50 protein-coding genes, 2 tRNA genes, 1 other RNA gene and 3 pseudogenes (1 of these 56 only partly in view) are annotated in these 56,419 nt (G+C 70.3%); 30 read left to right on the top strand and 26 right to left on the bottom strand.

Features of this window, described 5'->3' with window-relative positions; translation table 11 throughout:
• Both JQX11_RS22730 and JQX11_RS32680 read right to left on the bottom strand, forming a co-directional pair.
• A protein-coding gene (locus tag JQX11_RS22730) for a type ISP restriction/modification enzyme (protein WP_204927009.1) crosses the window boundary here: on the bottom strand, positions 1-2,779 show its 5' portion. Its footprint begins 551 nt before the window's first position; only the first 2,779 of its 3,330 coding nucleotides appear in the window; the start codon lies at positions 2,777-2,779; its stop codon lies beyond the left edge, outside the window.
• Between the two features lie 220 nt (positions 2,780-2,999).
• Positions 3,000-3,598, bottom strand: a pseudogene (locus tag JQX11_RS32680) (HAD family hydrolase); the annotation flags it as partial.
• On the opposite strand from JQX11_RS32680, the pseudogene JQX11_RS32685 reads away from it, so the two are divergent.
• Positions 3,599-4,553, top strand: a pseudogene (locus JQX11_RS32685) (tyrosine-type recombinase/integrase); the annotation flags it as partial.
• A 77-nt stretch (positions 4,554-4,630) separates the two neighbouring features.
• Here JQX11_RS32685 and JQX11_RS22745 read toward each other — a convergent pair.
• Positions 4,631-4,715 (bottom strand) — tRNA-Ser (locus tag JQX11_RS22745).
• Positions 4,716-4,797: 82 nt separating this feature from the next.
• On the opposite strand from JQX11_RS22745, the gene ffs reads away from it, so the two are divergent.
• From ffs to recR, 4 genes are all read left to right on the top strand, one after another.
• An RNA gene (gene ffs / locus JQX11_RS22750) (signal recognition particle sRNA small type) lies at positions 4,798-4,887 on the top strand.
• A gap of 107 nt (positions 4,888-4,994) precedes the next feature.
• Positions 4,995-7,784, top strand: coding sequence for a DNA polymerase III subunit gamma and tau (locus tag JQX11_RS22755; protein ID WP_204927011.1), 2,790 nt, complete (start codon positions 4,995-4,997; stop codon positions 7,782-7,784).
• 109 nt (positions 7,785-7,893) lie between these two features.
• Positions 7,894-8,202, top strand: coding sequence for a YbaB/EbfC family nucleoid-associated protein (locus JQX11_RS22760; RefSeq protein ID WP_067309858.1), 309 nt, complete (start codon positions 7,894-7,896; stop codon positions 8,200-8,202).
• A gap of 7 nt (positions 8,203-8,209) precedes the next feature.
• Positions 8,210-8,803: a recombination mediator RecR gene (gene recR, locus JQX11_RS22765; protein ID WP_088647762.1), complete on the top strand. Its 594-nt coding sequence runs from the start codon at positions 8,210-8,212 to the stop codon at positions 8,801-8,803.
• 190 nt (positions 8,804-8,993) lie between these two features.
• Here recR and JQX11_RS22770 read toward each other — a convergent pair whose 3' ends face one another.
• Both JQX11_RS22770 and JQX11_RS22775 read right to left on the bottom strand, forming a co-directional pair.
• On the bottom strand, positions 8,994-9,242 hold the full coding sequence (locus JQX11_RS22770; RefSeq protein WP_204927012.1) for a hypothetical protein: 249 nt from the start codon (positions 9,240-9,242) through the stop codon (positions 8,994-8,996).
• 152 nt (positions 9,243-9,394) lie between these two features.
• A complete protein-coding gene (locus tag JQX11_RS22775) occupies positions 9,395-9,988 on the bottom strand; it encodes a hypothetical protein (RefSeq protein ID WP_204927013.1) in 594 nt (197 codons plus the stop codon).
• A 734-nt stretch (positions 9,989-10,722) separates the two neighbouring features.
• On the opposite strand from JQX11_RS22775, the gene JQX11_RS22780 reads away from it, so the two are divergent.
• From JQX11_RS22780 to JQX11_RS22800, 5 genes are all read left to right on the top strand, one after another.
• Positions 10,723-12,402: an ABC transporter substrate-binding protein gene (locus JQX11_RS22780; RefSeq protein ID WP_204927014.1), complete on the top strand. Its 1,680-nt coding sequence runs from the start codon at positions 10,723-10,725 to the stop codon at positions 12,400-12,402.
• Positions 12,403-12,501: 99 nt separating this feature from the next.
• Positions 12,502-13,509 (top strand): ABC transporter permease, encoded by a 1,008-nt coding sequence (locus tag JQX11_RS22785; protein ID WP_088643793.1) that lies wholly within the window; start codon positions 12,502-12,504, stop codon positions 13,507-13,509.
• Positions 13,510-13,784: 275 nt separating this feature from the next.
• Positions 13,785-14,684: an ABC transporter permease gene (locus tag JQX11_RS22790; RefSeq protein ID WP_204927146.1), complete on the top strand. Its 900-nt coding sequence runs from the start codon at positions 13,785-13,787 to the stop codon at positions 14,682-14,684.
• A 106-nt stretch (positions 14,685-14,790) separates the two neighbouring features.
• A complete protein-coding gene (locus JQX11_RS22795; protein WP_204927015.1) occupies positions 14,791-15,777 on the top strand; it encodes an ABC transporter ATP-binding protein in 987 nt (328 codons plus the stop codon).
• A 77-nt stretch (positions 15,778-15,854) separates the two neighbouring features.
• Positions 15,855-16,931 (top strand): ABC transporter ATP-binding protein, encoded by a 1,077-nt coding sequence (locus JQX11_RS22800; protein WP_204927147.1) that lies wholly within the window; start codon positions 15,855-15,857, stop codon positions 16,929-16,931.
• A 68-nt stretch (positions 16,932-16,999) separates the two neighbouring features.
• On the opposite strand, the gene JQX11_RS22805 is transcribed toward JQX11_RS22800, so the two are convergent.
• Positions 17,000-17,443, bottom strand: coding sequence for a hypothetical protein (locus JQX11_RS22805; RefSeq protein ID WP_204927016.1), 444 nt, complete (start codon positions 17,441-17,443; stop codon positions 17,000-17,002).
• Positions 17,425-18,084, bottom strand: a complete 660-nt coding sequence (locus tag JQX11_RS22810; RefSeq protein ID WP_088643797.1) for an HNH endonuclease family protein — start codon at positions 18,082-18,084, stop codon at positions 17,425-17,427. The genes JQX11_RS22805 and JQX11_RS22810 overlap by 19 nt, the downstream gene beginning before the upstream one ends.
• Before the next feature lie 108 nt (positions 18,085-18,192).
• Between JQX11_RS22810 and JQX11_RS22815 the strand changes: the two genes are divergently transcribed.
• Complete coding sequence (locus JQX11_RS22815; protein ID WP_204927017.1) at positions 18,193-19,656, top strand: MFS transporter; 1,464 nt, start codon at positions 18,193-18,195, stop codon at positions 19,654-19,656.
• Positions 19,657-19,672: 16 nt separating this feature from the next.
• On the opposite strand, the gene JQX11_RS22820 is transcribed toward JQX11_RS22815, so the two are convergent.
• On the bottom strand, positions 19,673-20,314 hold the full coding sequence (locus tag JQX11_RS22820; protein ID WP_204927018.1) for a hypothetical protein: 642 nt from the start codon (positions 20,312-20,314) through the stop codon (positions 19,673-19,675).
• A gap of 372 nt (positions 20,315-20,686) precedes the next feature.
• Here JQX11_RS22820 and JQX11_RS22825 point away from each other — a divergent pair, with 372 nt between their 5' ends.
• Positions 20,687-21,376, top strand: a complete 690-nt coding sequence (locus JQX11_RS22825; RefSeq protein ID WP_204927019.1) for a hypothetical protein — start codon at positions 20,687-20,689, stop codon at positions 21,374-21,376.
• 139 nt (positions 21,377-21,515) lie between these two features.
• Here the strand turns inward: JQX11_RS22825 and leuA are convergent, their stop codons facing one another.
• The 3 genes from leuA to JQX11_RS22840 form a co-directional block, all read right to left on the bottom strand.
• The gene (gene leuA, locus JQX11_RS22830; RefSeq protein WP_204927020.1) at positions 21,516-23,270 is read right to left on the bottom strand and encodes a 2-isopropylmalate synthase; all 1,755 of its coding nucleotides are present in this window, start codon (positions 23,268-23,270) and stop codon (positions 21,516-21,518) included.
• Between the two features lie 319 nt (positions 23,271-23,589).
• Complete coding sequence (locus JQX11_RS22835) at positions 23,590-24,120, bottom strand: nitroreductase family protein (protein WP_204927021.1); 531 nt, start codon at positions 24,118-24,120, stop codon at positions 23,590-23,592.
• 85 nt (positions 24,121-24,205) lie between these two features.
• Positions 24,206-24,952, bottom strand: a complete 747-nt coding sequence (locus JQX11_RS22840) for a hypothetical protein (protein WP_307826312.1) — start codon at positions 24,950-24,952, stop codon at positions 24,206-24,208.
• Between the two features lie 317 nt (positions 24,953-25,269).
• Here JQX11_RS22840 and JQX11_RS22845 point away from each other — a divergent pair, with 317 nt between their 5' ends.
• Both JQX11_RS22845 and JQX11_RS22850 read left to right on the top strand, forming a co-directional pair.
• Positions 25,270-26,535: an aspartate kinase gene (locus JQX11_RS22845; RefSeq protein ID WP_088643814.1), complete on the top strand. Its 1,266-nt coding sequence runs from the start codon at positions 25,270-25,272 to the stop codon at positions 26,533-26,535.
• A gap of 5 nt (positions 26,536-26,540) precedes the next feature.
• Positions 26,541-27,602, top strand: a complete 1,062-nt coding sequence (locus JQX11_RS22850) for an aspartate-semialdehyde dehydrogenase (protein ID WP_204927022.1) — start codon at positions 26,541-26,543, stop codon at positions 27,600-27,602.
• Positions 27,603-27,719: 117 nt separating this feature from the next.
• Here the strand turns inward: JQX11_RS22850 and JQX11_RS22855 are convergent, their stop codons facing one another.
• Complete coding sequence (locus tag JQX11_RS22855) at positions 27,720-29,141, bottom strand: GGDEF domain-containing protein (protein WP_307826314.1); 1,422 nt, start codon at positions 29,139-29,141, stop codon at positions 27,720-27,722.
• 172 nt (positions 29,142-29,313) lie between these two features.
• Between JQX11_RS22855 and JQX11_RS22860 the strand changes: the two genes are divergently transcribed.
• The 3 genes from JQX11_RS22860 (at position 29,314) to JQX11_RS22870 (ending at position 31,275) form a co-directional block, all read left to right on the top strand.
• The gene (locus JQX11_RS22860) at positions 29,314-29,997 is read left to right on the top strand and encodes a histone deacetylase (protein ID WP_232378404.1); all 684 of its coding nucleotides are present in this window, start codon (positions 29,314-29,316) and stop codon (positions 29,995-29,997) included.
• 142 nt (positions 29,998-30,139) lie between these two features.
• Positions 30,140-30,598 carry a lamin tail domain-containing protein gene (locus JQX11_RS22865; protein WP_307826315.1) on the top strand — a complete coding sequence of 153 codons (459 nt, stop codon included), beginning with the start codon at positions 30,140-30,142 and terminating at the stop codon, positions 30,596-30,598.
• 200 nt (positions 30,599-30,798) lie between these two features.
• A complete protein-coding gene (locus tag JQX11_RS22870) occupies positions 30,799-31,275 on the top strand; it encodes a hypothetical protein (RefSeq protein WP_204927024.1) in 477 nt (158 codons plus the stop codon).
• 23 nt (positions 31,276-31,298) lie between these two features.
• On the opposite strand, the gene JQX11_RS22875 is transcribed toward JQX11_RS22870, so the two are convergent.
• From JQX11_RS22875 to JQX11_RS22885, 3 genes are all read right to left on the bottom strand, one after another.
• Positions 31,299-32,405, bottom strand: a complete 1,107-nt coding sequence (locus tag JQX11_RS22875) for a calcium:cation antiporter (protein ID WP_204927025.1) — start codon at positions 32,403-32,405, stop codon at positions 31,299-31,301.
• Between the two features lie 72 nt (positions 32,406-32,477).
• Positions 32,478-33,158 (bottom strand): M23 family metallopeptidase, encoded by a 681-nt coding sequence (locus JQX11_RS22880; RefSeq protein WP_204927026.1) that lies wholly within the window; start codon positions 33,156-33,158, stop codon positions 32,478-32,480.
• A 196-nt stretch (positions 33,159-33,354) separates the two neighbouring features.
• Entirely contained in the window at positions 33,355-34,086 is a 732-nt protein-coding gene (locus tag JQX11_RS22885) for an SDR family NAD(P)-dependent oxidoreductase (protein ID WP_204927027.1), read from the bottom strand.
• Between the two features lie 69 nt (positions 34,087-34,155).
• On the opposite strand from JQX11_RS22885, the gene JQX11_RS22890 reads away from it, so the two are divergent.
• The gene (locus JQX11_RS22890) at positions 34,156-34,983 is read left to right on the top strand and encodes a LysR family transcriptional regulator (RefSeq protein ID WP_204927028.1); all 828 of its coding nucleotides are present in this window, start codon (positions 34,156-34,158) and stop codon (positions 34,981-34,983) included.
• 429 nt (positions 34,984-35,412) lie between these two features.
• Here the strand turns inward: JQX11_RS22890 and JQX11_RS22895 are convergent, their stop codons facing one another.
• On the bottom strand, positions 35,413-35,658 hold the full coding sequence (locus tag JQX11_RS22895; protein ID WP_204927029.1) for a hypothetical protein: 246 nt from the start codon (positions 35,656-35,658) through the stop codon (positions 35,413-35,415).
• Here JQX11_RS22895 and JQX11_RS22900 point away from each other — a divergent pair.
• Positions 35,657-35,938 carry a hypothetical protein gene (locus JQX11_RS22900; RefSeq protein WP_232378405.1) on the top strand — a complete coding sequence of 94 codons (282 nt, stop codon included), beginning with the start codon at positions 35,657-35,659 and terminating at the stop codon, positions 35,936-35,938. The genes JQX11_RS22895 and JQX11_RS22900 overlap by 2 nt on opposite strands.
• A 178-nt stretch (positions 35,939-36,116) precedes the next feature.
• Positions 36,117-37,046, top strand: a complete 930-nt coding sequence (locus JQX11_RS22905; RefSeq protein WP_204927030.1) for a threonine/serine dehydratase — start codon at positions 36,117-36,119, stop codon at positions 37,044-37,046.
• Between the two features lie 69 nt (positions 37,047-37,115).
• On the opposite strand, the gene JQX11_RS22910 is transcribed toward JQX11_RS22905, so the two are convergent.
• The 3 genes from JQX11_RS22910 to JQX11_RS22920 all read right to left on the bottom strand — a co-directional run bounded on the left by JQX11_RS22910 (position 37,116) and on the right by JQX11_RS22920 (position 38,712).
• Entirely contained in the window at positions 37,116-37,871 is a 756-nt protein-coding gene (locus tag JQX11_RS22910) for a 2OG-Fe(II)-dependent halogenase WelO5 family protein (RefSeq protein WP_204927031.1), read from the bottom strand.
• 226 nt (positions 37,872-38,097) lie between these two features.
• On the bottom strand, positions 38,098-38,370 hold the full coding sequence (locus tag JQX11_RS22915; protein WP_204927032.1) for a hypothetical protein: 273 nt from the start codon (positions 38,368-38,370) through the stop codon (positions 38,098-38,100).
• A gap of 3 nt (positions 38,371-38,373) precedes the next feature.
• Positions 38,374-38,712, bottom strand: a complete 339-nt coding sequence (locus JQX11_RS22920; RefSeq protein WP_232378406.1) for a hypothetical protein — start codon at positions 38,710-38,712, stop codon at positions 38,374-38,376.
• Positions 38,713-38,859: 147 nt separating this feature from the next.
• Between JQX11_RS22920 and JQX11_RS22925 the strand changes: the two are divergent.
• Positions 38,860-40,264 (top strand): annotated as a pseudogene (locus tag JQX11_RS22925) (helix-turn-helix domain-containing protein).
• 3 nt (positions 40,265-40,267) lie between these two features.
• Here the strand turns inward: JQX11_RS22925 and JQX11_RS22930 are convergent.
• Positions 40,268-40,831, bottom strand: a complete 564-nt coding sequence (locus tag JQX11_RS22930; protein WP_204927034.1) for an NUDIX hydrolase — start codon at positions 40,829-40,831, stop codon at positions 40,268-40,270.
• Between the two features lie 462 nt (positions 40,832-41,293).
• Here JQX11_RS22930 and JQX11_RS22935 point away from each other — a divergent pair, with 462 nt between their 5' ends.
• From JQX11_RS22935 to JQX11_RS22960, 6 genes are all read left to right on the top strand, one after another.
• Entirely contained in the window at positions 41,294-42,136 is an 843-nt protein-coding gene (locus JQX11_RS22935; protein WP_204927035.1) for a TIGR04255 family protein, read from the top strand.
• Complete coding sequence (locus JQX11_RS22940; RefSeq protein ID WP_204927036.1) at positions 42,129-42,779, top strand: hypothetical protein; 651 nt, start codon at positions 42,129-42,131, stop codon at positions 42,777-42,779. The genes JQX11_RS22935 and JQX11_RS22940 overlap by 8 nt, the downstream gene beginning before the upstream one ends.
• Positions 42,780-42,864: 85 nt before the next feature.
• A complete protein-coding gene (locus JQX11_RS22945) occupies positions 42,865-43,581 on the top strand; it encodes a hypothetical protein (RefSeq protein WP_204927037.1) in 717 nt (238 codons plus the stop codon).
• Between the two features lie 1,070 nt (positions 43,582-44,651).
• A complete protein-coding gene (locus JQX11_RS22950; RefSeq protein ID WP_204927038.1) occupies positions 44,652-46,211 on the top strand; it encodes a replication initiator in 1,560 nt (519 codons plus the stop codon).
• Complete coding sequence (locus JQX11_RS22955; protein ID WP_204927039.1) at positions 46,208-46,405, top strand: excisionase family DNA-binding protein; 198 nt, start codon at positions 46,208-46,210, stop codon at positions 46,403-46,405. Before JQX11_RS22950 ends, JQX11_RS22955 begins: the two co-directional genes overlap by 4 nt.
• A complete protein-coding gene (locus JQX11_RS22960) occupies positions 46,405-47,622 on the top strand; it encodes a tyrosine-type recombinase/integrase (RefSeq protein ID WP_204927040.1) in 1,218 nt (405 codons plus the stop codon). Before JQX11_RS22955 ends, JQX11_RS22960 begins: the two co-directional genes overlap by 1 nt.
• Positions 47,623-47,698: 76 nt before the next feature.
• Here the strand turns inward: JQX11_RS22960 and JQX11_RS22965 are convergent.
• Positions 47,699-47,772: transfer RNA gene (locus tag JQX11_RS22965), tRNA-Pro, on the bottom strand.
• A 269-nt stretch (positions 47,773-48,041) separates the two neighbouring features.
• Entirely contained in the window at positions 48,042-48,935 is an 894-nt protein-coding gene (locus JQX11_RS22970) for a metallophosphoesterase (RefSeq protein ID WP_204927041.1), read from the bottom strand.
• A 25-nt stretch (positions 48,936-48,960) separates the two neighbouring features.
• Between JQX11_RS22970 and JQX11_RS22975 the strand changes: the two genes are divergently transcribed.
• Entirely contained in the window at positions 48,961-49,416 is a 456-nt protein-coding gene (locus JQX11_RS22975) for a GatB/YqeY domain-containing protein (protein WP_204927042.1), read from the top strand.
• 119 nt (positions 49,417-49,535) lie between these two features.
• On the opposite strand, the gene JQX11_RS22980 is transcribed toward JQX11_RS22975, so the two are convergent.
• Complete coding sequence (locus JQX11_RS22980) at positions 49,536-51,965, bottom strand: penicillin-binding protein (RefSeq protein ID WP_204927043.1); 2,430 nt, start codon at positions 51,963-51,965, stop codon at positions 49,536-49,538.
• A 402-nt stretch (positions 51,966-52,367) separates the two neighbouring features.
• Between JQX11_RS22980 and JQX11_RS22985 the strand changes: the two genes are divergently transcribed.
• The gene (locus JQX11_RS22985) at positions 52,368-52,688 is read left to right on the top strand and encodes a WhiB family transcriptional regulator (protein WP_088643826.1); all 321 of its coding nucleotides are present in this window, start codon (positions 52,368-52,370) and stop codon (positions 52,686-52,688) included.
• Positions 52,689-52,759: 71 nt separating this feature from the next.
• Here the strand turns inward: JQX11_RS22985 and bagB are convergent, their stop codons facing one another.
• Genes bagB through JQX11_RS23000 form a run of 3 tightly spaced genes read right to left on the bottom strand, consistent with a single transcriptional unit; the run spans position 52,760 to position 55,569 of the window.
• Complete coding sequence (gene bagB / locus JQX11_RS22990) at positions 52,760-53,905, bottom strand: ArsA family ATPase (RefSeq protein WP_204927044.1); 1,146 nt, start codon at positions 53,903-53,905, stop codon at positions 52,760-52,762.
• Positions 53,906-53,959: 54 nt separating this feature from the next.
• Positions 53,960-54,937: an ATPase BagA gene (bagA, locus tag JQX11_RS22995; protein ID WP_204927045.1), complete on the bottom strand. Its 978-nt coding sequence runs from the start codon at positions 54,935-54,937 to the stop codon at positions 53,960-53,962.
• A 26-nt stretch (positions 54,938-54,963) separates the two neighbouring features.
• Positions 54,964-55,569: an Rv0361 family membrane protein gene (locus JQX11_RS23000; protein ID WP_204927046.1), complete on the bottom strand. Its 606-nt coding sequence runs from the start codon at positions 55,567-55,569 to the stop codon at positions 54,964-54,966.
• A 327-nt stretch (positions 55,570-55,896) separates the two neighbouring features.
• Between JQX11_RS23000 and JQX11_RS23005 the strand changes: the two genes are divergently transcribed.
• Positions 55,897-56,382: a hypothetical protein gene (locus JQX11_RS23005; protein WP_204927047.1), complete on the top strand. Its 486-nt coding sequence runs from the start codon at positions 55,897-55,899 to the stop codon at positions 56,380-56,382.
• Positions 56,383-56,419 lie beyond the last annotated feature (37 nt).

Raw genomic sequence — 56,419 nt, forward strand, 5'->3', positions numbered from 1 at the left:
CAGCCTTCCCCCAGAGTTCCGCGTCGCGAGTAACCGGAACCCGTACGCCGGGGGTAGTAAGTTCGTCCTGGAAGTAGCTCGTAAATCCCCTGTGGCTTACAACGCCTGCAATGTATGCAGCAACGTCCCACTCGCCAATAGGCAGACCTAGTTCCTCGCTTAGCTTTTCCCGGAGTCTCGGCGGCGCATTGAGCGAGCCATCCGGGTGAAGCATTGGCAAAGCGCGGCCACCTCGGTTATTAAAGTGGTTGGCCTCAGGGACTAGTGCAGTAAAAATGATGCCCGGCCCCGATGAGATGCTCTTCGAATGTTGCTCAATCCCGAAGACCTGGCTCTCTGAGTGCGACGCCCAGAGTGCAGTCGAAGCCGAGTGGATTAACCGGTGATCTGGAATGATCCATTGCCGGTCGAAGGAGCGAAATCCCACGAGAACCGGAACCGGCAGCGGGCCTCGCTCTTCGCGGAATGGGCGCTGCCCAGACTCCACCCGGATCCCTGGCAATGACTTCTTTACCTTCACAAGGTTCGCATCACGGCTTTCCTTGAACAGTTCACGCTTCACTTCGAGGTCGGGCTCGGACGTGATCGTGTTCCATCGCTTCGCTAGGACCTCTTGATCGGCCGAGTAGATCCAGGTTCGATTCGCCAGGATTCCGGTCGTATTCCAAGGAAAGAGATCACCTAGCGCCGGCCATGAATCCCAAGCTCCGCCCGCGGCAGGCGTAAAGGGATCTTGCCATCCGGTTCGAGCTTCACGCCAATCGCCACCATCCAACTCAAGCTGAGCTAGGGCCTCATACTTTTCTTCCTTCCGGCCGTATACCTCGGTGTAGCGGATACGGGCAGGGGCATCGTTGGATGATGAGCCGTCCCGAACGAAGATCCCGATGGCCAGCGTTGCACCAACCCCAGGGAAGAAGCGAGTGGCGGCGTCAGGCCTGATACCTTCCGGCGTAACGTTGATAACCCAACCCTCGGATGCCTTTCGCCGAAGGTATTCGCGCATGCCCTTGAAGGCTGGGCCATGCGTGTAACTGTTCGGCGTGATGAAGCAGACGACCCCCAGGTTGTCTGACTCATGCGCATCGAATACCTTCCAGCAAGCCCAGCGCCAGAAGTAAACGTATGCGGTATTCATGCGGAACTCGGCAAGCCCGTTGCCGTTAGCTCGGAAATCGTCAAGAAGGACCCTGCCGCGCTTGCGACTCGCCTTTCCTTCGGATCCAAACCTCACCCAGCCGCCCTGGCTCTGGTCCCGATCAAGATAAGGAGGGTTGCCGATCACGACGGTAACGGGCACATCCGCCTTGACTTCGTTGGCTCTCTTGCGGGACGCAGCAATGGTGCCCAGGCCAGATCCGAGCTGCTCGACATCGACATATGGGTCGTCCAGGGTGTCAGTTACATATGTTCTCATGCCACTGGCCGAACCCTCGGCACCAAACTTCCGGAGGAGATCCGTTATCCGCAGCTCTGCTACGGCATAGGGGCCCATCTGGAGCTCGAAGCCGATGAGCCGTTGTATCAGCGACTGCACTGCCGACTGAACCGCGCCCTTGACTGCCCCCGGGCCATCCCGCAGGGCTTCCTGACCCTCTACATCGGCCACGCGACTTATGACCTCATGTAGATAGGTCCCGGTGCCCATGGCTGGATCAACCGTCCGCACCCGATCAGACGAAAAGCCAGAATTCTCAGCTAGCCGAGTCTTGAGGACGCTCTCAGTCAGCCGTACCATTTCCGCGACGACCTCGCGCGGCGTGTAGTAAGAGCCGGACCTCTGGCGTAGGTCCGGATCATAGATCTCTAGGAAGTTCTCGTATAGATGGAGGTATGTGTCACGACTGCCGGATCTTACCCGCACCCAGTTGACAGCGCTGATTACCCGAGTAAGGAGGTCAAGCGTGACTCGGAAATCTCCTGCAAGATTGTCTGTCAAGAGTTGTAGCGCACGGCCCATAAGGGAGTGCTCTTCTGCCATGCGCGTGCCGACGTCATGGAGGCTTCCATCGGTCAGTGAGATTCCTTCACTGCGCGCCAAAAGAAGTGCAAACGTCACAGTTTGGGCGTAGCCATCCGCGAAGGTGCCGTCATCTGCTTGCGGAAAGAGAAGGGAGCGCCAGTCGGAAGCCAGGCCAAGAAATGGCTGAGTCCACTTTTCGTCACCAGCCGCAACCCGTCTGCGCTCATCATAAAGCTGGTCGAGTACTTCTCCCCTGAGTAGGCGTGTAAGGGGCGCGATAGCGCGAACGAGTGCACCGACTGAGGTGATAGGGGCAGGGCTCCACCGCAAAAAGTTGGTAACTAGCTGCTCGAATTCCTGCCCCGGCGTCGTAAGGCCGTTGCCTGCTGTCTCTAGAGGGCCACCTTCAAGCGTGACGGTCGCAAGGAGTTCTCCATCTCGCCACAGCCGCCAATCGGAGCCATTCGTGTAAATAAGGTTCGGTAAATCTCGTTGGCGAAGCCACTGATTCAGGTCATGACCTCTGAAAGAGCCCGGATCGATTGACTTCCCGGGTCGCTTCACTTCGACATAACCAGTTATTGCGCCATTCACGCTGATGGCGTAATCCGGGCGCACACCCCGTTCCGTGTCTCGAACCTCATCGTGGGGCACGACTTTCAGGCCGAGACGCTTCCCCACTGCCGCAAGGAGAACCTCAATCGGCGCACGGATGGCCGCCTCAGCGTCACCTGGACCCGACAACTTGTCGGCGCAAGCCTGGCCGAACTCCTGCAACGCGCTGGCCAGCCAAGCTGAGTTCACACCCGCCGCCATTAGCTACCTCCCCCGGGGCACACGTAGCGGTCAGCGTACGGCAAGCCGGTTCTGACGCAAGGACCGCTGGTAGGGGCAAGGTCGTTCTATCGCCAGACCAAGCCGCCTGATAGAGGCTCGTAACGCCGGGCCGGACAACAGGGGAGCGGACGGAGGTGCAAGCTTGAAGCCGGTGACCCTCGCCTTCGCGATTACTTATCGGGTTATCCAGGCCCCGAAGTCAGCTCATCTCTATTAGTGCGTGTGCGACCTCGCGCATACTCGTGACGACCGAATGTGCGGCGGCAGCGCGGAATTGCTCGACCTTCGGTTGTCGATTCGCATAGCCGATTACCCGTACCCCAGCCGCCCGCGCTCGCTCGATGTCTGAAAGCGAGTCGCCGATGAGAACACGGCGAGCGGGTGGCTGGCCCAGGATGCGGATGGCTTGCAGGATCGGTTCCGGGTTCGGCTTCATGCGGGTCGGGTCGGCGTACGCCCGACCGACCACCGGCGACACGTACCCCCGGCGAGCCGGTGCGCTGCCAGGTAGGCCACCATCGCGCCGGCAGAGTTGTTGCTGACCACCGCAACCGGTAGACCCACCTGCTGTGCAGCCACTATCACCTCGCGGCTGTAGGGCGTCGGTTCGGCGGTCTCGACCGCCCGGCGCTCAGCGGCGCAAAGCGCATCCTCCACCGCTCGGGTGGCGCTCTGTTCGCCGGCCGCCCCGGTGCGGCGCAGTACCTCAAGCGGGTCCGGCTCACTGGCGAGATCGGGCGGCACGTCAACGCCGTGCCGCCACAGCACTTCAACCAGCTCGGCCGCAACCTGCGGCGCGCCCACCGTCTCGACCGCCTGGAGCCGGAGCACCTGGAGAAGCTTTACGGCCGGATGATGGCCAACGGCAGCGCGGCTGGCACCGCCCACCAGGCGCACCGGACGATCCGTACGGCCCTCGGGAAGGCGGTCCGCCGTGGGCACCTCGCCCGGAATCCCGCCGCGCTGGCCAAGCCGCCCCGCCTCCCGGCTTCCGAGGTGCAGCCGTACACCATCCCCGAGGTGCAGGCGATCCTTCGGGCGGCAGCGTCGCGGAGGAACAGTGCCCGGTGGGCCGTGGCGCTTCGCCCTGGGGCTGCGCCAGGGCGAAGCGCTCGGCCTGAAATGGCCGGACGTGGATTTGGACCACGGGACGCTCACCGTGCGCCGCGCGCTTCTCCAGCCGAAATGGCAGCACGGCTGCGACGGGAAGGGTGAGCAGAAGTTGCCCGGCCAGTGCCCGGACCGAGTGAACGAACGGCCGGTGGCAGCGGACACGAAATCCCGTGCTGGTCGTCGCTCCATCGGCCTGCCGGACGCCCTGGTCGACCTGCTACGGCAGCACCGGAAAGAGCAGGACGCCGAGCACGAAACCGCCGCCCAGCTCTGGCGCGATGAGGGATGGGTGTTCGCCTCGCCAACCGGCCAGGCGATCCACCAGGCGACGGACTACGACGAGTGGAAACGGCTGCTCAAGCTCGCCGGAGTGCGGGACGGTCGGCTACACGACGCCCGGCACACCGCCGCCACCGCGCTCCTGGTGCTCGGCGTCTCCGGCCGCGCCGTGATGGGCATTATGGGCTGGTCGAACTCGGCCATGGCCGTCCGCTACCAGCACATGACCGACCAGGTGCGCCGGGACATCGCGCAGCAGCTCGGCGGACTGCTCTGGGGCGACCCGCCGGCCGGGCCGGGGGAGGGGGTCACCAAGCCGCCGCCCGACCAGCCGGAACAGGGCAACCGAGACGACAACTGAGACGAGAGCGACGGTAGAGACGATTCAGGGCCGGTCCCCGTGGGGGCCGGCCCTGTCGTTTTTCCTGCTCAAGCGAGCGGAGGATACGAGATTCGAACTCGTGAGGGTTTTATCCCAACACGCTTTCCAAGCGTGCGCCCTAGGCCTCTAGGCGAATCCTCCGCGAGCCAGGATACAGGTCCCCGGCGGCCGGACCACCCCACCACCCCCCGAAGATCCACCGGGGGTCGGGTAGGGTGGTGCCTACCTCCCGTGCGGCGGTATCTCGTGAACCTCCCCAGGGCCGGAAGGCAGCAAGGATAAGCGAGCTCTGCCGGGTGCACGGGAGGCCTTTTTGTCTCCGCCCACCGGTACCGTACCTGCGGGTCGGGTCCCGGGGTGGTGGGTGGTCACCCGCGCCCGACCGGCGCAGAATGGCTCGGTCGAGAGGAGGCGGGACGAGTGACGCTGGCGCTCTACCGCAAGTACCGGCCGCGTACCTTCGCCGAGGTCATCGGCCAGGAACATGTCACCGAGCCGTTGTCGCAGGCGCTGCGCAGCGGTCGGCTCAACCACGCCTACCTGTTCTCCGGCCCCCGGGGCTGCGGCAAGACCTCCAGCGCCCGCATCCTGGCCCGTTCGCTCAACTGCGAGCAGGGCCCCACCCCGGAGCCGTGTGGGCAGTGCGACTCGTGCCGGTCGCTGGCCGTCGACGGCTCCGGCTCGATCGACGTCATCGAGATCGACGCGGCCAGCCACGGTGGCGTCGACGACGCCCGTGAGCTGCGCGAGAAGGCGTTCTTCGCGCCGGCCCAGAGCCGCTTCAAGATCTACGTCATCGACGAGGCGCACATGGTCTCGTCGGCCGGCTTCAACGCCCTGCTCAAGCTGGTCGAGGAGCCCCCGGAGTACGTCAAGTTCATCTTCGCCACCACCGAGCCGGAGAAGGTCCTCGGCACGATCAAGTCGCGGACCCACCACTACCCGTTCCGGCTGATCCCGCCGAAGGTGCTCCGGCCGTACCTGGAGCAGCTCACCCAGGCAGAGGGGGTGACCGTCGATCCGGCGGTCTTCCCGCTGGTGGTGCGCGCCGGTGGCGGCAGCGCCCGGGACAGCCTCTCCGTGCTCGACCAGCTCATTGCGGGCGCCGGCCCGGAGGGGGTCAGCTATCCCCGGGCCGCCGCGCTGCTCGGCGTCACCGACGCCGCGCTGATCGACGAGATGTGCGACGCGCTGGCCGCCGGGGACGGCGCGGCGGCGTACGCGACCGTCGACCGGGTGGCCGAGGCCGGCCACGATCCCCGCCGGTTCGCCTCCGACCTGCTGGAACGGCTGCGTGACCTGATCGTGCTCCAGCAGGTGCCGGACGCCGCCGACAAGGGCCTGATCGACGGCCCGGCCGACCAGATCGAGCGGATGGCCGCCCAGGCCCACCGGCTCGGCCCGGCGACCCTGTCCCGGTGCGCCGACATCGTGCACAACGGTCTGGTCGACATGCGCGGCACCACCGCTCCCCGGCTGCTGCTGGAGCTGATCTGCGCCCGGATGCTGCTGCCCGGCGTCGACGACTCCACCGGTGGCCTGCTCCAGCGCCTGGAACGGATGGAGCGTCGGCTCACCCTGGGTGCCGTCGACCTGCCGCCGGCCGCCGCCGGCTCCGCGCCTCCCCCCGCCCCCACCGAGGTACGCCCCCAGCCCGCCCCGGCCGTCGCCGACACCCCGCCGGAGCCCGCAGGCCCCACCGGGGTGGCTGCCGCGCGGGCTGCCGCTGCCGGTGCCCGCCCCGGATCGCCTTCGGCGGCACCTGCCGCGCCGCCGTCGGGTGGCCCACCGGTCGCCGACGCCGCTCCCGTACGCCGTCCGGTGCCGCCGTCGGCGGTGCTGCCCGATCCGGCGACGCCCGAGCCGCCCCGACCGGGCAGCGACCCGGTGGGCGCGCTCGACGCGGTGGCCGTCCGGCGGGCGTGGCCGGAGGTGGTCGGCAAGGTCAACCGGACGAACAAGCGGATCGCCGCCCTGATGCGGGATGCCGTGGTCCGGGACCTCGACGGGGACACGCTGGTGGTGACGGTGAAGTCGGTGGTGCTGGCCAAGATGATGGCCGACCACGCCCGGGTGCTCACCGACGCGCTCTACGAGGAGTTGGGCGGGCGCTGGCAGATCCGCTGCGAGGTGGCCGGTGAGCGGGGCGGGGCAGCCCTCGGTGGTCCGTCCCGGCCGGCCCGCCCGTCCGCGCCTCCCGCCGACTCCCCGTTCGACGGTGGTGCCACCCCCCACCCGGCCCGTCCGTCCGCCGGCCCGGATGCCGGTCCCGGCCCGTCCGGCGTGGCCGGCGGCCCGGCGGCCCGGCCCGACGCTTCCCCGCCCGCCGGCAGAACCAGCGCGCATGGCGGAACCAGCGCGCATGGCGGGGTCGGTCCCGGTGGCGCGCCCGGGGTGTCGGGTGCTGCCGGTACCGGCCGTGCGAACGGTGCCGGTGCGGTGGACGGTGCCGGTGCGGGCGGCGCGACCGCCGTGGCGGTGCGGGGCGGCGACCCGCAGGCGCAGGGCGGCGGCTCCGGTACGGCCGACGACGACTGGCCCGAGCCGGCCCGTCCCGGCGGCGAGGACGGATGGCCGGAGGCTGCCCGCCCCGGCGGGGCCGGCAGCGCGGGCGATGCCGGCGACTGGCCCGAGGCGGCCCGTCCGGGCGGCGCGGTGGCCACGGCGACGATGGCCGGCGGTTCGGCGCAGCCAGGATCGACGGGCGTGCAAGCCGGACCGGGCACGGCGGGGGCACCCGGAGCACGGACGGTGGCACCGGCGACCGGGACGGCGACCGCGCGTGCCGGCGGGGCGGCACCTGCCGTACCCAGGCCGGCGGGGCAGGCGACGGCCCCGGCGCAGACCGGTGCGACCGCCCCCGGCGCGGCCCCGGTGAGCAGCGCGATCGCGGCGGCGCGGGCGGCTGCGGCGGCGGCAGCGGCCGGCACCGCCAAGGGGCCACGGTCCGCCCAGCCGGCGCGCCGGCTGGCGGACGCCGACTGGGCCGGTGAGCCGCCGTACGACCCGGACTACGACGGGCCGGGGCGCGCCGGTGGACGCCCGCAGCCGACGGCGGCCCCGGCCTACGAGGGCTTCGACCCGGGTGACGAACCGCTGGACGAGGTGATCGACGAGCGGACCGCCCGGCAGTCGAGCGAGGAGCAGGCGGTGCAGTTGCTCCGGGAGGCGTTCGGGGCCGAGAAGATCGACGAGGTGGACGCGCGCTGACCCGCCGTCGCCCGGACCGGAGACACCGGCCGTGCCCGACTAGGCTGGGCGCGGCCGAGCAGACGAGTGCGAGAAGGAGCCATCCGTGCGCCCAGGTGGACAGCCGAACATGCAGCAGATGCTGAAGCAGGCGCAGAAGATGCAGCAGCAGATCGCCAAGGCGCAGGCCGAGCTGGCCGAGGCCGAGCTGACCGGCACCGCCGGCGGTGGTCTGGTCACCGCGACCGTGTCGGGCTCCGGCGAGATCAAGAGCATCAGGATCGACCCGAAGGCGGTCGACCCGGAGGACGTCGAGACCCTGGAGGACCTGGTCGTCGCGGCCCTGCACAACGCCGCCGAGGCGGCCAAGGAGCTGACCGACCAGAAGATGGGCCCGGTCGCCGGCGGCATGGGCGGCCTCGGCCTGCCCGGATTCTGACCCGCAGATGTACGAGGGTGCCATCCAGGACCTGATCGACGAGTTGGGGCGGCTGCCGGGCGTCGGCCCGAAGAGCGCCCAGCGGATCGCCTTCCACGTCCTGTCGGCGGACCCGGCCGACGTCACCCGGCTGGCCGGTGCGCTGCGCAAGGTCAAGGACCTGGTCCGGTTCTGCACCACCTGCTTCAACGTCGCCGAGTCGGAGCAGTGCCGGATCTGCCGCGACCCGCGCCGCACCGACGAGGTGATCTGCGTGGTCGAGGAACCCAAGGACGTGGTGGCGATCGAGCGGACCGGTGAGTTCCGGGGCCGCTACCACGTGCTCGGCGGGGCGATCAATCCGCTGGAGGGGATCGGCCCGGACAACCTGCGCATCCGCGAGCTGATGAGCCGGCTCAGCGCGGGGACGATCCGCGAGCTGATCCTCGCCACCGACCCGAACACCGAGGGCGAGGCGACCGCGACATACCTGGCGCTGATGGTCAAGCCGATGGGTATCGCGGTCACCCGCCTGGCCAGCGGCCTGCCGGTCGGCGGCGACCTGGAGTACGCCGACGAGATCACCCTGGGTCGGGCCTTCGAGGGCCGCCGCGCGGTCTGACCCTCGCCGATCACCGGCCCGGCCGGTGGAGACACGCCGATGGCCGGCACCCCGGGTGGGGTGCCGGCCATCGTGTCGTGTGCGGGTCAGCTGTTCCAGTGCTGGGCGGCGAAAAAACGGACGCCGAGCGCGGTCGAAACCTCATGATCAACGAGGCGTGCAATGGGTATGGCGGGTGGCGGTGGCGGTGTCAGTCTGGGGGGCGGTTGCGGGCGAGCTTGATGTACAGCACCACCAGCACACCGATGCCGAAGAGCACCATCAGGCAGCAGTCGAAGCCGCTGAACCCGGGCTTGGCAGGGCGTGCGTTCTGTCCCGCCCGCACCACGATCTCGCCGCTGCCCGACGATGCCCAGGCCGCGACCGGTATGAACACCGCTAGCCCGACCGTACCGAGGACCGTGCCCAGGCGGCCACGCCATTTGTCCCATGCAGACATGGCCCCATCCTCTCCGAGACCTGCAACCGAGGGCGCGGCGGACTACACCGGTCCTGCACGGCACGTACAGGCCGTCGGACGCCGAACTGGCCAAGGCTCCAGGGTGCGGGGTCCGGCCAGTCGGGCGTTGGTTCTCACCACAGGGGTACGGGTCAGCTGTTCCAGTGCTGGGCGACGAGGTCGGCGGCCTGCTGCTCCCACTGGGCGTAGTGGTCGGGGTACGCCGACACCTGGACGGTCTGGGCGGCCTTGGTCAGGGGCATGTCCTGCCAGCCGTCGACCTGCTTGAGGCCCTTGAGGAACGCCAGGGTGGCGTACTCGGGGTCGGTGATCTGCTCCACCGTGCCCCAGCCGGACGACGGGCGCTGCTGGAACAGGCCCTGCGAGTCGTGGTCGTTACGGTCGCCGAGGTGGCCGAGGTTCTCCAGCTTCGACTCCTGCAGGCTGGTCGCGATCGACACGACGGCGGCCCGCTCGTCCATGCCGGCCTTCTTCGTCGCGGCGATGATCGCCTTGGCGTTGCCGGTCTGCTCGTCGTTCAGGTCGATGTGGGACTGCTCGCCCTGCACGCCGTGCGGGATCAGCTTGGCGGTGTCCACGGCGGGCTTGTCGGCTTGGACGGTGGCGACGGGGCGGGTGTCGATGGTGGGGGTGTCGGTGAGGTGCAGGGGGCCGGCGGCGATGCCTCCGGCGAAGGCCAGACCGGCGATACCGAGGACGCTCTTACGCAGGATGGTGGTGTTCATGGGGGTTGCTCCTTCGGGGGTAGACGCCCCGACCCGGCCCGTGGAGGGCTGGGCGCGCCCGTGGGGTCGGGCAGCGTGGGGGCGTGGGCACCACGTCGGGGGCGCTCATACGGGGGGAAAGTCTGAGGGGGTTTCCCGGCCGGGGTGGTGGCCGCTCGTGCCGGGGTCAGGTGTAACGACCGGGGGGTGCGGGGTCGGCCGAGGTACTGCCTGCTGCGGTCGTACGGGGGGTGTAACGACCGTCGGTGCCGGGTCATTCCGCCGGCGGCCGGGGCGTCGGGCGGCCCGGGGGTGCTGCTGCGGTCGTACGCAGGGTGTAACGCCGGAGGCGGGGTGGGGATTCCGGCCCGGGGGTGCCGCCGGTCACCGGACGTTGACCCCACGACACGCACGTAGCGTCGGACCGGCGCGGAGCGTACCCCCGGAACCGGACACGGTGCGGACGGCGACCGTTGCGGAGCCGCCTCGCGGGAGCCGGCGGGGCGGGGCGTGACGGTCGGTCACCGCTGGTGGCGGCGGATTCGGACAGTCGGTCTATTTCAGGACAAACCTGGGACGTGCCGCTGTGACAGTCCCGTTTGTCGGGAGATCCGGCGGTGTCAGACGGAGTGCTTGGTGTCGGCTTGGTAGCGATTGCCTAACGGCCGTTCCGCTTCGGTGTGTCGTGTCATAGCCTCCCGCTCACGGACCGAGCCATGGACCGGCGTTGTTCAGGCGGATGACAGAGGTGAGAGATGCAGGCGAGAAGGCTAAGGACGGCCGTGAGCCTCGTGGCCGTTGCAGCCCTGGCGGTCGGCGCGGCCGGCTGTGCGGAGAGTGACCGCGGCGATGACAACAGTGGCGAGGCCAAGACGGGCGGCACCTTCATCTTCGCCGGTGCCGGTGACCCGAAGAACTTCGACCCGATCTTCAACGACGACGGTGAGTCGTTCCGGCCGGTCCGGCAGATGTACGACACGCTGGTCCAGCACAAGCCGGGCACTGCCGACCTGGTGGGTGGCCTCGCCGAGAGCTGGGAGCACGACCCCGAGGGCAAGGTCTGGACCTTCAAGCTGCGCCAGGGCGTGAAGTTCCACGACGGCACCCCCTTCAACGCCGCCGCGGTCTGCTTCAACTTCGACCGCTGGTACAACATGAAGGGTGCCGCCGCCCAGTCGCAGATGATCTACTACCAGGACGTCTTCGGCGGGTTCGCCAAGAACGAGGCCGAGGGTGCCGGCGAGGCGCTCTACAACAAGTGTGAGGCCAAGGACGACGGCACCGCCGTGGTCACCCTCAACAAGTACAAGGGTGCGTTCCCGGGCGCGTTCGCGCTGACCGCGCTCTCGATCGCCAGCCCGGAGGCCCTCAAGAAGGGTGACGCCGACACGGTCAAGCAGAACGGCGACTCCTTCGAGTACAGCTCGTTCGCGACCACCACCCCGGTCGGCACCGGTCCGTTCACCTTCGGTGGCTGGGACAAGGCCAAGAACGAGATCACCCTGAACCGCAACCCCGACTACTGGGGCGAGAAGGCCAAGGTCGACAAGGTCATCATCAAGGTGATCAAGGACGAGAACACCCGTAAGCAGGAGCTGCGGGCCGGCACCGTCCAGGGCATCGACTTCCCGGCTCCGGCCGACCGCAAGGCGCTGTCCGGTGAGGGCTTCCAGGTCCTCGACCGCCCGGCGTTCAACATCCTCTACCTGGGCATCAACCAGAAGAACCCGAAGCTGAAGGACCTGCGGGTACGCCAGGCGATCGCCTACGCCCTCAACCGTCAGCAGCTCGTCCAGACCAAGGGCCCGGGTGGCACCAAGGTCGCCGACGAGTTCATGCCGGACACCGTGCTCGGCTACGCCCCGGACGTGCAGAAGTACGAGTACAACCCGGACAAGGCCAAGCAGTTGCTCAAGGAGGCCGGCGCCGAGGGGCTGACCCTCAACTTCTACTACCCGCCGGACGTCTCCCGGCCGTACATGCCGAACCCGCAGGAGATCTTCACCGTCCTGGCCAACGACCTGCAGGCCGTCGGTATCAAGGTCAACGGCGTGCCGCGTCCGTGGAACGGTGGCTTCAAGGACGACGTGCAGCAGTTCGGCAAGCAGGACCTGCACATCCTCGGCTGGACCGGTGACTACAACGACCCGGGCAACTTCGTCGGCACCTTCTTCGGCCGGGGCAAGGTCGAGTTCGGTGACCAGGCCATGACCGAGATGTTCGACGCGATCGCCAAGGCCGACGCCACCGTCGACGAGGCGGGCAAGAAGGCGGCCTGGGAGCAGGTCAACCGGGACATCGCCGCCAAGTGGCTGCCGGCCGTGCCGGTCTGGCACGCCCCGCCGGCCATCGTCGTCACCAAGGACGTGCAGGGGATGATCGCCAGCCCGTTGACCGACGAGCGGTTCAACACGGTCAGCGTCAGCAGCAAGTGACGTCCGTCGGCTGACGCCGTAGGCGTGCATCGGCCCGGGTCGGGAGCAAGTGCCGGCCCGGGCCGATGCCGCGAACATCGAGAGTCTGGTGTGTGAGAGATGTTGCGAGTCATAGTCCGCCGCCTGCTCCAACTGGTGGTGACGCTGATAGCGCTGTCCGCGCTGATCTTCGTCTGGTTGCGGAACCTGCCCGGCGGGCCGGTCGAGGCGCTGCTCGGCGAGCGGGCCACCCCGGAACGACGGGCGCTGCTGATCAAGGCGCTCGGCTACGACCAGCCGATCCTCGTGCAGTACGGCAAGTTCATGCAGCGGGTCCTCACCGGGGACCTGGGCAACTCGATCCGGACCGGTGACCCGGTCACCGACGTCATCGCCCGCGCCTTCCCGGCCACCATCGAACTGGCCATCGCCGCCATGATCATCGCGGTGGGGCTGGGGGTGCCGCTGGGCTATCTCGCCGCCCGCTACCGGGGCCGACTCCTCGACAACCTGACCATCGCCGGCACCCTGCTCGGCATCTCGATCCCCATCTTCTTCCTGGGCTACCTGCTCAAGGACGTGCTCACCCAGGACATCCACTGGTTCCCGCCGTCCGGGCGGATCAGCACCGGGATGGACAACACCTCGGTGACCGGGTTCTACGTCCTGGACGGCCTGCTCACCCGGGAGTTCGACGCCAGCGCCGACGCGCTCTGGCACCTGATCCTGCCGGCGGTCACGCTGGCCACGATCCCGCTGGCGGTGATCGTCCGGATCACCCGGGCCAGCGTGCTCGACGTGCTCAACGAGGACTACGTACGGACCGCCGAGGCGAAGGGCCTGCGGCACCGCACCATCCGGGGCCGGCACATCCTGCGCAACGCCCTGCTGCCGGTGGTCACCACCATCGGCCTGCAGACGGGCGCGCTGCTCTCCGGCGCGGTGCTCACCGAGAAGGTCTACAACTGGGGCGGCCTCGGCACCCTGATCACCGACTCGATCAGCGGCGGCCGGGACTACCCGGTGCTCCAGGCGATCATCCTGCTCGCCGCGCTGGTCTTCGTGCTGGTCAACCTGCTGGTCGACCTCTCCTACGCCTTCATCGACCCGAGGGTGCGTGTGCGATGACCGACCCGACCACCCGCCCCGGCGTGGGCAAGCCCCGCACCGGCGACACCCCCACCGACCAGCCCGCCGAGGGCCCGGCCGCCGACGGCCAGGCCGGCCAGTCCGGCGACACCCCCACCGGCCAGTCCGGCGACACCCCCACCGGCCAGTCCGGCGACACCCCCACCGGCCAGTCCGGCGACACCCCCACCGGCCGGTCCGGCGACAGCCCGGCGCAGCGGCGGGAGCGCAGCCTCGGCCGGCTCGGCGACCGCAAGCGGGCCCGGCTCGACGAGTTGGCGCGGGCCACCGCCGACCCGGGCGGCGTCAGCCTCTACCGGGACGCGCTGCGCCGGCTACGCCGCAACCCGGTGGCCATCGTCGGCGCCGTCATCGTCGGATTGTTCGTACTGGTGGCGCTCTTCGCCCCGTTGATCGCCCCGCACGACCCGGTGCAGCGCTTCGACGAGCTGACCCGGGACCTGACCGTGGACAGCATCCCCGGGGCCACCGCCGGGCACCCGTTCGGTTCGGACCCGCTCGGCCGGGACTTCCTCTCCCGGATGATCCACGGCAGCCGGCAGACCCTCTTCGTGGGCGTGCTCGCCACCCTGATCGGGCTCACCCTGGGCGTGCTGCTCGGCGCGATCGCCGGGGCCTTCGGCGGCTGGGTCGACGTGGTGCTGATGCGCCTTACCGACGTGATGCTGGCGCTGCCCAGCCTGCTGCTGGCGATCACCCTGGTCGCGATGGCCAGCCGGTCGAGCCAGTGGACGGTGATCTTCGCGGTGGCGATCGTCAGCGTGCCGATCTTCGCCCGGCTGCTGCGCGGCTCGATGCTGGCCCAGCGGGAGAGCGACCACGTCCTCGCCGCGCGGGCGTTGGGTGTCAAGGAACGCAACATCGTCCTGCGGCACATGCTGCCCAACTCGCTGACCGCGGTGATCGTGCAGGCCACGCTGACCTTCGCGGTGTCGATCCTCGACGCGGCGGCGCTGTCCTTCCTCGGCCTCGGCGACCCGGACATCAACCGGGCCGAGTGGGGGCTGATGCTCGGCGTCGACGGCCAGCGCTACTTCGAGGTCCGCCCCGAGCTGGCCTACTATCCGGCGCTCGCGATCATCGTGGTCGCGCTCGGCTTCACCCTGCTCGGTGAGGCGATGCGCGAGGCGATCGACCCGAAGAACCGGCGGTGACGGCCGTGCGGCGGGCCGGCGCGACCGGCCCCGGGCCGGGCGGGAGCCGGGTGGACCGGCGACCGCGGCCGGGAGCGAACGACCAGCACAGTGAGGATGTGACCCGATGAGCCTGCTCGACGTACGCGATCTGAGCGTGGTGTTCCAGCGCCGGGGCGAGCGGCCGTTCACGGCGGTCGACCAGGTCAGCTTCACGGTGGAGCCGGGGCAGACGGTCGGCCTGGTCGGCGAGTCCGGCTGCGGCAAGAGCGTGACCAGCCTGGCCGTCATGGGGCTGCTGCCGAAGCGGGGTAACCGGGTCACCGGCGAGGTGCTGTTCGAGGGCACCGACCTGCTCAAGTTGCGCCCGGACGACCTGCGGGACCGGCGGGGCCGGGACATCGGCATGATCTTCCAGGACCCGCTGTCGTCGCTGAACCCGGTCATCCCGATCGGGGTGCAGGTCGCCGAGGTGCTGGAGCGGCACCGGGGGATGGACCGCCGCAAGGCGCTGCGGGAGGCACGGGAACTGCTCGACGCGGTGGGCATCCCCGACCCGGACCGTCGGCTGACGGAGTTCCCGCACCAGATCTCCGGCGGTATGCGCCAGCGTGCCCTGATCGCCATCGCGCTGGCCTGCAAGCCCCGGTTGCTGATCGCGGACGAGCCGACCACCGCGCTGGACGTCACCATCCAGGCGCAGATCCTCACCCTGCTCAAGCAACTGGTCGACGAGACCGGCACCGCGCTCATCATGATCACTCACGATCTCGGGGTGGTGGCGGGGCTCTGCGACACGGTCAACGTGCTCTACGGCGGCAAGGTGGTGGAGCGGGCCGCCCGGCACGAGCTGTTCGCCCGGCCCCGGCACCCGTACACACACGGGTTGCTCAGCTCGGTGCCCCGGCTCGACTCGGTGCGGGGCGAGCGGCTGCACGCGATCCGTGGCTCGGTGGCCGACAACATCCCCTGGGTCGAGGGCTGCGCCTTCGCGCCCCGCTGCGACAACGTGGTGGACGCCTGCCTGGACGGCCCGCCACCGCTGGAGCCCACCGCCTCCGGCGGCGACCTGCGGTGCAACAACCCCGTTTCGGAGGAGGTGGCGGTGCCGTGACCGAACGGACCGGAACCACGGATGGTGCCGCGACCGGGCAGGCCGGGGCGAGGGCGACGGCGGAGCAGGGGCGGCCCCTGATCGAGCTGCGCGACGTCAAGGTGCACTTCCCGATCAAGAGCGGGCTGCTCTTCGACCGTACCGTCGGCTACGTCTACGCGGTCGACGGCGTCTCCCTGTCGATCAACGCGGGTGAGACGTACGGGCTGGTGGGCGAGTCGGGGTGCGGCAAGTCGACGCTCGGCCGGGGCCTGCTACGGCTGGTCGAGCCGACCGACGGTGAGATCGTCTTCGACGGCACCGACGTGCGCGCACTCAAGGGCGAGTCGATGCGTAAGGCCCGCCGCCGGATGCAGATGATCTTCCAGGACCCGCTCTCCAGCCTGGACCCCCGGCAGTCGGTGGAGTCGCTGCTGGTGGAGGGGCTCAAGGCGCACGGCCTCGCCGACGACAAGGAGGCGACGAGCCGGCGGTTGCGGGAGACCCTGCAGGCGGTGGGTCTGCCCGCCTCGGCGTTGAGCAGGTATCCGCACGAGTTCTCCGGCGGGCAGCGCCAGCGCATCGGCATCGCCCGTGCGCTGGTGCTCGACCCGGATCTGATCGTCGCCGACGAGCCGGTCTCCGCCCTGGACGTGTCGATCCAGGCCCAGGTGCTCAACCTGCTGGAGGACCTCCAGAACGAGCGCGGACTGACGTACCTGATCATCGCGCACGACCTGGCGGTGGTCCGGCACATCGCCGACACGGTCGGGGTGATGTACCTGGGCGGGCTGGTGGAGGAGGCGACCAGCGACGACCTCTACCGGGAGCCGATGCACCCGTACACGAAGGCGTTGATGTCGGCGGTGCCGGTGCCGGACCCGCTGGTCGAGGACCGGCGGGAGCGGATCCTGCTCGCCGGTGACCTGCCGTCGCCCACCAACCCGCCGGCCGGCTGCCGGTTCCACACCCGGTGCCCGTGGGCGCAGCCGACCCGCTGCGCCGACGAGCGGCCGGCGCTGCGCGAGGTCGTCGGCGGCCACCGGGTCGCCTGCCACTTCGCCGAGGAGATCGCCGCCGGGCGGCTGCGCCCGCACGAGGTGGAACCCGAACTGGTCCGGCCGGACGAGGGCGGGACGCCGGGCGACCCCGGTGAGCTGATCCCCACCCCGTGAGCAGGTGACAGGGCCCCCTTCCCGGCGACGGGAAGGGGGCCCTGTCCGTGGGTGCGGCGGCGGGCGGGTCAGCCCTCGGGGCGGTGCAGCAGGGCGAGCGCGACATTGTGCACGGCGTCGAGATCGGCCGGGTCGGCGAGCCTGGCCGTCCCGCCGGTCACCGCGTACCACTCGTCGGCGTCCTTGTACTGCACGGTGAGCGTGGCCTGGCCGTCGGCGTACCGGGACTTCAGGGTCAGCTCGCCGGTCACCACGCCGACCTCGTCGGTCATCACCCCGCCGGGGCCGGCGACCAGGTCGGCGGTCAGCTCGCGGGGCCCGCCGGTGCCGCCCGCGTCGGCGGTCATCCCCGCGCCCGGCACCCCGGCCGGGGCGGCGGGCTGTCCGTCGGCGGTCATCCCGGCGGTGGCGGCCCCCGTGCCCTCCGGCGCCGCGTCGGCTGCCGTCGCCGGTGTGGCGGCCGGGTCGGTCCCGGCGTCGGTACCGGCCGGTGTCAGCGCTTGCTCGCCCATGTGCAGCCCCCCAACATGTCGGTGATGGCGGCCTTCTCGGCGCTGGTCACCGTCAACTTCCAGTGGTGCTTGACCTCTACCCAGTGTTCCGCGTACGTGCACCAGTAGGCGCGGTTCGGCGGTTTCCACTGCGACGGGTCCTGGTCACCCTTGGACCGGTTGGAGCTGGCGGAGACCGCGAAGAGCTGCGGTCGGGTCAGGTCGTTGGCGAAGTCGCCGCGCTTGGCGTCGTCCCACTCGTCGGCACCGGAACGCCACGCGTTGGCCAGCGGCACCATGTGGTCGATGTCCACGTCGGAGGGGTCGGTAAAGGTCCGCCCGTCGTAGACGCTCTCCCACCGCCCGCCGACCACGTTGCAGCCGGAGAGGCGGATGTCCTTGCCGTCGCGCTGGAGCACGCTGTCCCGCACGTCGCAGTTCTTGCCGGTGTCCCGCCAGTGCGGGAACCGGTTGCGGCTGTAACCCTTCATCGAACCGGCCTCGGCGACGGTCAGCTCCGAGAGCTGCTCACCGACATTGCCGGAGCTGCCCGGTGGCGCCTCCGGCTCCTCCACCGAGACGTCACACCCACCCGCGCCGAGGGCGAGCAGCGCGGCAAGCGCCGCCGCCACCGCCGCGCGGCCTCCTGATCTGGTACGCACAGACGACACCTTTCCAGCTTGCGGGCTTCCGGCGATCCCGCACAGTACCCAAGGCACGGTTTCCGTGTTTCGTGGCGTCTCCGGTCGAGGGCGTGCAGATTGGTACCCATGACCGCACCCGCTCACGCGCTCCGTATCCGTACCACGGCCGGGCGGGGAACGCTGCTCGCCGCGATCCTCGCCTCGGGCATGGTGTTCCTGGACAGCACCGTGGTCAACGTGGCGCTTCCCCGGCTGGGCGCCGACCTCGACGCGACCGTCGCGGGTCTGCAATGGACGGTCAACGGGTACGCGCTGATGCTGGCCGCGTTCGTCCTGCTCGGTGGGTCGCTGGGGGACCGGTTCGGCAGGCGGCGGATCTTCCTGATCGGGGTGGTCTGGTTCGCGGTCGCCTCCGTCCTGTGCGGGCTCGCCCAGGACACCAACCAGCTGATCGCCGCCCGGTTCCTCCAGGGTGCGGGCGGGGCGCTGCTCACTCCCGGGTCGCTGTCGGTGCTCCAGGCGAGCTTCCACCCGGACGACCGGGGTCGGGCGATCGGTACCTGGTCGGGGCTGTCCGGGGTGTCCACCGCGCTCGGCCCGTTCGTCGGCGGGTGGCTGATCGACGCGCTCTCCTGGCGGTGGATCTTCTTCATCAACCTGCCGCTCGCGGCCGGGGTGCTGCTGGCGGCGGTGCGCTGGGTGCCCGAGAGCCGGGACGAGAACGCCTCCCGCACCGCCGGCCGGCGGTTCGACATCGCCGGGGCGCTGCTCGGCGCGTTGGCGCTGGGTGGGCTCACCTACGCCCTGATCGACGCCCCGGTACGCGGCCCGCGCTCCTGGCCGGTGCTGCTCGCCGCCGTGGTGGGCGTCCTCGCCGCGGTCTGCTTCGTGCTGCTCGAACGGCACCGGGGCGAGGGGGCGATGCTGCCCACCACGCTGTTCGGCAGCCGGCTCTTCTCGGTGCTGAACGTGTTCACCGTGCTGGTCTACGCCGCGTTGAGCGGGTTCACCTTCTTCCTCTCCGTCTACCTCCAGAACGTCGTCGGCTGGTCGGCGCTGCGGACCGGGCTGGCCACCGTGCCGATGACCGTGCTGTTGCTGCTCGGTTCGGCGCGGGCCGGGGCGCTGTCGGCGCGGATCGGCCCCCGGCCGCTGCTGACCGTCGGCCCGGTCGCCGCCGCCGCCGGCCTGCTGCTGTTGCGCCGGGTCGGGCCGGGTGCGTCGTACTGGTGGGACGTGCTGCCCGGGGTGCTGCTGTTCGGGGTCGGGCTGACCCTGGTGGTGGCCCCGCTGACCGCGTCGGTGCTGGCCGCCGTGGCGGACCGGTTCGCCGGGGTGGCCAGCGGCTTCAACAACGCCGCGTCGCGCACCGGCGGCCTGCTCGCGGTGGCCGCGCTGCCGCTGCTGGTGGGTCTGTCCGGCACCGGCTACGAGCAGGCCGGCGCGCTCACCGACGCGTTCCGGGGTGCGATGACCTGGTGCGCCGGCCTGCTGCTCGGCGGCGCGCTGCTGGCCGCCCTGCTGGTGCGCCGCCCGGCGTCTGCCGACGGTGCGTCGGACCGGGCCGCGCGGCCGGCCAGGAGTGGGTAACGGCTCTGTCGAACTGTCACCTGGGGGTGAGGAGGGTTTCAGTCAACACCACCAAGCCGGTCGGTGACTCACACTGCACCCGTATGGCGAGTTCGTCGGTCTTCTCGACATCGACCGAAAGCTGAACCGGGGCACCCTGCCTGGTCGCCTTGCCGCCGCGATCCAACCGGTTGACCGTGTCGTCCTCCTGTTTGGTGGAGGTGATCACTGATACATAGGCCTTCGCCTGCGAATCGTCCGGGAAGTAGGGGCGAACGACGGTCGTGAGATCCACATAACGGCCCAGCAGTGGATAGGTGACCTCCCGGTACTTGTCTGCTGAGGTGTTTCGTGGGCAGGTAATGGTGATCGGGCGCTGGTAACCGGGCTGCCCACGTAGGGCCCGTGGTAGATCCACCAAATTGTCCTTCCCGCCCTGCACTTCCAAGGTGTCGAGGTGGACGCCGTTCGGAGTGCCCTGCCCGCCGGCCGGCTCCCCCGTATTCTCTCGATCGACACTTCCTCGATCGCCGGTTGTTTGGGCGGGTGCAGTAACCGTTGTCCGGCTAGCTGACGTCGAAGGATCGGAATCGGGTTCATGTTTGGTGAGATTGAGGTAGTCGCGTCCCAGCGACGCGGCGGCTATGAGGATGCCCAGCAAGGTCAGGGCAATCGTCAAGCGACGACCGCGTCTCGACCCTTCGTCGGGCTGGTGGCCACGGCTCTCTGCTGGGCGGAGGTTCTCAACGTCGGCCACGTCTCTCCCCGAATGTGATCCACTAATACTCGGACGGCATCTATCATCCGCATGATCGGACTCCATCCCTAACTGGCTGCTGTCGTTTATGCGACAGTGGATCTCGTTGTTTCTCGGATGGAGGGGACTACAGAATTCCCTGCTACAGATTGCAGGAGGTTCTCAGTGGTTCTACCAAACGATGGGAACGCGCCAAGTAGTCCGGCTGCTCCGCCGACGGCGGGCGATCAGTTGGATGCCGCTCCCCATCCGCAACCCATGAATTCCGATAGCCGTTCCCCCCGTGGTCGGGGCGTGGCTCTCACTGCCTTGGGAGTTTCGGTCCTGGCGCTGTTGCTGGCGTTCGGGTCCGCCTTGTTCGCCTGGCGCGCGATCGACCAGGCCAAGGATGCGAAGTCGTTCGCACTGGGTAACCGCCCCGCGAGCATTGCGCCGCCACCGAACCCTTCCGGTGCGGCCCCGGCCACCTCGGCGCCGGCATCGAACCTCCCGTCGGAACTGCCGTCGGGGATCGACGACGTTCCGCGCTCGCCGGGCGAGGCGCCGGTGCTGACCGAGCAAACCGTCTACGAGCCCAAGTACCAGAAGCAGCCGATGGTCCTGCAGGCCGCGTGTGGGCGCACGATGTACGCCGACCTGGACGAGCCGAGGGCCAAGAACGATGACGACCAGGCCGAGATCAGTCTGTCGACCAGCTGCAGCTCCAACCAGCCCATGCTCCGTCTGATGGACGGGGTGGAGGGCAGCGAGGACGCCCGTCCCGGCATGACACCGAAGGAATGCGCCGACAAGATCCGTAGCGCGTTGGTCGGACGGGACGCGCCCATCCCGGTGCGCAAAGGTACCGCCCTGTGCATCACGACCAGTTACCAGGATGCGCGGGAACGCAGGGATCAATGGCGGATGATCCTGATGCAGGTGGTTGGCGTTTCCAACGACGGCGCGGCCACGGTGGAGTTGTCGGCTTGGAACATCCCGGACTAGTTCCGTCGGGCCGCTCCCCTGCGTGGCTCAGGTGCGAGGCCCCGTGAGGGCCGGTGCTGCCGTCACGGGTCTGGGCCTGTTGATCACGATCGCGATGGGGCCCTGTCGAAAGACGCCAGGGCCCCATCCTCGCCTGGGATCAGGACCGGGTGCGGTTGGTGGCGCTGGTGACGGCCTTGATGGAGGCGGTGACGATGTTGGGGTCGGTGCCGACGCCCCACACGGTCTGGCCGTTGATGTCGCACTCCACGTAGGCGGCGGCCTGGGCGTCGCCACCCGAGGAGAGGGCGTGCTCGTGGTAGTCCAGCACGCGTACGGCCACCCCCACCGACTGGAGCGCGTTGACGTACGCGTCGATGGGGCCGTTGCCGACGGCGGTGAGGGTGCGTGCCGCGCCGTCGACGACCACCTGGGCCTCGATCTCGACCTTGCCGTCGACGGTGCCGATCGTGTAACCGGTCAGGTTGACGGCCGGGTCGACCTGGTGGTCGAGCAGGTAGTTGCGGGCGAAGATCTGCCACATGGTGCCCGGCTCGACCTCGCCGCCGTCGTGGTCGGTGACCTGCTGCACGACGCCCGAGAACTCGATCTGGAGCCGGCGCGGCAGGTCCAGCTGGTGCTCGGTCTTCATGATGTACGCGACGCCGCCCTTGCCGGACTGCGAGTTGACCCGGATGACCGCCTCGTAGGTGCGGCCCAGGTCCTTCGGGTCGATCGGCAGGTAGGGCACCGCCCAGGTGAACTCGTCGATCGGCACCCCGGCCGCCTCGGCGTCGCGGTGCAGGGCGTCGAAGCCCTTTTTGATGGCGTCCTGGTGGGAGCCGGAGAAGGCGGTGTAGACCAGGTCGCCGGCGTACGGGTGACGCTCGTGCACGGGGAGCTGGTTGCAGTACTCGACGGCCCGCTTGACCTCGTCGATGTTCGAGAAGTCGATCATCGGGTCGATGCCCTGGGAGAACAGGTTCAGCCCCAGCGTCACCAGGTCGACGTTGCCGGTGCGCTCGCCGTTGCCGAACAGGCAGCCCTCGATCCGGTCCGCGCCGGCCAGCAGGCCCAGCTCGGCGGCGGCGACCCCGGTGCCCCGGTCGTTGTGCGGGTGCAGGCTGAGTACCAGGCTGTCCCGGCGGGGCAGGTGCCGGTGCATCCACTCGATCGAGTCGGCGTACACGTTGGGGGTGGCCATCTCGACGGTGGCCGGCAGGTTGATGATCAGCTTGCGGTCCGGGGTGGGGTCGATCACCTCGATGACCTTGCCGCACACCTCCACCGCGTACTCCAGCTCCGTGCCGGTGTACGACTCGGGCGAGTACTCGTAGTAGATGTCGGTGTCCGGGGTGTGGATCTCGGCGTACTTGCGGCACAGCCGCGCGCCCTGGGTGGCGATGTCGGTGATGCCGTCGCGGTCCAGGCCGAAGACCACCCGACGCTGGAGCGTGGAGGTGGAGTTGTAGAAGTGCACGATGGCCCGGTGCGCGCCGCGCAGCGACTCGAAGGTCCGCTCGATCAGGTGCTCCCGGCACTGGGTGAGCACCTGGATGGTGACGTCTTCGGGGATCAGGTCCTGCTCGATGAGCTGCCGGACGAAGTCGAAGTCCGTCTGGCTGGCCGAGGGGAAGCCGACCTCGATCTCCTTGTAGCCCATCTGCACCAGCAGCTGGAACATCCGCCGCTTGCGTTCCGGCGACATCGGGTCGATCAGGGCCTGGTTGCCGTCGCGCAGGTCCACCGCGCACCAGCGGGGGGCGGCCTCGACGTGCCGGGTCGGCCAGGTGCGGTCCGGCAGGTCGATCCGGAACTGCTGGTGGTACGGCTGGTAGCGCTGGTACGGCATCCGGCTGGGACGCTGCCGGGCGATCTGGTCGGCGTCGGCGTCGGTGGTGACAGGTTGAGCCATGACGGAGTGCTCCCGTGGGTCAGGTGGCGTCAGCATTGCGAAGGTGTCGGCGGGTCGGGCAACGATGCCCGGACGGTTGCCGAGATGGAGTTCGGATCTGCTGGACGGCGCGGTTCGACTCCGCGACGGGGTGCCGGCCGGTCAGGCCCCGTCGCGGCGACCAAGGAGAAGGTACGCCCGCCACATGACAGAGTGACCCTACGTGATGAGCCGGGGGGTGCAAAGGTCGGTCCGGACTCTGAGACCGGAATCGCACCCGCCCGGGGCCGCCGCCGGGCAGCCGGCCCGAGGTCCCGCCGCCACCGTTTCGAGCGGGGCGTCAGCCGAGCAGCAGGGCGTGGACCGGGTGCCGGCGGCGCAGCGCGGTCTCCCGGCGCAGCAGCTCCCCGGGCAGGGCGGACGGGTCGCCGAGCGGGCCCACGGCGGTCACCACCAGAGGGCGTACCCCGGTGGCCAGGTCCAGGTCGGCGGCGAGCGCGGCCCGGTCGAAGTCGCGGATCTGGCGCACGTGCAGACCGAGGGCGGTGGCCTGGACGCTCAGGTGGGCGATCGACTGGCCCAGGTCGTACGCGCACCGCTCCGGGTCGCCCGCGACGTGTGCGCCCAGCAGCAGCGCGGCGGCGTGCCGGGCCCAGTGCTGGTCGGCCCCGGTGAGGCTGACCAGGATGCGTTTCCAGGTCTCGTCGTCGCGGCGGCCGAGGGCGAACCGCCACGGCTGGGTGTTGCCGGCCGACGGGGCCCAGCGGGCCGCCTCCAGCAGGGACGCCGCCTCGTCGCCGGTCAATTCGGCGGTCGGGTGGAACGCCCAGGGGCTCCAGCGGAAGGCGAGCAGCGGGGTGAGGTGAGCCATGCGAAGAGAATCCCGTATGGGGTATTTGGTGGATTAGCCCGCTATGGCAAATGTGGTCAAGGCCACCCGTAACCCCCCGAACGGGTCAGGACGGCTGCGGGCTCGGGTCCGCCGACGAACCCGACTCCCGGCCGAGCGGCTCACCGGGCACCACCGGCCCGGCCAGCGGCACCGTGTCGGGTGCCGGGCCGGGCGGTCCGGCCAGGGTCAACGTGCCGAGCGCCGCCCGGACGAAGGTGGGCGTCCCGTCCGGCTGGTAGCAGTAGACGCCCACGTCCAGCGGCGGGTGCAGCGAGGCGGCGGTGCTCTCCACCACGTAGCAGGTCCCCGGCACCCCGGGCGGCGTGGTCGCGGTGGAGACCGACAGCGCGGTACGCCGGTCGGTGAGCACCTCCAGCCAGTCGGTGAACGGGTGCTGCACCCGGGGGTCCAGCCGGTGCGGCACCGCGTCGTCCCGGTCGCCCAGCCGTACGCAGCTCGCCGGCTCGGGGCGGCCGGCCGACGGCAGGCCGCACTGGAACAGCCCGTCCGGGGTGGCGGTGAGCGCGATGTCGGCCGTCCCGCCGAGGGCGCCCCCCGGCACGTCCACCCGCCAACTGCCGTCGTTCGCGCTGGTCACGGTGATCTCGCGGGTCGGGCCGCCGGTGCCGGCCAGGGTGTACCGGGCGGTCAGGTGCCGGTCCCGGGCGGCGGCGGCCAACGCCGCCAGCTCGTCGCGGGCGCTGTCGACCTCGACGGGCGTCGGAGCGGACGGCGACCCGGTCGGCGGGGCGTCCGGCCCGTCGGAGGCGCAACCGGCCAGCAGCACCAGCACCGGCAGCACCGCCAGCACCGACCGGCCCGGCCACCCCCGGCGGCCTGGCGCTTGCGGGGGCGGTGGGATCGGATGGGGATGGGCATGCACCGGGTCATTCTGCGCCCGGCGACCGCCCCGGACGACCCCGCCCGGACCGGTGACGGGCCGGGCGTGTCAGGTCGTGTCGCCGGCCCGGACCCCGCTGCGCGGCGGTGGCCTGCGCCGGATGGTGGGATCACCCGACCCGCACTCGCGTACCGCCCGATACCCTGGGGTGGTCTGACACGCGCCGCCGGACTTCAGCCGGCGGCGTCGGCACGCTCAGGGTCGTCGCTGGGAGGGAGTGCGCCGTCGTGGCACTCGTGGTGCAGAAGTACGGCGGGTCCTCCGTCGCCAACGCCGAGCGGATCAAGCGGGTGGCCGAGCGCATCGTCGCCGCCCGCAAGGCCGGCGACGACGTGGTGGTGGTGGTCTCCGCGATGGGGGACACCACCGACGAGCTGCTCGACCTGGCCAACCAGGTCAGCCCCCTGCCGCCGGGCCGTGAGCTGGACATGCTGCTCACCGCCGGGGAGCGGATCTCCATGGCGCTGCTGGCCATGGCCATCCACAACCTGGGGTACGAGGCACGCTCGTTCACCGGCTCGCAGGCCGGCGTGATCACCACCTCGGCGCACGGCCGGGCGCGGATCATCGACGTCACCCCCGGGCGGCTCAAGGGCGCGCTCGACGAGGGCGCGGTGGTGATCGTGGCCGGCTTCCAGGGCGTCTCGCAGGACACCAAGGACGTCACCACGCTGGGCCGGGGCGGCTCGGACACCACCGCCGTGGCGCTCGCCGCCGCGTTGCACGCCGACGTCTGCGAGATCTACACCGACGTCGACGGCATCTTCACCGCCGACCCCCGGATCGTGCCCAACGCCCGGCACATCCAGCACATCACCTACGAGGAGATGCTGGAGCTGGCCGCCTGCGGCGCCAAGGTGCTGCACCTGCGCAGCGTGGAGTACGCGCGCCGGGCGGGCTTGCCGATCCACGTCCGTTCGTCATACTCGACCAACACCGGCACCATGGTCACCGGATCGATGGAGGACCTTCCCGTGGAACAGGCACTGATCACCGGGGTTGCCCACGACCGCAGCGAGGCGAAGATCACGATCGTGGGGGTGCCCGACGAGCCGGGCGCCGCCGCCAGCATCTTCGACACCGTGGCCGGTGCCGAGATCAACATCGACATGATCGTGCAGAACGTCTCCACCGAGGGCACCGGGCGCACCGACATCTCGTTCACCCTGCCCAAGGCCGACGGGCCGACCGCGATGGCCGCGCTCAGCAAGATCCAGGAGCCGGTCAAGTTCAAGGGCCTGCTCTACGACGACCACGTCGGCAAGGTGTCGCTGATCGGTGCCGGCATGCGCTCGCACCCGGGCGTCGCGGCCGGTTTCTTCGCCGCCCTCGGCGCGGCCGGCGTCAACATCGAAATGATCTCCACGTCCGAGATCCGGGTCTCCGTGGTCTGCCGGGACACCGACCTCGACCGGGCGGTACGCGCCATCCACGACCAGTTCGAGTTGGGCGGCGACTCCGAAGCCGTGGTGTACGCGGGAACCGGGCGGTAGCCCCGATGGGACCGCAGCCCACCCTGGCCGTGGTCGGGGCGACGGGGGCTGTCGGCACCACGCTGTGTGACCTGCTCTCCTCCCGACGCAACGTCTGGGGCGAGATCAGGCTGGTCGCCTCGGCCCGCTCGGTCGGGCGGCAGGTGCGCTGCCGGGGCGAGGAGTTGACCGTCGGCGCGCTCACCCCCGAGGCGTTCGACGGGGTCGACGTGGCGGTCTTCGACGTGCCCGACGAGGTGTCGGCGCACTGGGCGCCCATCGCCGTGGAGCGGGGCGCGGTGGTCGTCGACAACTCGGCCGCGTTCCGGGCGGACCGCGACGTCCCGCTGGTGGTGCCCGAGATCAACCCCGAACAGGTGCACCACCGGCCCCGGGGGATCATCGCCAACGCCAGCTGCACCACCCTGACCATGATCGTGGCGATCGCCCCGCTGCACCACGAGTACGGCCTGCGGGAGCTGGTGCTCGCGTCGTACCAGGCGGTGTCGGGGGTGGGGCAGGCCGGAGTGGACGCCCTGCACCTGCAACTCGGCAAGATCGCCGGGGACCGGGTGCTCGGCTCCCGACCCGGCGACGTCCGGCAGGCGGTCGGCGACGAGCTGGGTCCGTTCCCCGCGCCGCTGGCGTTGAACGTGGTGCCGTGGGCGGGGTCGCCGGCCGAGCAGGGCTGGTCGTCGGAGGAGATGACGGTCCGCAACGAGTCCCGCAAGATCCTCGGCCTGCCCGACCTGAAGGTCTCCGCCACCTGCGTACGGGTGCCGGTGGTGACCGGTCACTCGGTCGCGGTGCACGCCGTCTTCGCCACCGAGGTCGACGCCGAGGTGGCCCGGGAGGTGCTGCGTAACGCCCCCGGCGTGATCCTGGTCGACGACCCGGAGGCCGGGGAGTTCCCGATGCCCATCGACGCGGTCGGCACCGACCCGGCCTGGGTCGGCCGGATCCGTCGGGCCGTCGACGACCCGCGCGCCCTCGACCTCTTCGTCACCGGCGACAACCTGCGCAAGGGTGCCGCCCTCAACACCGTCCAGATCGCGGAACTCGTCGTCAAACCCCGCCCCCGCCCCTGACCCACCCCCACCCCGCGTCGATCAAGGAGTTGTGGTTCGCAAGAGGCGTGGGCCGGGGCACAAAGCCCACCACAAGTCCATGATCGACGCGGGCGGGGGTGGGGGTGGTGACGGGGGTCAGGGGATGGAGAGGTGGACCCGGTTTCGGCCTCGGTGCTTGGCCGCGTAGAGGGCCTGGTCGGCGCGGTGCAGGGTGCGGTCGGCCGGTTCGCCGGGGAGCGGTAGCGCCACACCGACGCTGATCGTGCGGCCGGTGCGCCGGGCGGCCTCGGTCAGCCGCTCGGCGATGCGGACCGCCTCGTCGGCGTGGGCCACCTCGATCACCGCGACGAACTCGTCGCCGCCGGTGCGGTACAGCTCGTCACCGTGCCGTAGCGCCGCCTCCAGGGCGCGGGCCAGCCCCACCAGCAACCGGTCCCCGGCCTGGTGGCCGTACGTGTCGTTGACGCTCTTGAAGCCGTCCACGTCGATGGCGAGCAGCGCGGTACGCCCGGGGGTGGCCGCCGCGATCCGCCGCCCGAACGTGCCGGTGTGCCGCAGCCCGGTGAGCGGGTCGAGGCTGGCCTGCTCCCGGAGCTGCGCCAGGGTACGCAGCCGCTCCAGGGCGGCCCACGCCTGCCCGGCGAGCAGTTCCATCAGGTTGACCGTGGTCGGGTCGGGGTGCAGCAGCCGTTCGTCGGCGACCAGCAGCACCCCGCCGTCGTCGGGTGGGCCGACCGGCACCGACACCAGGGTGCGTACCCCGGCACGGGCCAGCGCCTGGTGTTCCTCGGTGGGTGGGCAGCCCGCCTCACCCAGGGTGTACGCCGCGCCGTACCGGTGGGCCCGCGCGACGAGCCGGTCGAGCTGTGTGGTCGAGGCGTCGGTCAGCGCGGAGCGGACCCGTGCCTCCCAGTCGGTGGGGACGGTGGTGGGCGCGGCGACGCGGGGACCGTGCCGGCCGGCGAGCACCAGCACGGCGGTGGAGAGGGTGGAGACCTCCCGGGCGGCGGTGAGCGCGGCGGTCAGCAGGTCCCAGTCGGTGGGGGCGGCGGTCATCGCGGTGGCGTGCCGGAGCAGTTTCTCGCTGCGGCTCTCGGCGGGCGGCCCGCCCAGCGCCGCGATCCGGGCACCGAGCCGCTCGGCGAGCCGGTCGGCGGTCTCCCGCCACGGCGTGAGGTCCACCGGCCCGCTCCACTGGAGGTCGAGCACGCCGATCGGCCGGCCCTGCTGGTCCCGCACCGGTACGCAGATCTCGGCGGTGACGTCGGGGCGCAGCGGCAGGTAGTCGGGGTCGGCGGTGACGTCACCGACGGTGGCCCCGACGCCGGAGGCGTACACCCGGCCGACGATGCCCGACTTCGGCGGGACGGCGGAGAAGACCTGCCAGGCCCCGGTGGCGGCGATGCAACGCAGCCGGTCGTGCACCTGGAGCAGGACGGAGATCGTGGCGGGGGCGTGCCGGGCGAGCGCGGTCACCGTCCACCGGCAGGCCTCGGCCGCGGTCGACGCCATCGACAGGCGGACCGTGACGTCCCGGACGACTCGCTCGTGATCCACGTTCTTCCAGGTGAGGAGGGCCCGGCGGGTGCCGGGGGCTGCGAGCAAGCGTACTCAGCGGTGGGCGGCCGGTCGGATCACGATCAGTTTGTTCGTACACATGTTTCATCCACAGGGTGTGGACAGGGCCTGTGGGCGATAGCGTGGGGACCCGGCGCGCGGAGGGGGCGGCATGGAACTGCTCTGGTACGTCGCCTACGGGTCGAACCTGCACGCCGCCCGGCTCGGCTGGTACCTCTCCGGTGGCCGGCCGCCCGGCGGGCTGCGGTCGTACCCCGGCTGTCGGGACTGCCGACCGCCGCGCCGGATGCTGCCGGTGCTGATCCCCGGCGGCATCTACTTCGCCGGCGAGTCCCGGGCCTGGACGGGCGGGATGGCCTTCTACGACCCGGCGCTGCCCGGCGTCGCGGCGGCCCGGGGCTACCTGCTCACCCGGGCCCAGTTCGCCGACCTCGCCGCCCAGGAGATGTACCGGCCCCCCGGCGACGACCTGCCCGCGCTCGACGCGGCGGTGGCCGACGGCCGGGCCACCCTCGGCCCGGGACGGTACGAGACGCTGCTGCGGGTCGGCACCCGCGACGGGCTGCCGATGCTCACCTTCACCGCGCCGTGGCGGGCCGCCGACGTGGCGTGGACCCCGCCCGCCCCGGTCTACCTGCGGATGATCGCCGAGGGGTTGCGGGAGGCGCACGGCTGGACGCCGGCCGAGACGGTGGACTACCTGGCCGACCGGCCCGGGGTGGCCGGGCACTGGAGCCGGCACCGACTGGCTGGCCTGATCCGCCCGCCGGACGAGTGCGGATCGGTGGAAGGGACGCCGTCGCCTGACGATCGCGCCATCCATGATCACCATTAGGGTCCCGCTGCCGGGACTGGCGGACCGGATTGGCGACGCGGCGCATTTCCGGTCCACGGTCGCCCGTCCGCGTCGATAACCTCGGCTCACTTTCCGTGACCGGTTCCCGTGGATGCCGGTCCGTGAACCTGTGGGGGTACGCGTGAAGCACACCAGGCTCTTCGGATTCGCCGTGGCGCTCGCCGTCGCCGTCGGCGGCCCGCTCACCGTCGCGGGGCCGGCCCAGGCCGCCACCCCGGCCGTGGAGATCACGAAGGTCTACTACAACTCCCCGGGCAGCGACACCCGCTCCAACACCAGCCTCAACGCCGAGTACGTCAAGCTGACCAACCGGCGCAGCTCGACGATCAACCTGAAGTCCTGGACGCTGCGCGACAAGTCCAAGCACGTCTACACGTTCTCCGGCGACGTCCGCCTCGCCAAGGGCGCCAGCGTCTACATCCACACCGGCAAGGGCAAGAACACCTCCACCCACCGGTACTGGGGTTCCGGGAACTACATCTGGAACAACACCGGGGACACCGCCTACCTGCGCAACTCCGCCGGCACCGGGATCGACTCCTGCTCGTGGGGAAGCAAGGGCAGCTACACGTACTGCTGAGCACCGCTCGGACCCGCGGTGACCGGAGCGTTGAGGGGCGTTCTCCGGCCATCGTTCGACCGTCCCGGGAAGGGCGGCCGGCGACTTCTCGCACCGGGAGTCGCGGCCGGTCCCGGGGCGGTCGACCCGTTTCCGCCCGTGCCGATCCGACCCCGGTGTCCGGCCGGGTCGGTGTCGGCCGGCTCTGCCATGCTGGGCCGGTGACGGTGACCTGGCGACACCTGCCCGCCCCGGCCCGCGAGATCGCGGTGGCCGCCACCGCGGCGGTCGAGGCCGCCCAGGCGCGCGACAGCGCCGCGTACGACGGCGCGGTGCCCCGGCTCGCCGGTGCCGACCGCGCCGGGCTGGTCCTCGGCGGGGTGGTCCGGCTCCTGCTGGAGCAGGCGCACCCCGACGGGCTCGACAGCGACGACGTGCGGCAGGTGCTGGAACGCTGCGTCCGCGCCGCCGCCACCTGGCGACCCGACGTCGACCCGCACGTGGTGCTGGTGCTGCTGGCCGGGGCGCTCGGCGTCTACGATCCGGGCGACGACGACACCCCGCCCGCCCCGGCCGCCGTCGCCGCCCACGTGCCGCTGCTGGTGGTCGACCTGCTCGCGGTGACCGGCGTCCCGTTCGCCGGGTGCCTGGAGGCGGCGTTCGCCGAGGTCGCCCGCACCGAACGCCACGACGACTGACGACGCCCCGCCGGCGCGGCGGGTCAGGGGCTGGCGGCGAGGAAGACGAACGCGGCGAGCAGCACCAGGTGCACCCCGCCCTGCAGGACGGTGGCCCGGCCCGGCACCACGGTCAGCACCCCGGTGACGACGGTCAACGCCAGCAGGGTCAACTGGGTGCCGGCGAGGCCGAGCAGCAGCGGCCCGTCCAGCCAGATCGAGGCGAGGGCGATCGCCGGGATGGTCAGGCCGATGCTCGCCATCGCCGAGCCGAGCGCCAGGTTGAGGCTGATCTGCACCCGGTCCCGGCGGGCCGCGCGGGCGGCGGCCAGGGTCTCCGGCAGCAGCACGAGCAGCGCGATGACCACCCCGACGAAGGACTGCGGCAGGTTCGCCGCCGCGACCCCGGCCTCGATGGTCGGTGAGACGGTCTTCGCGTCACCGACCACGGCGACCAGGGCGACGAGGAGCAGCACCACACTCGTCACCGCGGTACGCGTCGACGGCGGGTCGGCGTGCCCGTCGCCGTCGGCGTCGGGCACGCTGCCGTCGCTGGTCACCGGCAGGAAGTAGTCCCGGTGCCGGCCGGTCTGCACCATCACGAACAGCCCGTACAGGGCCAGCGACGCCACGGCCGCGAAGGCGAGCTGGGCGGGGGAGAACTCGGGGCCGGTCTTGCTGGTGGTGAACGTCGGCACCACCAGGCTCAGGGTGGCGAGGGTCGCCACGGTGGCCAGCGCCCCACCGGTGCCCTCCGGGTTGAACACCGCTACCCGCCGCCGGAGCGCGCCGAGCAGCAGTGAGAGCCCCAGGATGCCGTTACAGGTGATCATCACGGCGGCGAAGACGGTGTCCCGGGCCAACGCCTGGGTCTTGTCCCCACCACTGATCATCAGGGTGACGATCAGGGCGACCTCGATGACGGTGACCGCCACCGCGAGCACCAGCGAACCGTACGGCTCACCGACCTTGTGGGCGACCACCTCGGCGTGGTGCACGGCCGCCAGCACCGCGCCGGCCAGCAGGAGGGCCACCACCGCCACCAGCAGACCCGGCAGTTCGCGGTTCCAGGTGACGAGCAGCAGCAGCACCGCGAGGACGGGTACCACGATCGTCCAGTCGGACATCCGGGGGCGGAGCAGCGCGGGCATGCCGTACACCCTGCCAGGAAAACCGGGTCGTCGCGCCGCGCCGGGCGGCGGACGCCACCACGCCCGGGGTGGTCACCGCGCCGGCTCGACCACCACCGCCTCGCCCGGGACGCCCCGGTCGACCTCGACCGGCGGGTCACCCGGCCGCCGCCACGACCGGTAGTGCCGGAAGGCCATCGGCAAACCTCGGGCGGCGTACGGGTCGGCGGCGTCCATCACCTGTAGGTGCAGGTGCGGCTGGGTGGAGTTCCCCGAGCTGCCGCAGTCGGCCAGTTCCTGCCCGACGTCGACCTCGTCGCCCACCGCCACCCGGAGTGACCCGGCGCGCAGGTGGGCGAGCAGGACGTACCCCCGACGCCCGGCCAGCTCGACGATCACGTGGTTGCCGGCGACGGCGCCCGCGCCCCGGCGGACCCGGGCCGCCTGGGTCAGGGCGTAGGCCAGCAGTGTCGTCGGCGACCGGCGGGCCTCGTGGTCGGCCTCCCCGTCGTGCACCGCCACCACCCGGCCGGCGGCGGGGGCCAGGATCGGCAGCCCGAAGGCGACGAAACGCTGCGGCGGTTCGGTCGCCAGCAGCGTCCGCCAGTCCCGGACGGTCGCCGTCCGTCGCCCCCGCACCGCCACGAAATCCATCGCGTACGTGGTGGCGAAGAGGTCGGTGCCGTGGCTGGGCACCCGCCGGGCGGGGCTGTTGCGGACCAGCCAGGTGCCCCGGAACGGCAGGGCGAGCACGACCGGATCGGGGATCGACATCGGGCTCCTTCCCGGTCTCCCGGCCACCGACTCTAGGACCGCTGCGCTCGCCCCTACTCCTCGCCCCACGCTGGCGCGTCGTGGTCGACCCGGACGGACGGTCTTCGGGTGAGGCCGCTATTCCCCTCAGGCATATTCATGCCTGACAGTCATACTGGTTCGTGGGTGATCGGCGCCCCGCCCCGGCTGAGCCGTCTCACCACGGCACCTTCCCGTCGTCGTCGAAGAACCCGCCGCTGGGGCACTCCCGCCCCAACGTGGCCAGCCGCACCACCACCGCCGCGCCCTCGGCCGGCGTCCGGGACAGCTGAAAGGGCAGCCCCTTGGCGAAATCCGTGTCACACGCGCCCGGTGCGATCGCGTTCACCAGGATCCCGTCCCCGGCCAGCGCCTTCGCATACTGCACGGTCAGCATGTTCAACGCCGCCTTGGACACCGGATAACCCAGCGACGCCGGCATCCGGCTCAGATAGTGGGTCGCGTCGGTCGTCCACGCCATCGACGACGTGCCACTGGACACGTTCACGATCCGTGCCCCGGCCGAGCGGCGCAGCAGCGGCAGCATCGCCTCGGTCACCGTCACCACCCCGAACAGGTTCGTCTCGAACACCTCCCGGATGCCGTCCAGCCGGGCCGCCCCCGGCGCCTGCGCCGTCAGGCCACCGCCGACCCCCGCGTTGTTGACCAGGATGTCCAGCCGGCCGAACCGGGCCCCGATCTCCTCGGCGGCAGCGGCGACCCCGGCCGGATCGGTCACGTCCAGCCGGACCGCCGACGCGCCCCCGATCTTCGCCGCCGCCTCCGCTCCCCGCTCCGGGTCCCGGGCACCGACCAGCACCGTGATCCCCAACGCGGCGAGACCTTCCGCGACGGCCCGCCCGATCCCCTTGTTCGCCCCGGTCACCAGCGCGATGCGTGCTCCGCTCATGCCCCGAGCCCAGCACGGGCAGCGCCTGCGGACCAGGACCGAAGCGGTCCGTGGCGATACCTTGGCGGTATGGATGACGTCGAGACGCGCGAACTGCGTTACTTCGTCGCGGTCGCCGAGGAACTGCACTTCGGTCGCGCCGCACGGCGCCTCGGCATCGCCCAGCCACCCCTGTCCCGAGCGATCCGCCTGCTCGAACGCCGGATGGGTGTCACGCTGCTGGAACGCACCAGCCGCGCGGTCCACCTCACTCCGCCCGGCGAGGTGCTGCTCGCCGAGGCCCGCCGCGCGCTCGACGCGGTCGAGGCGGCGATCCGGCGTACCCGAAAAGCCGCCGAGACCACCCCGCGCCTGACCCTGGCTCTCAAACCCGGCGGCGACGCCGGACTGCTGCGCACCATCCTCGACCGCTACGCGGCATCTCCCGGCGCCGTCCCGGTCGACCTCGCCTTCCGGGTCGGCGAACGCGCCGCCATGGTCCGCGACGGCCGCGCCGACCTCGCCCTGCTGCACCGGCCGCAGAACGACCTGACCGGCCTGGACAGCGACGACCTGCACACGGAGGACCAGGTCGTGCTGCTGCCCGAGGGCCACCGGCTCGCCGGACGCGCCACCGTGTCGATGGCCGACCTGCACGGCGAGCCGATGCCCCGCTGGCCCGAAGCCCGCCCCGGCGTCACCGGCCACCCGGTCGCCGACAGCAACCAGCTGCTGCACCTGATCCAGCTCGGCCGCCTGATCGCGGTCGTCCCGGAATCGGTAGGCGGGTACCTGCCCCCGGGCCTGATCAGCCGCCCCGTCCTGGACGCCGACCCGGCCACCCTGGTCCTCGCCTGGTCGCAGACCAGCACATCGCGCGAGGTCGCCGCCTTCGTCCGCGCGGCGGTTGCCGGCTGACACCGGCCCACCGCCGCAGCGACACACGCGCAGCAACTGCCCGCCGACCGCGTCCAGCACCTGGTCGACCCCGCCCGGCGCAGCCGCACGGGCCCGCTTATACGTCACTGCTGTACAGAAGCACCAGAGGACTCATGTGCCCTCTTGCCTCTGTCGGGGTGGCCGGATTCGAACCGGCGACCTCTTCGTCCCGAGCTGGCGGCACGCCGGTCGGGTCGGGTGTGGTCGCTCGGTTGCTGTGCTCCGCTGCTGTACTTGTTCCGCTGAGCGCAGGACGTTGTGGGCGGCGGTCGCCACCGGGCAGCCTGCGGTCCGGCAGATTGGGCAGCGGCCGTCGGGCCCGGGCTGGTGATCGCGGAGGACGGCACGGGCGGTGAGGATCAGCCGGTTGCGGATCTGCGCCAGGGACAGGTGAGGACCGGTCACCGTTCAACCCGTTCCGAGCATGTCGGCGAGTTGGGTGATCGTTGCCGGGGCGTCGGGGTCGCGGGCGACCTGGGCGAGGATGTCCCGGCCGGCTGGTCGATGGTGGATCTCGGCCGGTGTGGTCCGGTGGGCCTCCATCAGGACCCGGCCGGCATTGACCGGGTCGTCGGCCTGGAGGTGGGCGCGGGGAACGTCGATCAGGTACGCGGCGCGGTGTTCGGCGGGCAGCCACCGCCAGCCATCCCGCATGGTCACCTTCTCGTGCCAGGCCACGGCCGCCTCCGCGTCGCCCAACTTCACCGCCACCTGGCGACCCGACGTCGACCCGCACGTGGTGCTGGTGCTGCTGGCCGGTGCGCTCGGCGTCTACGACCCGGGTGACGACGACACCCCGCCCGACCCCGCCGCCGTCGCCGCCCACGTGCCGCTGCTGGTGGTCGACCTGCTCGCGGTGACCGGGGTCCCGTTCGCCGGGTGCCTGGAGGCGGCGTTCGCCGAGGTCGCCCGCACCGAACGCTACGACGACTGACGACCCTCGGGCCCGCGATCCGGCCGGCGAACTCCGCCTCGTCGGGTCGGTGGCCGGAGGCTACGGATCCCTGCTCCCCCCGACGAGGACCTCCGGCGCGGGAGCCTCGCCTTCACCATCGGCCTTCAAATAGGATGATTTACCCCAACCTGCCAGTGGCGATCATCGAGGATTCAGGGTGCTGACGAAGAGCCAAATCGAGGACGCGGCGAACCGTATCGCCGGCCATGTCCGGACGACGCCGACGGTGGAACTCCCCAGTGGCACCTTCGGGTTGCCCTACCCGGTCGCGGCGAAGCTGGAACTGCTTCAGGTCACCGGCTCGTTCAAGCCGCGCGGCGCCTTCTACCGAATGATCAGCTCGGCGCCACGGTCGGTCATCGCTGCCTCCGGCGGCAACCACGGGCTCGCCGTGGCCTACGCCGCGCGGGAGTTGGGCATCGATGCCGAGGTGTTCCTGCCGGTAACCTCCTCGCCGATCAAAGTCGCCCGGCTCAACGAGTACGGCGCCCGGGTGACCCTCGTCGGCGAGCGGTACGACGACGCCCTGACGGCGTGCCGGCGACGCGCCGCAGAGACCGGCGCCACCGAGATCCACGCCTATGACCAAGCCGAGGTGGTGGCCGGTCAGGGCACCGTCGGGAGGGAGCTCGATCAGCAGCTCGCCGGGGTCGATACGGTGCTGGTGGCGGTCGGCGGCGGCGGCCTGGTCGGCGGGATCGCGGCATGGTTCGACGGCAGCATCCGAGTGGTGGCGGTCGAACCGGGCAACGCCCCCAGCCTGCACGACGCGCTGAGGGCCGGGCATCCGGTCGATGTCGGGGTGAGCGGGGTCGCCGCCGACTCGCTCGGTGCCCGGCGGATCGGCGATATCGGCTTCGACGTCTGCGTACGTACCGCAGTGCAGTCCGTGCTGGTCGAGGACGACGACATCGCAGCGGCGCGGCGGGCTTTCTGGGACGAGATGCGGTTGGCCGTGGAGTACGGCGGATCTACCGCCCTCGCCGCACTGCGCACAGGTGCCTACCGGCCAGAACCGGGCGAGCGCGTGGCCGTGGTGGTGTGCGGTGCCAACACCGATCCCGGTGACCTGGTGGCGCGGCCGTGACAACCGGCATGCAGTGGGATCGGCCGGGGCGGCGTGGTCGACGCCGCCCCGCTGCGGCACCTGACCGGCCTATGACCAGACCCGCAGCTGCCCGCTGCCGGTGACGCCGACGAAGAACGCCACCGCCAGGCGTCGACTGCCCTTCCCCGGCTGCACCGCGTGGAAGTTACGTGGGTCGAACAGCACGGCGTCGCCCGGCTCGGCCCGCACCTCCGTCCGCTGGCAGCCGTCCAGCCCCATGGCGGCGGCGTCGTAGCCGAAACCCACCCGGTGGGCCTCGTCGCGGGGATCCCACCGATGCCGCCAGATCGCCGTCCGACCGCCCTCGTCCGGCATGGACAGGAACAGGTTGAACGCCAGCTGGGCGATAGGTGGGTCGTCAAGCAGGTCGGAGCCGAACTCGCGGACCAGCTCGTCCCAGTGCACCAGAGTACCCGCGCTGGTCTCCCGCACGATGCCGTAGAAGAGTGGGCGGCCGTGCACCGAGGCGGCCCGGACGCTGCCCTGCCAGGCGGCACCCAGCTGAGCGAGACAATGCGCGCGTAACCCGCCGGACTCGCCGTCCCAGAACTTCTCCGCCTGGGCGGCGGCCGACCAGTACCGGGCGTCGAGCCGCCGACAGTCGTTGAACTCGTTGATCACCGGGCCGAGTCGCGCGGCGGGCAGGTGATAGCGGGCTGTGTCATAGGTGACCAGGGCCTCGGCGCTGAGTCGGGCGACCGTCGCCGCGCAGGTCTGCGGATCGACGAAGCGCCGGACCCGGACGGCCGCGGTGAGACCGCAGGCCAGGCCGAGGAGATGGTCGCGGGTGAGTGTGTCGGTCACTTGCACCACGAACGAGGCGTCTTCCACCGAACGCGTCCTAGTCACCATCGCCGGCCCTCCGGTCATCGACACATCGGACCTTCCACGATTACTGGTAGGAGATGACCGAGGCAACAAAATCGACACATGGTCGCGCCTCGCAGACATTCCCGGCACGTCGGGACGGCCGGACTCGAACCGACGACCTCTTCGTCCCGAACTGGCGGCAGGCCGGTCGGATCGGGTGTCAGCCGAGGTCATCCGGCCTGCTGGGGTCGCGCTGGGTCGGGTGTGGTCGGCTCGGTTGCTGTACTTCGTTGCTGTACTGCTCGTCGACGAGGAACTGCCGGAAGTGGGTGCGCATCTCCAGCCAGTGGCGGTGTTCGTCGCAGGGGTGGAGTCGGCCGCAGCGGCACAGACTGAGGGTCGCCTCGGCGTGTTTAGTGAGCAGGATGTCCGCGTAGGCCACCTGGGCTCTGGCGTACTCCTGGAAGGCTGCCGAGGTGTAGAGGGCTCCCACCGGTCACCGCCCCGCCCTGGGGGTGTGGCGGCGGTGCCAGAGGGCTTCGGCGACGGCGTCCATGGGGTCGATCTCGCCGGTGGTCAGGCGCTCGCGGGTGACGGCGATCCAGGGCGGCGAGGCGCTGACGGCTTCTCCGCATGCCGTGCGCATCCCCTCCTGTGCGAGGCGGGCCAGCCGGCAGGGGTCACGTTGGTTCGTGTGCCAGCAGCCGGTGGCCACGCAGAAGCCGGTGCTGTCGGGTCGGTGGGCTTCCCAGAGGGCGCGGGCCAGTCGCCACAACAGGCGGTGCTGGCAGTCGGCGGGTGGCTCTTCGGGCGGGTTGTCGACATCGAAGGACATGCGCCGACCGTCGCGTCCGGCGGTGGGCCGTTCCATGGCCAGCGGTCATGTCACGGTGACATGGGACGGCTCGACCAGCGTGAATGGTCGCCCTAGGCTGGCGACCTGAACACCTTGAGTAGTCGGAACGCGACGCTGGGAGCTGCCGTGCTGCTCGATCCGCTGCGAATACCGGAGGATGCGTGGTCGCACGGCGAGGTGCTGGCGGTCCTGGCCGTCCGCGATATCGGCGGGCTGTTCCGCTGGATCAGCCAGCTCACCGGGGCGAGCCAGAGCCAGATCGGGGCCGCCGTCGGGCTGGCACAGGGCTACGTCAGCCGGATTATGGCCGGACGCAAGGTCACCTCGATCGACGTCCTAGAGCGGATCGCCGACGGCTGCCGGATGCCCGACCAGGCGCGCACCACGATGGGCCTGGCACCCCGACAGTCCGCGCCACCGGCTCCTCCCGACCGGCGCACCCACGAGCCGTTCCACCGGACCTGGCAGGAGGACGTAAGAAGTGCCGCAGAGCTTTGGCGAGGTGACGTGAACCGTCGAGACGTACTCCGGCAGGTGGCTTTCAGCTCGGCCGGCTACACCCTGCCGGCGCTGCGTTGGTTCACCGCCCCCGACCCGGCCCCGGTCACCCAACCCGCGCAGCGCGGTCGGCCAACCCGAGATTGACACCATCCGGGCGATGACGGCGACCTACCGCCAGTTGGACAACCACTACGGCGGCGGGCACGCCCGCGACACCGTCGCCCGCTACCTCCACCAGGAGGTGACCCCGCTGCTCACCGCCGGCCGGTACGACCACGGCACCGGTCAACGGCTGCTCAGCGCCGCCGCCGAACTGGCCCAACTCGCCGGCTGGCAGGCGTACGACACGGCGGAGCACGGCATCGCCCAGCGGTACCTGACTCTTGCCCTGGACTTCGCCCACGCCGCCGGAGACGACGGCCTCGGCGCGGAGATCCTCGCCGCGATGAGCCACCAGGCCACCTACCTCGGCCACACCGCCACCGGCCTCGACCTCGCCCGCGCCGCCGGTCAGACCGCTCGCCGCGCCGGGGTTCCCGTACTGACCGCCGAAGCCCACGTCATGGAAGCCCACGCCCTGGCCAAGGCCAACGACGAACGGGCCTGCGCCGCCGCCCTGCATCAGGCGGAACAGGCCCTCGACCGGGCCGACCGCAGCGCCGACCCGCAATGGCTCAGCTACTTCGACGAGGCGTACCTGTCGGCCAAGTTCGGCCACTGCTTTCACGCTCTCGGACGCAACACCCACGCCGAACGCTTCGCCGCCCGATCCCTGCGCATGGACAACCGATACGTACGCGGCCGAGCCTTCAACCTCGCCTTGCTCGCCAGCGTCCACGCCCAGCAGGGCGAACCCGACCGGGCATGTGCCGTCGGCGCGGAAGCCCTGACCCTGACCGCCCAGCTCCGCTCGGCCAGGGCCGTTCGCTATCTCCGTGACCTGCAAGCGCAGCTTGCCCCACACCGGCGGCTACCCGCCGTCCGGCACTTCACCGGCCGCGTTGACGCCACCCTCGACCGGCGGCGCTGAACGTCACAGCTCTCCCCGGGCCTTGCGCGCGACCAGCTCCAGCACCGCGATCACCGTGCCGGCACCGACGATCTCACCCCGGGAAACCATCTCGTACGCCTCGTCGAGCGGGATCCAGGTGACCTGCTCGGCCTCGTTCATGTCCGTGGGGGTGCCGATGTGTTCGGCTTGCCGAGCCAGGAAGAGAAGGTTCTCGGCGTCGGCAGTGCCGACCCAAGGTTGGAAGGACAGCAACGGCTCTACCGCCTGGGGCCGCCAGCCGGTCTCCTCCTCGACCTCCCGTAACGCGCACTGCGCCGGGTGCTCCTCGTCGTCGACGTAGCCACCGGGCAACTCCCATACCCACCGGTCGAACACGAACCGGTGCCGCCGCATCAACAGCAGGCGCTCCCGATCGTCCATCACGGCGACCATGGCCGACAGGGGAGCCCGGATCACGTACTGCTCGAAGCGCACCCCGTCGGGCAACTCCACCTCGGCGATGCTCAGCCGCGCCCGCCGGGTGTCGTCCACGACCCGTTCGCCGTGGAGGGTCCACCGGGTCAACTCTGTCGTCTGCTCCTCCACCCCGCCAGTATCCGCACCGAGCCCCCGCCACGCGTAGTAGGCGGCGTCTACCCGGGAGGCAGCCCCGTGCGCCGCTTAGACGAACCCCAACACTGAACCCCGTCGGGGGTGTCTCTGTGGGTTTAGTCAAGCGGTGATGGGTGTCGCGGAACATGGTTGGTAGGGAATCTTGACGCGGAGGATGGCGTGGAGGACGTCGCAGCGACGGCGTGGGAGACAGATGAGGACGGCGTTATGTCCTCCCACCGTCGAAGCCGGGCCGCGACCTCAAGTGGAGAGCTCCGCCGGTCACCCCGGTCGGCGTCCCTGACGTCGCGGCGCTGGCCGTCATCGCCTCCTGACCAACGAACATGAGGGCAGACTGTCCGATGGGTGAAGTTCATACTCCTGTGCAGTGGTTACAGTGTCGGTTACACTCCTAGTTACAGTATGCGCCTACAACCCCTGCCAGGAGGGATGGGCATGGCATCTGGGGAGAAGTTCCCGAACCACCCTATACGTTTGGTGTCCTTCGAGTTACGCTTCCCGATCCGGCGGAGAGTGGCGACTCGCCGCGTTTGGGACGCCTTTGAGGCTATGTTCGGCTCAGAATTGCCTGTGGTCGAACTACTCGTCCGAGAAGATGACGAGACGCAGCTACCGGCTTCCCCGAATGAGCCAGTGTTGCGGCTGAGCACAGCGGAGCGAGACAGGGTCGTCACACTCCGCTATGGTGCTTTGACGGTGGAGATGACGACGTACATTTCCTACGAAGATCTTAGGTCTTGCATTGGTGCAGCCGTAGATGCATTGGAATCGATACCCGCGACTTTGGGAATTGTGCGCCTGGGTCTTCGCTACATTAATGAACTGCAGGTTCCTTCCATCAGGGGACTGATCGGTGACTGGCGGCCGTACGTCCATCCAAGCTTGCTCGCTGCGCTAGACGATCCGCCGCCGGAATTGCTGCCAAGCTGGGTCCAGGGCGGGCTGGGATTCCATTCACGAGATGGCGGAGAGCACACATATCTAGCACATGGGCCATTACCTAGATCATCAGTCGAACCAGATGGGGTCCTTCAGTTGAAAAATATCGACGGGCCATGCTATCTGCTTGACATAGATAGCTTCTTGAGTGGCCCGGCGAAGGCCCCGATTGCAACCACGCGGAAGGAAGTCCTCGACGTGGTTGATCGTCTACATGATTCAGTTGAGACGGTTTTCGAATGGAGTATCACCGAAAAGCTCCGTGACGAAGTGCTACGTTCTGAAGCGCGCGACATTGGTGACGTGGAGTCAGAAAGTTCGGAGGCTGACAGTGTCTGATCTTGCCCACTTCGAAGAGTCGATGACTCGAACCAGTGTCAGTAATGCTATTCGGACCAGCTCAAACGATCAAACCCTTACCGCAATCAGTCAAGCCACTATGCGAGTGGCGCATTTGCGGGATCAGGTCGGCTTCATCAACAATGATACTGCTCGTCTTCACGAGGACTACCTGAAACTTCTCCTTGACTCGGAGACTGACGAGAAGGTGAAGATTGGGCTTCAGGGCTTGCTTGCAGAGCTGGCCGAGGACTACGGTTTTGGTTGGACGGATATTGCACGCTTGGTCAGAGTGAGCGTGCCTGCGATCCGTAAGTGGCGCAGGGGTGGTGTCATATCGCCAGGCAATCTGCACTCCTTGGCGCAGCTTTGCGCCTTCCTGAAGATCCTCGCCTCACAATTTGTCGCCGATCCTGCGGCCTGGCTTACAACGCCGCTCAGTGCCGAAATCGACCGTTCCCTCACCAAAGCTTCGATATATTCACAAGGAAATGCAGTCGCCCTGCTCGCCTACGTTGATCACCACATAAATCTGGAGCAACTGCTACAGTTGGTGGGCGTTGCGCCGGAAGACCGGAAGCCGACCACGAAACTAATGCCCAATGAGGATGGCTCCCTGTCGATCGTCCCTATCGGGAGCTAGCGTGTCCGACCCATTGGAGACGCCTAGGGCGATCGCCGAACTATACATAGCTCGCGGCGTAGAGGTCTCCTTCTTGCGGCCAGTCATGACAGGAGACGTCTTTGCAGGAATAGGCATCCCGGGGGTAGAGCGAATTGAGGGCGACGACCAACTGTTAGCCATGATCGTGTCGCACCCATGCAGCATGCGGGATGGCCATGAACTTCGGCCTGCACCTCAAGCGTTACGAGTGGTGCGGTCAGCCGCCATAGACCTCACGGCATGGAAGCAGCACTTCGACAGGATGCCCCTGCCGAATCTACAGGGAAGGTCAGGTGATGACGATACTGCGGATTCGGAAGATTTTTACGCAGCCCTTTTTGAGATGAGGGGACGAGTCCCAACAACGGAAATCAACCTTGACAATCGAGTTGCATGCCTTTCTGAGGAAGGCGTGGGTTTTCTGCACCAGCGGATGGGGCACGCTGACACGCGCTTTGCGCCACGGGTTGCCGATCTAGTGGAGTCCTGTGCATCGCCCTTCGCTGAAGCGGAGTTAGCCGAGGAATGGAACACTCAACTACTGACACGCAACGGCGAGTTGGACTCCCTCAATCGGGACGAAGTTCTTCTTCGCGCCGCCAAAGATTTCGATGAGGTGCTGAGCGAGCTTCGGCGGGCACCGTCCCCGAATGGGAAGAAGCAGATGCAATACAGATTGCGCGACGATCTGGGTCTACCAAAAAAGAGGCCAGGGGTGCGACGAGAAATCGCGAAGATCATTAAGCAGCGACAAGCCGAAGATGATCAAGCAACGGTGTAGCGATAGAGCATAACGGTCCTGGGATACTCCGTCCCGTCTGCCGTCGACCCGCCCTCCTGGGGAGCGGGCCACCGCCCGGCCCGCCACGTCAAGACGGCCTTGACGCCCGTACGGACGCTGGCGGGTCGGGCGGTGGCCCGCTCGGCTCACCCGGGTCGACGGTGGGCGGGATGGCTCCCCACCGCCACCACCCACGGACCGCAAGCCGCCGACGGACCCCCGGCATCCCGGAGCCGGAGCGCCCCCGCCGGAGGCGCAGTAACCGCAACCCCGACACCGGCCCGGCAGCCACCGACGGACCCGGCGTGCGCTCCCCTACGCCGCGCGGTACTCGCCGCGCGGCCAGGCCGGTTGCCGGCCCACCACCCCACCGGGAAACGGCCTGTCGTCATGCGGCGGCCCACCGGGCTATCCGCCGTCCGCGCCAGCCGCCGGGCGTGTTGCGTGGCCGGAGTCGGAGCACCAGCGGAGCGACGGACGCGCGCCCAGGCGGCGGCGCGTGCGGCCCGTTCAGGGCCGCCTTGATAGACGTACAGAAAGTCCTCCCACACCGGCCGGCAGCCGGCCGCTCCCCGGGGTCACGACGGGTTGACGTGTCGGTACCCGGTGCTACTCTGGCCCTCGTCGAGCACGCCAGTGCGGCCTTCCTGCCGGATCGCTGAACTCGACTTCGGAGTTGCCGAGCGGCCTTCCTGCCGCTGACGCGGGTCACGTCCCGCCGGCTCTCGATCGCACCGGCCACTGCGCCGACCCGGAATCCACTGACCAGCCCAGCACGGCCTTTCCTGCCGTCCACGATGGCCCTCGGATTCGCGCACCTCGACGGGTGGGGATCGCCTGCGGCAACCCACCGGACGCCGACGACCAGGCACCCCACCCGTCCCGGCATCACCCGAGATCCAGAAACCCAGCTCCACGGCGGTCCAAGGCCGATGGCCAACCCCGCCCTCCGGCGTGAGCCGCCCTCTCCGGCGGTGCCAGGAGACACCACGAACACCACCGACGGACACCGTTCCGGCGTCCGGTGGCAGTTCGTCGCCCGTCCCCTGCCACCCCTTGAGGAGAGAACCGTGTCCACCCTCACCGCCGGCCGTGACGCCCAGGCCCTGCGCCGCGCCGCCGCCCCGGACTACTTCGGCTGGCTGGAGCACACCCGCGCCGCCGGAGGCTGCACCCGCCCGATCCGCCTGACCGGCACCCTCACCGCCGTCGAACCCGGCACCGGCCGGGTCCTGGCCGAGCGGCACACCGACGAGCTGCCCGACCGGACGCTGTACAAGGCATGCGGCAACCGTCGTGCCGCCCAGTGCCCCGACTGCGCCTGGGTCTACGCCGGTGACGCCTTCCAGGTCGTCCGCTGCGGCCTGACCGGCGGCAAGACCATCCCCACCACCGTCAGCGCGCATCCGGTCGTCTTCGCCACCTTCACCGCACCATCCTTCGGCCCGGTGCACCACCGGCACATCCCCCGACACACCTGCGCCACCCGGCGGCGTTGCGACTGCCGCCCGGCACCCTGCCGCGCCCGGAGCACCGCCGGCACCTGCCCACACGGGCGGCCCGCGGCCTGCTTCACCCGCCACGACGCCGATGATCCGCAGCTCGGTCGACCGCTCTGCCTGGACTGCTACGACCACGACCACCAGGCCGTCTGGAACTACTTCTCGGGCGAGCTGTGGCGACGCACGAAGCAGGCGATCGAACGGCACCTCGCCGCAGTGTGCCGCCGACGCGGCATCTCCCACGTCCAGGTCGTCACCGACTCCGGCCGGGTTCGGCGGGTGCCTCCGGTGCGGGTGTCCCACGGGAAGGTCGCCGAGATGCAGCGTCGGGGCGCGGTGCACTTCCATGTCCTGCTGCGCCTCGACGGCGTCGACCCCCACGACCGGCATGCCCTGGTGCCGCCGCCGGCCGGGATCACCGTCGACGACCTCGACGCCGCCGTCCACGCCGCCACCCGACAGATCACCGTCACCACCCCGCCGCACCCCGACCGCCCGCAGGGCTGGCCGATCGGCTGGGGTGAGCAGGTCGACGTACGCCGCATCGGCACCAGCGACGGCGACGTGACCGACGCGAAGGTGGCCGCCTACCTCGCCAAGTACGCCACGAAGTCCACCGAGGTCACCGGCCACTGCTCCACCCGACTCACCCCGGACACCGTCGACGCCTACGCCGATCCGGAAGGCGACCACCTCGCCCGGCTCATCGACGCCTGCTGGCGACTCGGCCGCCCCACCCGGCACCACGTCACCCCGACAGCCGGGAAGACTGAAGACCGTCAAGGCGACCTTGACCCCACACCCAACGTTTACGCCGGGCTGCGCCGTTGGGCGCACATGCTCGGCTACGGCGGCCACTTCCTCACCAAGGCCCGCCGCTACTCGGTCACCTTCGGCCTGCTCCGCGACACCCGCGCCGCCTACCGCCGCACCGAGCACACCGACACCGCCGGCAGCGACGACGCCGCCGGCATGGTCACCGTCGGCACGCTGGCCTTCGTCGGTTCCGGCTGGCTGACCGACGGGGACGTCCTGCTCGCCAACACCGCCGCCGCCCAACGCCGGGAACGCCAACGTACCGGCCGGGAAGAACTCGCCCACGAGGCGTGGTCGGGGGTGGCGGCGTGACCCGACCCCTCACCCCACGCTGGTATTCGCCCGCCGAGGTCGCCGTGCTGCTCGGCTTCGGCCTGTCCAAGGTCAAGATGAAGATCGCCACCGGGGAGCTGCGCTCCATCAAGGACGGCAAGTACCGGCGCGTCCTGCCCGAGTGGGTCGACGAGTACGTCCGCGAGCAGGTCCAGCGGCAGGAGGCCGCCTGATGCCCGCCCGCACCCGCGCCAACGGCGAAGGCTCGATCTTCCCGTACCGCAACGGCTTCGCCGCGTACGTCTGGGTCACCAAGCCGGACGGCAAGCGGACCCGCAAGTACGTCTACGGCCAGACCCGGGAGGTCGTCCACGACAAGTGGATCAAGCTGCACCAGCAGGCCAAGGCCGGGCCGGTCGCCACCCGGGTGCCGACCCTCGGTGACTACCTGACCTACTGGCATCGGGAGGTCGTGCGCCCCAACCTCGCGCCGCTGACCTGCGCCACCTACGAGACGATCCTCCGGCTGTACGTGATCCCCGGCCTCGGCGGGAAGCGGCTCGACCGGCTCCAGGTGCGCGACGTGCAGACCTGGATCAACGAGGTGGCCCGCACCTGCCAGTGCTGCGCCCAGGGCAAGGTCGCCCGCCGCCCGGAACTCAGGCGGCGCTGCTGCGCGCTCGGCCTGTGCTGCGGTGACGTGCCGTCCGCCCGCACGGTCAAGGACGTCCGGGGTGTGCTGCGCTCGGCGCTCAACCACGCGGCCACCGAGGAACTGGTCACCCGCAACGCCGCCGCCCTGGTCAAGCTCCCACCGGTCCGTCGCCGCCGGGGCCGGGCGTGGACCAGCGACGAGGCGCGTCGCTTCCTGGAGTCCGCGCGGGCCGACCGCGATCCGTTGTACGCCGCGTACGTGCTGATCCTGGTCCTCGGCCTGCGCAAGGGTGAGGTGCTGGGCCTCACCGGGGACGCCGTGGACCCGGCGGCGGGGGAGTTGTCGATCGGCTGGCAGTTGCAGCGGGTCGGCCGCCAACTGCTGCACCGGGAGACCAAGACGCAGACCTCGGACGCCACCCTCCCGCTGCCGGACATCTGCGCGGCGGCACTCGACCTCCGCCAGCAGGCGAGGAAGGCCGACCGCGACGAGGCGGGCATCGCCTGGCAGGGCTCGCCGCTGTTGTTTACCACCCGCTACGGAACGCCCGTGGAGCCGCGCAACTTCAACCGCTCCTGGGACGCCCGCTGCACCCGTGCCGGAGTTCGGAAGATCACCGTGCACGACGCCCGGCGTACCTGTGCGACCCTGCTCGTCGACCTGGACGTGCACCCGCGCGTCATCATGCAGGTGCTCCGGCACGCCGAGGTGTCGGTGACGATGGAGATCTATTCGCAGGCGTCCTCGGACGCCACCCGCGACGCCCTCAAGCGCCTGGGTGAGAGCCTGCGGTGACCTGCTGCTGTACTTCACTGCTGTACAGAAGCACTAGAGGGCACATCCATGGATCGGATGTGCCCTCTGGCCTCTGTCGGGGTGGCCGGATTCGAACCGACGACCTCTTCGTCCCGAACGAAGCGCGCTACCAAGCTGCGCCACACCCCGAGGCGTGCGGTGAAATAGTAGCCCACCCGCTCCGCCGATCAAACTCGGTACCCCCCCGGCTCCGGCCGCTCGGGGCCGGGGGTGTCTCTGATGGCCCTCCGTCGCCCGGTTCCGCCCTGCTGCCGACCGGGTCACCCCACCGGCTCCATGATCAGATTGCGATTTCGCGCAGTGTTGACGGCGTGTCGTCTGCATTTCGGCAATCTGATCATGGAGTGGGCGAGAGGGCGTAGCAGGGCAGGAGGCGGTGGGGGCAGCAGAGCAGGGGATCAGCGGGGGGTGAGCGTGAGGATGCTGGCCTCGGGTGGGCAGGCGAAGCGGACCGGGGCGGTGGGGTGGGTGCCGAGGCCCGCCGAGACGTGCAGCCAGGAGTCGGAGCCGGGCCAGCGGTGCAGGCCCTTCGCCATCGCCCGGGGCAGCCCGCAGTTGGTCACCAGCGCGCCGTAGCCGGGTACGCAGACCTGACCGCCGTGGGTGTGCCCGGCCAGCAGCAGGCCGAAGCCGTCGGCGGCCATCTGGTCGAGCAGCGCCGGTTCCGGGGCGTGGGCGAGTGCGATGGACAGGTCGGCGGCGGGGGTGACCGGGCCGGCGACGGCCGGGTAGTCGTCCTGCCCGATGTGCGGGTCGTCCACGCCGACCAGCTCGACCAGGCGGCCGCCGGCCTTGATCGAGGTGCGCGCGTTGTTGAGGTCCGCCCAGCCGGCCCCGGTGAGCACGTCCCGCAGTTCCTCGTACGGCAGGGCGGCCCCCTCGGTGTACTCCCGGCCCGGCAGGAAGTAGGTGAACGGGTTCTTCCAGACCGGCCCGGTGTAGTCGTTGGAGCCGAAGACGAACGCGCCGGGATAGTCGAGCAGTGGTTGCAGGGCGCGCAGCACCCCGGGCACCGCGTCGGGGTGGGCCATGTTGTCCCCGGTGACCACCACCAGGTCCGGGTCGAGGGCGGCCAGCGACGCCACCCACTGCTGCTTGCGCCGCTGGTCGGGCATCATGTGCAGGTCCGACAGGTGCAGCACGCGCAGCGGCTCGGCGTCGGCCGGCAGCACCGGCACGTCGTACCGGCGCAGGGTGAACATGTTGCGTTCGACGAGGGACGCGTACGCCAGGGTGGCCGCCCCGGCGGCGACGGTCCCGGCGGCGAGGCCGAATAGTGTGCGCTTTCGCATGCCGACCAGGGTAGTTTGACCGTCCATGAGCACGCTGAAGGACCGCCTGACCGCAGACATGCGCGCCGCACTCAAGGCGCGCGACGAGCTGACCACCTCCACGTTGCGGATGGCGCTGGCCGCCGTCGGCAACGCCGAGGTCGCCGGCAAGGCCAAGCGCGAGCTCTCCGACGACGAGGTGCTCGCGGTGCTGACCAAGGAGGCGAAGAAGCGCCGGGAGGCGGCTGCCGCGTTCGCCGACGCCGGTCGTGCCGAGCAGGCCGACAAGGAGACCGCCGAGGGTGCGGTGCTCGACCGCTACCTGCCGAAGCAGCTCTCGGAGCAGGAGCTGACGGAGCTGGTGTCGGGGGCGCTGGCCGCAGCGGGGTTCACCGAGAAGTCCCAGATGGGCCCGGCGATGAAGGCGGCCCAGGCCGCCGTGGCCGGCCGCGCCGAGGGTGGTCGCGTCGCCGCCGAGGTACGCCGACAGCTCGGCCTCTGACCCACCGTCGCCGGTACGTGCCGGCGGCGGGCCCGGGTCGAAGCGCCCTGATCGGTGCGGCGGATGCGAAACGGGCGGGCACCCCGTGTGGGGTGCCCGCCCGTCGGCGTCGGTAGGGGTCAGTTGCCCGGTGGACGGCCCGGTGGGGTGCCGGTGTTACCCGGCCCGTTCGGCCCGTTCGCGGTGCTGCCGCCGCCGCTGCTCACCTCGATGGTGACCACGCCGCCCTTGATGGTGCGGCCGTTGGGGCTGGTGCCGGCGACGGAGCCGGCCGGGCATTCCGAGGCGATCTTGTTGTCGGAGACGACGACGGAGAAGCCGGCCTCCTTGAGCTTGCCCCGGGCACCGTCCACCGACTGGCACTTCACGTTCGGGATGGAACGCTGGTCACCGTTGATGATCTTGCCGTTGGGTGGGGTGAACTCGATGCCGGGCTTGCCCTTCATGGCGTCCCGCAGCGTCTGGTAGACCGCCGGATTGATGCCGGTCGGCGTCTCGTCGTGACCCATCCGCTGGTTGGTCTGCGGCCAGTCCGGGTCGGCCATGATGCCGGCCACCGCGAACTGCTTGGTCATCACCACCAGGGCCGAGGTCTTGTCGCCGTCGGTGGTGCCGGACTTGCCCGCCACGGGCTTGCCGACGATGCCCCGGACGTTGCGGGCGGTCGCCCCGACGCACTTGGAGACCGACGACCGGTCACCGACCGGGCAGCGGGCCGCGTCCACGGCGGCCCGGGCCACCTCGGTGGAGATCCGCTGCTCGCAACGCGGGTTGGCGACGTCGAGCTTGTTGCCCTCCGGGTCCTTGATCTGCTGCACCGGGATCGGCTCGCAGAACTTCCCGTCGGCCGCCAGGGTGGCGTAGGCGTTCGCCAGCTCCAGCGGGGTGGTCTGGGAGACACCCAGCGTGAACGCGCCCCACTGGTTGGCGCCGCCCTCCTTGGTGGCCCGGCGGGCGTCGTCGCTGCTGCGGAAGGTGATGCCGAGCTTCTGCGCCGCCTTGATCACGTTCTCCGCGCCGACCTGCTGCTCCAGCGGGACGAAGTAGGTGTTGACCGAGCTGCCGAAGGCGGTCCACATGTTGTGCACGCCGGCCATGCTCGCCGAGGCGTTCTTGGGGCAGTAGAAGTGCGTCCCCGGGCAGGCGGCCGGTGAGTTCTGCTGGACGATGTAATCCGACTTGAACACCGGTGGCGAGTTGATCGGGTAGGCGAGCGGGATGCCCTTCTCCAGCGCCGCCACCATGGTGAACATCTTGAACGTCGAGCCGGCCTGGTAGCCGGTGATGCCCTGGCCGCCGCTGAGCAGCGGGTTCACCGTGTTGGGGTAGTTGCCCCGGATCTTCTTCTTGGCCTTCTTGGGGTCGCTGGAGTACTTGTTCTGCGGCTTCTTCGGGTCATCGATCTTGAAGTTCCGGTTCACCGACAGCGCGCGTACCCGACCGGTGCCCGGCTCGATCGCGGCGACCATCCGGGCGGCCTTGCTGTTCACCCCGAGGTTTTTGCGGACGGCCCGGTCGGCACCGTTCTGCGCCTGCACGTCGAGCGTGGTGGTGATGGTGTAGCCGCCGCTCTTGAGCCGCCGCTCCCGGTCGTACGTGGTGGAGCCGAAGGTCTCCTGCGAGAGCCACCAGCGGTAGAAGTAGTCGCAGAAGAAGCCCCAGTCCTTCTGGTTGGTGGCGACGCAGCCGTTCGGGGTGCGCTTGTCCTTCACCACCAGCTTGGTCGCCTTGGCGGCGTCCCCCTCCTGCTGGGTGATGGCCTGCGTCTTGACCATGTTGTCGATGACGTAGTTACGCCGGTCGAGCGCGAGCGGGTAGCCGCTGCGGGTGGTCGGATCGTTGGTGGTGGGCGCTTTGACCATGCCGGCCAGCAGCGCCGCCTCCTCGATCTTGAGGTTCTTGGGCGACTTGCCGAAGTACACCTGGCTGGCGGCGAAGACGCCGTACGCGCCGTTGCCGAAGGAGGCGAGGTTCAGGTAGCGGGTGAGGATCTCGTCCTTCGAGAACTCCTTGTCGACCTGGAGGGCCAGCCGCATCTCGCGGATCTTGCGGGAGCTGGTGTCCTCGGTCGCGGCCACCACGTCGGCCGGGTGGGTGGCCGAGTAGGCGATGGCCAGCCGGACGTACTGCATGGTCAGGGTGGACGCACCCTGCTGCGAGTTGGTGCCGGACTGGTTGTTGACGAAGGCCCGTGCCACGCCGTTGATGTCCACGCCGTTGTGCTTGTAGAAGTCGTGGTCCTCGGCGGCGATGATCGCCTTCTGCATGTACGGGGAGATGTCCGCGAGCTTCACGTCGCGCCGGTTCTCGTCGTACATGGTCGCCAGCGGGGTCTTGCCGTCGTTGGCGAGCAGGTAGCTGATCTGTGGCGCGCGGGCCACCGTCAGCTCCTTGGGCAGCGCTCCGAAGGTCTCGGCGCCGGCCTTGGCCGCCAGGCCGGACATCGCCACCGCGGGGAAGGCCGCCGCCGCCACCACCACACCGGCCAGCAGGCCGCAGATCAGTAGCGATGCGGCGTTGGTGAAGACATTGTGGTCACGTTTCCGCATCCAGGTCACCTCGACAGGGTACGCGAGTAGGGAACGAGGGGCGCCGGGGCGTTCTTTCCCCATTTCCTGCGCGCGCCGACCTCGTTGTGCTAAACGCACGACCCCCGCTGCGAGGTTGCGGGTTACCGCGCCGAGTCTCCACCGATCGGTGGAGCCCGCGCAGCGTTTTCACGTACTCCGAGGGGGTAAGCGGCGATCGAAGGCCCGGGAAGCCGGGACTGTCCGGAATGTTGGATTTCGCCGACAACGTTGCGTAATCATGCGACTACAGAGCATGATGGTGGCGGCGACACGAGCCACACGTCGTCCGTGCCTCCTTGGGGAAGGAACGGGCCGGACGACCGGGGGGAACGACGGCTGGTCGCACGAGTCGGTTGGTACTGCAAGGGGGGACGTGTACAGATGGGGATGATCACTGACTGGCCGTCGCTGGCGGCGTGTCAGAACGGGGACCCGGACGCGTTGTTCGTACAGGGCGCCGAGCAGAACGTCGCGAAGCGGATCTGCCGAAGCTGCCCGGTGCGGTACGAGTGCCTGGCCGACGCGCTCGACAACCGCATCGAGTTCGGCGTGTGGGGTGGCATGACCGAACGGGAACGCCGTGCCCTGCTGCGCCGGCACCCGCAGGTGGCGAGCTGGCGCAAGATGTTCGAGGCGGCGATGAAGAAGAACGCCAAGGACCGCAGCGGCAAGGACAAGATCCTGGTCACCGCCGCCGGTTGAGGCCCGACCGTGGTCCGACCGGACCACGGCCTTCCCCGGCGCGGGCCCGGCCGGGTGGACCGGACCGCAGGTCAGGGGTGGCTGATCGCCGCGCCGATCGTCCGCAGCCCGTCGACGTCGTGCACGTCGGCGGGCTGCGCCGTCACCGACACCGTCGGCACCGCCGGGAACGCCTCGGTGAACCGCCGGGCCACCTGCTGCTCGCGGGCTGCCTGCTGCGCCAGCGCGGCGTGCGCCCGCAGCACGTCGACCGTGGCGTCGTGCCCACCCAACTCGACCAGCCGGTCGGCCGCCGCCCGGCTCGTCGCCGGGTCCAGACCCACCGCCGGCCGGTGCACCCGGTTGAGCACCAGCCCGGCCAGCGGCATCCGCTCCGCGCCCAACCGCCCGGCGAAGTAGGCCGCCTCCCGGACCGCGTCCGGCTCCGGCGTCGCCACCAGCAGGAACGCCGTCTCGCCGGCCTGGAGGATCCGGTACGTCTGCTCGGCCCGCTGCCGGAACCCGCCGAACATCGAGTCGAGGGCCGCGACGAAGCCGGAGAGGTCGGTCAGCAGCTGCGCCCCGAGCACCTTCTGCACCACCTTGGAGAACATCCCGAAGCTGGCGGTGACGAAACTGAACATGCTCCGCCCCCCGCTGCGGGCCGGGGCGAGCAGCAGTCGCAGCATCCGGCCGTCCAGGAAGCGGGAGAGCCGGGCCGGGGCGTCGAGGAAGTCCAGCGCCGAGCGGGACGGCGGGGTGTCCACCACGATCAGGTCCCACTCGCCCCGGGCGTGCAACTGGCCGAGCTTCTCCATCGCCATGTACTCCTGGGTGCCGGCGAAGGTGGAACTCATGGCCTGGTAGAACGGGTTGGCGAAGATCTCCGCCGCCTTCGCCGGGTCGGTGTGCTGGAGCACCACGTCGTCGAAGGTGCGCTTCATGTCCAGCATCATGGCGTGCAGCTCACCGCCGCCCTCGACGTCGATCCCCTTGACCCGGCGGGGGGTGTTGTCCAGCTCGGTCAGCCCGAGCGACTGGGCCAACCGGCGGGCCGGGTCGATGGTGAGCACCACCGTGCGCCGGCCGTGCCGCTCGGCCGCCCGCAGCGCCAGCGCCGCCGCGGTGGTCGTCTTGCCCACCCCGCCGGCGCCACAGCAGACCACGATACGCACGCCGGGGTCGGCGAGGATCTGGTCGACGTCCAGCACGGGCGCCGCGTCTTCGGAAGGCACCAATCGAGCGTATCGGGCCGGTGGGGTCCGTGCGCCCGGGCCGACGTGAGGTGTGCGTCAATCCGCCCGACGGAGGATCTCGGCGAACGCCGCCAGCCCGGCCGAATCCACCCCGTCGGGCAGCAACGGCAGCTCGGTCACCGGCCGCCCCAGCTCCACCAGGTCGGTCCGCAGCGAATCCTCCAGCTCCCGCCGTACCCGCTGGTCCCGCGCCTCGCCGGCCAGCCCGGCCACGGTCGCCTGGTCGGTCGGCAGGCCGGCGGCGGCCAGCCCGCGTCGCAGCTCCGCCCGGGTCACCTCGCGGCCGGTGGTCGACGGCGGGCGGGCCGCGTTGACGATCACCCGGCCCACCGGGAAGCCGAGCTGGGTCAGCTCGGCGATCGCGTCCACCGTCTCCTGGACCGGCATCTCCTCCAGCAGCGTCACCACGTGCACCGCGGTCATCGGGGAGCGCAGCAGCGCCGACACCCCGTCGCTCTGGGTCTTGATCGGGCCGACCTTCGCCAGCCGGGCGGTCTCGGCGGTGACGTTGAGGAAACGACCGATCCGGCCGGTCGGCGGGGCGTCCAGCACCACCGCGTCGTACACCCGGCGCTGGCCGGCGGTGCGGGTGGTGGCCTCCTTGACCTTGCCGGTGAGCAGCACGTCCCGCAGGCCCGGGGCGATGGTGGTGGCGAAGTCGATCGCGCCGAGCTTGCGCAGCGCCCGACCGGCCGCGCCGAGCTTGTAGAACATGTCGAGGTACTCCAGCAACGCCTCCTCGGCGTCCACCGCGAGGGCGCGCACCTCGCCGCCGCCGGGGGCGTCGACGAGGTGCCGCTCGGCGTACGGGAAGGGTTCGACCCCGAAGAGCTGGGCGATGCCCTGCCGGCCCTCCACCTCGACCAGCAGGGTGCGGTGTCCGCCGGCGGCCAGGGCGAGCGCCAGCGCCGCCGCCACGCTCGTCTTGCCCGTGCCGCCCTTGCCGGTCACCACGTGCAGGCGGGACGGCCATCCGGTACCGGCCGGGTCGGCCGGCCGCTCAGCTGCTCGCACCGGTCGAGCCTATCCACCCCGCGCGCTCAGCCGACCTCGCAGACCCACCAACCCGTCTTCCGTACGACGGTGAACCGCAACGGCTGCTCGGCGATCTTCTCGTCGGCGGTGGTCATGGTGAGGGTGGTGGAGACGGTGGCCCGGTCCCCGTTCTGGCTGTCGACGGTCGGACTGGACCAGCGGAACCGCGGGTTGATGTAGGTGGTGGCGTACTTCTGCACCTCGGCCACCTTGGCGTTGATCTTCTGCGGGTCGCGTGATTCCGCGCAGACGAAGTTGGCCGCCCTGCCGGCGTCGCGTTCCTGGTAGACGGCGGTGAGGAAGCCGTCCACCGCCACCGTCGGCTCCTTGGCCCCCTCGCCGCCCTCGGTGTCGCGCAGGGTCAGGAAGGCGAGCGTCCCACCGCCGCCGCAGAGCACGACGGCCGCCGCCAGGGCGAGCCAGGCGACCAGCGGGCCGCGCCGCCGCGCCGGTGTCGCCGCCCGGTACCCGGGGTGACCCGTCGACGGCGGCGCGCCGACACCGGACGGGGAGAGGCCGGGAGCGGTCGTCCCGCCCGGGTCTGGTGGGTCCTGCCGTGGCGGTGGCCCGCCTGGCGATCCGCTCGCGCCACCGAACGGTGGATGGGTCATGTGGTCCCCCGGGGGATGGGGCGCCGTCGCCGCCCCTGGCGACGACGCGGGTACGGGCGCGGCGGGCGACCCCTGATCGCCCGTCCGAGGCGCAAGGGTAACGGTCTATGGGCGGCGCGTGGCGGACCGCTCACGACCTGCGGTGGGTTGCGATCGCTTTCCGGACCAGGCGAGTGTCACATATGTGACTTGGCGTGATCGAACGTGCGCGTCCCGTTGTCCGGGTGCCGGGCGGGGTCCTACGTTCGTCCGGGTGTGGGGGAGCGGATCGGGTCGGCACCCGGTCCGGACGGCGGTCATTCACGGTACGAGGCCGGAGGAAGGTACATGCGCGACGCGGAGAACATCGCCCGAGCCCACTTCTCAGCACCAGGAGACCGGGGGAGGCGGGGAGGTTCGGCCGGCGACGCGGACGCCCCCGGCACGGGGCTGCCGATGAACGAACGGTCCTACCGGCGCTGCGCCGAACCGAGCGAGGTGCTGCGGATGCTCGGCCGCACCGGTGACCGCGCCCGGGACGACGAGGAGCCCGGCTACGTCATCCACCTGCCGATCCGGGTGGCCGACCTGGCGGCGGCGACCGCGCTGGCCGGCACCGTGGCGACCTCCCTGGGCTTCCTCGTTGAACTCGACGCCGGCGAGACCACCGTCTCCACCGCCGACGACCAGAACAACAGGCACCGGGTCTTCTGCGACCTGCTGCTGCCCGACCGGTCCCGCTGCCCCCAGCCGTACGACCACGCCGGGCAGTGCGGTGAGCTGCCCACCGCCCCCGAGCAGCGTCCCGCGCCCCGGCCGTCACCCGGACCGTAGGCTGTCGACGACACAGTCCACGCCAGGCAAGGGAGCC

It is taken from the genome of Micromonospora humida (assembly GCF_016901255.1).
Taxonomy (GTDB): domain Bacteria; phylum Actinomycetota; class Actinomycetes; order Mycobacteriales; family Micromonosporaceae; genus Micromonospora; species Micromonospora wenchangensis.

Excerpts from the sequence above, each read along its gene's own strand:
- JQX11_RS22975 (WP_204927042.1), top strand. The coding sequence starts at position 48,961 with ATGAGCACGCTGAAGGACCGCCTGACCGCAGACATGCGCGCCGCACTC.
- JQX11_RS22780 (WP_204927014.1), top strand. The coding sequence starts at position 10,723 with ATGCAGGCGAGAAGGCTAAGGACGGCCGTGAGCCTCGTGGCCGTTGCA.
- JQX11_RS22900 (WP_232378405.1), top strand. The coding sequence starts at position 35,657 with ATGGTCACCTTCTCGTGCCAGGCCACGGCCGCCTCCGCGTCGCCCAAC.
- JQX11_RS22795 (WP_204927015.1), top strand. The coding sequence starts at position 14,791 with ATGAGCCTGCTCGACGTACGCGATCTGAGCGTGGTGTTCCAGCGCCGG.
- JQX11_RS22770 (WP_204927012.1), bottom strand. The coding sequence starts at position 9,242 with ATGTCTGCATGGGACAAATGGCGTGGCCGCCTGGGCACGGTCCTCGGT.
- JQX11_RS22805 (WP_204927016.1), bottom strand. The coding sequence starts at position 17,443 with ATGGGCGAGCAAGCGCTGACACCGGCCGGTACCGACGCCGGGACCGAC.
- leuA (WP_204927020.1), bottom strand. The coding sequence starts at position 23,270 with ATGGCTCAACCTGTCACCACCGACGCCGACGCCGACCAGATCGCCCGG.
- JQX11_RS23000 (WP_204927046.1), bottom strand. The coding sequence starts at position 55,569 with ATGACCCATCCACCGTTCGGTGGCGCGAGCGGATCGCCAGGCGGGCCA.
- JQX11_RS22920 (WP_232378406.1), bottom strand. The coding sequence starts at position 38,712 with ATGTCCTTCGATGTCGACAACCCGCCCGAAGAGCCACCCGCCGACTGC.
- JQX11_RS22935 (WP_204927035.1), top strand. The coding sequence starts at position 41,294 with ATGGCATCTGGGGAGAAGTTCCCGAACCACCCTATACGTTTGGTGTCC.
- JQX11_RS22890 (WP_204927028.1), top strand. The coding sequence starts at position 34,156 with ATGGATGACGTCGAGACGCGCGAACTGCGTTACTTCGTCGCGGTCGCC.
- JQX11_RS22785 (WP_088643793.1), top strand. The coding sequence starts at position 12,502 with ATGTTGCGAGTCATAGTCCGCCGCCTGCTCCAACTGGTGGTGACGCTG.
- JQX11_RS22775 (WP_204927013.1), bottom strand. The coding sequence starts at position 9,988 with ATGAACACCACCATCCTGCGTAAGAGCGTCCTCGGTATCGCCGGTCTG.
- JQX11_RS22985 (WP_088643826.1), top strand. The coding sequence starts at position 52,368 with ATGGGGATGATCACTGACTGGCCGTCGCTGGCGGCGTGTCAGAACGGG.
- JQX11_RS22815 (WP_204927017.1), top strand. The coding sequence starts at position 18,193 with ATGACCGCACCCGCTCACGCGCTCCGTATCCGTACCACGGCCGGGCGG.
- recR (WP_088647762.1), top strand. The coding sequence starts at position 8,210 with ATGTACGAGGGTGCCATCCAGGACCTGATCGACGAGTTGGGGCGGCTG.
- JQX11_RS22880 (WP_204927026.1), bottom strand. The coding sequence starts at position 33,158 with ATGTCGATCCCCGATCCGGTCGTGCTCGCCCTGCCGTTCCGGGGCACC.
- JQX11_RS22980 (WP_204927043.1), bottom strand. The coding sequence starts at position 51,965 with ATGCGGAAACGTGACCACAATGTCTTCACCAACGCCGCATCGCTACTG.
- JQX11_RS22835 (WP_204927021.1), bottom strand. The coding sequence starts at position 24,120 with ATGGCTCACCTCACCCCGCTGCTCGCCTTCCGCTGGAGCCCCTGGGCG.
- JQX11_RS22860 (WP_232378404.1), top strand. The coding sequence starts at position 29,314 with ATGGAACTGCTCTGGTACGTCGCCTACGGGTCGAACCTGCACGCCGCC.
- JQX11_RS22970 (WP_204927041.1), bottom strand. The coding sequence starts at position 48,935 with ATGCGAAAGCGCACACTATTCGGCCTCGCCGCCGGGACCGTCGCCGCC.
- JQX11_RS22895 (WP_204927029.1), bottom strand. The coding sequence starts at position 35,658 with ATGCGGGATGGCTGGCGGTGGCTGCCCGCCGAACACCGCGCCGCGTAC.
- JQX11_RS22875 (WP_204927025.1), bottom strand. The coding sequence starts at position 32,405 with ATGCCCGCGCTGCTCCGCCCCCGGATGTCCGACTGGACGATCGTGGTA.
- JQX11_RS22885 (WP_204927027.1), bottom strand. The coding sequence starts at position 34,086 with ATGAGCGGAGCACGCATCGCGCTGGTGACCGGGGCGAACAAGGGGATC.
- JQX11_RS22760 (WP_067309858.1), top strand. The coding sequence starts at position 7,894 with ATGCAGCAGATGCTGAAGCAGGCGCAGAAGATGCAGCAGCAGATCGCC.
- JQX11_RS22960 (WP_204927040.1), top strand. The coding sequence starts at position 46,405 with ATGCCCGCCCGCACCCGCGCCAACGGCGAAGGCTCGATCTTCCCGTAC.
- JQX11_RS22945 (WP_204927037.1), top strand. The coding sequence starts at position 42,865 with ATGACAGGAGACGTCTTTGCAGGAATAGGCATCCCGGGGGTAGAGCGA.
- JQX11_RS23005 (WP_204927047.1), top strand. The coding sequence starts at position 55,897 with ATGCGCGACGCGGAGAACATCGCCCGAGCCCACTTCTCAGCACCAGGA.
- JQX11_RS22850 (WP_204927022.1), top strand. The coding sequence starts at position 26,541 with ATGGGACCGCAGCCCACCCTGGCCGTGGTCGGGGCGACGGGGGCTGTC.